This window comes from Flavobacterium sp. TMP13, from assembly GCF_050847115.1.
GTDB lineage: Bacteria > Bacteroidota > Bacteroidia > Flavobacteriales > Flavobacteriaceae > Flavobacterium.
Map to the genome: position 1 here is coordinate 1,383,583 of NZ_CP193656.1, position 57,671 is coordinate 1,441,253.

The window sequence follows — 57,671 nt, forward strand, 5'->3', positions numbered from 1 at the left end:
CATAAACAGATTCCAATAATCCTGGTCCCATTATTTTATGGACTTCTAAACTTGCGAGAAAAATTTGCTTTATAATTGCTTCGTATTGTTCTTTTTCCATCTAGCGTCTTTGTGTCTTTGCGGTCGATTTCTAGAAAAGCTCCCTTGGATCAGTCAACTTTCCAGTAACTGCCGCTGCTGCTGCCATAATTGGAGACGCTAATAATGTTCTAGAACCTGGACCTTGACGACCTTCGAAGTTTCTGTTTGACGTACTTACCGCATATTTTCCAGCTGGAACTTTATCATCGTTCATAGCTAAACAAGCCGAACATCCTGGTTGACGCAATACAAAACCAGCTTCAGTTAAGATGTCTAAAAGACCTTCTTCCTTAATTTGTGCCTCGACCACGTGAGAACCCGGAACTAACCAAGCCGTAACATTATCAGCTTTTTTGCGACCTTTTACGATTTCAGTAAAAGCTCTAAAGTCTTCAATACGTCCGTTGGTACAACTTCCTAAGAAAACATAATCAATTGGTTTTCCAATCATCACATCATCTTCGTTGAAGCCCATGTAAGCCAAAGATTTTTTGTATGTTTCTGCTCCACCTTGCACTTGATTGGCAGTTGGAATATTTTTTGAGATACCAATTCCCATTCCTGGGTTCGTACCATAAGTAATCATTGGTTCGATGTCTGCTGCATCGATATTTAACTCAGTATCAAAAATTGCGTCAGCGTCAGTTTTTAATGTTTTCCAATACGCAACTGCTTTTGTCCAATCGTCACCTTTTGGGGCATATAACCTTCCTTCTAAGAAATCAAAAGTTTTTTGATCTGGCGCAATCATTCCACCACGCGCACCCATTTCGATACTTAAATTACAAACTGTCATACGGCCTTCCATTGACATGTTTTCAAAAACATCACCAGCATATTCCGCAAAATATCCCGTACCACCAGAAGTAGTCAATTGAGCTATAATATAAAGAGCAACATCTTTTGGACCTACACCTTTACTTAAAGTACCATTTACGTTGATGCGCATTTTTTTAGGTTTTGGCTGCATAATACATTGTGTAGACAAAACCATTTCCACCTCTGAAGTACCAATTCCGAAAGCAATAGCTCCAAAAGCACCATGAGTAGAAGTATGCGAATCGCCACAAACAATAGTTGCACCTGGCAAAGTAATTCCGTTTTCAGGACCTACCACGTGTACAATTCCATTCTTTTTGTGTCCTAATCCCCAGTGCGAAATTCCGTATTCGTTCGCATTGTCTTCCAAAGCTTTTAATTGCTTGGCAGATAAAGGATCTTCAACTGGTAAATGTTGGTTGATAGTAGGCGTATTGTGGTCTGCAGTAGCAAAAGTACGTTCTGGATATAAAACCGTAATTCCTCTAGTTTTTAATCCTAAAAATGCAACTGGACTAGTAACTTCGTGAATGAAATGACGATCAATAAAAAACACATCTGGTCCATCCTCAATTTTACGCACAACATGTGAATCCCATACTTTGTCAAATAATGTCTTACTCATTTTTTTTATTTTTATAATTGTAATTGTTATAATCACAGTGCTATTGGTGTCATTATAATCGAAGTTCAAAAGTAAAAAAAAGATGTAGTGTGGTCAATTTCGATATTTCGATTTATACGATACCCAAGCTTTTGGGTTTTTTAAAAGGCAAAAAGTTACTTGTTTGTTTACAGTGTGCTAATAGTTAAAGTGCAAGGAGTGTGTTTGTAGCTTAAACAGTTTAAATTAAAGTAAAAACCATTTTTGTTATTTGTTGAATTTGATGTTATAACACTATAAAACAAGGAGTTGTCATAGGTTGTGTTTTGTTACTTGAATCAGAAAAGCGATGTGTGATCTTATATATGTATTGGATCTTATCCAGTTTTCGCATTGGACTTACGTTTATTGCCAAGAAAATAAACGACCTAAAATGTGAATTTTTGAGAAGGCAATACTACGACGTTCAAATAAATTGAAATAGAGTTTTTTAAAGAAATAAGGCGCCAGTTTTTTGTAATTGTAGGGTTGTCTTATAGTATTCCCTCGTTTATTTCTTTTTGAATGATGTTATTCAGATGATCGAACAGTTGAGAATATTTATTTTTATAATCTACAGCGAGCAGTTGCTGAATGCTATTTTTCATTTCAGCCTGAATGTATTGGTCTTTTTTACCATACCTCCAAATCGGATAAATACAGTTTTCTACTAATTCGGTAAAGGAAGAAGAAGGAATATATATTCTGGCAATATCGTTCGCGTCAGTTAAAAATTCAGAATTAGTATGGTACAATCTAAATGACAGTAAATCAGATAAAGAATGCAGCGCAATAACTGCAGTTCCTGGATCATTAATTCCGGGACTTAGCGCTTTAATTGCAATTTCTGACAATTGTTTGAAGCCATAATCGGCGTTTCTGTCAATGGGCTGGCCGTCATAAAAATCGTTTGCAGCTGCAATTTCAAGAAGAACTTCTTTATCAATTGCATTTTTACTGTAAAGGCGCAACAAGACAATTCCTTTCAGTAAATAGGTACTTCTCTGATGTAAGAAACTAAGATATAAATTATGCTTTGTAGCAATTTCGAGTATTTTCTTTTCATTAAAACCCTGAAAATAATCAGACCGTTCGGCTTTTATCTCGACATAAGGTAAGTCGTTCCAAGAGATCTTTTCTTCTTCATTTGAAATGCATTTCTCCTGCATGTTTTGCATTGTTTTTTTCTGAACACGATCAATTACAGTTTCGTATTTTACAGTTTGGGTGACATAATCTAGAAAATAAATAAAAAGGAAAATGTCTATTACCGTCAAAAGTATAAGCAAGTAAATGCTCAGCGCAGGCACATAAATACCGGAAGTAATGTCTCTAATAGTACTTAATAAAAAAAGAGCATACACAATTGTGCCAATATAAAAACCCAAAACGGTTTGCTGAAAGCGGTTTCCAATCATACTATTTAGTACCCGATTGCTCATTTGTGAAGCGGCTTGATTGAGCACGATCATCACCATCGAGAAACTAAACACAGTCAATGATATAATGGCAGCAGCAATTGTTGAAATTATAGATCTCGCAGTGCTGGCGTCTTTTAAACTCAGCCATTTGATATTGGATTTAATTTCTTTTCCAAAAGACGAAAAATCAAGTTCTAACATCATCCAAGATAAAAATAAGAATACGATCGCAATTACGGCGGGATAAAATGCAATACTTTCCGTTATCTTGTTGTAATAGATTCTTAAGTTTTTATTTAAATTGACAGTCATTTTTTAAGTTTACGGTTCACGAAAGTGATGTTGTATTGAGTGTTTTCTTTATCGCATTTCTAAGGTAGTTAAAAAATAATAATTGAAGGAGATTGTTTTGATTATACATTCATTCTGATATTAAATTAAAGGTTTTTTTAGATTTTAAACGCGATTATTTTAATTTTAATTTATTGAAATTTTCATAAAATAATACGATTTATGAAAGCGTATTATCAGGTATAATAGTTAAAAACCATTTGCTTTTCATTTCCATTGGCAGAAAAAAATCGCTAAATTTGCTATTCATTTTTTGTGTTTTATACAAATCACAATTACCTCATTTGCAATTATGTACCTAATATTCGATACTGAAACTACTGGATTACCTAAGAACTGGAACGCGCCAATAACCGATTCTAGCAATTGGCCGCGTTGCATACAAATTGCTTGGCAGTTGCATGATGAGATGGGAAATCTTATTGAGCACCAAGATTATTTGGTAAAACCGGATGGATTTAATATTCCGTACGATGCTGAGCGCATTCACGGAATTTCGACTGAGTTAGCACAGAAAGATGGAATTTCTTTGACAGAAGTTTTAGAGAAATTCAATATCGCTTTAAGTAAATCTAAGTTTATAGTAGGTCAGAATTTGGGTTTTGACGTCAATATTATGGGTGCCGAATTGTATCGTATGGGTGTGAATTCGCCTATGAGTTCGATGCCTGTTTTGGACACTTGTACAGAAGTGACAGCTTCATTGTTAAAATTACCAGGAGGTCGAGGCGGAAGATTCAAATTGCCGACATTGACCGAATTGCACGAATATTTATTTAACGTTCCTTTTTCTGAAGCGCACAACGCAACTGCCGATGTCGAGGCAACAACACGTTGTTTTTTCGAACTAATTCGTAGAGAGGTTTTTACCAAGGAAGAATTGGATGTTCCGGCTAATTATTTTGAGACTTTTCAGAATAAAAATCCAAAAGAAATTCGGTTAATCGGCCTGAAACACATCAATCTTAAAGCTGCTTCTGATAAAATTAGAGCGCAGTTAAAAGCATTAGATTCGGTTGCGACGGAAACGGTTATTTCTGATTCAGAAAAGCAAGATCTGCATGCAGCAAAGTTTGCTCATTTACACAACCACACTCAGTTTTCGGTACTGCAATCCACTATTGCCATTCCTAAACTAGTTGCCGCAACGGCCAAAGACAATCTTCCGGCAGTCGCCATGACGGATACTGGGAACATGATGGGTGCCTTCCACTTTGTGAGTTCCGTAATGAATCACAATAAAGCATCGGCTTCCAAAAATAAAACATTGGTAGAAGCAGGCGAAGAACCTACAGAAACCGAAATAAAACCAATAGTAGGTTGTGAATTTAATATATGTGAAAATCATTTAGATAAAACCAAAAAAGACAACGGCTATCAGGTTGTTTTGTTGGCAAAAAATAAAAAAGGCTATCATAACTTAGCCAAAATGGCTTCGATCGCGTACGTAAGTGGCTTTTATTATGTGCCTCGAATCGACCGAACGGTTGTCGAAAAATACAAGGAAGACATCATGGTTCTTTCGGGAAATTTATACGGTGAAATTCCAAGTAAAATTCTAAACATCGGTGAAATCCAAGCCGAAGAAGCTTTGATTTGGTGGAAAGAGCAATTTGGGGCAGATTTTTATCTTGAAATTATGCGCCACAATCAAGAAGATGAAAATCGCGTCAACAAAACCTTGATTGAGTTTTCACAAAAGCACAATGTCAAACTGATTGCAACCAATAATACTTTCTATTTAAATAAAGAAGATGCCAATGCGCACGATATTTTGTTGTGCGTAAAAGATGGAGAAAAACAAGCTACACCAATTGGCCGCGGTCGCGGTTACCGTTATGGATTGCCGAATCAAGAATACTACTACAAGTCGGAAGAAGAGATGAAAAAGATCTTTTCGGATTTGCCAGATGCAATTATAAACATTCAGGAAATAGTAGATAAAGTCGAAATATATTCGCTGTATCGTGATGTCTTGCTTCCCAAATATGACATTCCAGCAGAATTTGTAAATCCCGAGGACGAAAAGGATAATGGCGTTCGTGGAGAAAATGCTTATTTAAGGCATCTTACGATGGTAGGAGCCGAAAAAAGATACGGTGAAATTTCCGAGGCGATTCAAGAACGTTTGGATTTTGAATTACTGACGATTTCAAATTCAGGTTATCCAGGTTACTTTTTGATCGTTCAGGATTTTATTGCCAAAGCGCGAGAAATGGATGTTTCTGTTGGACCTGGTCGTGGATCTGCTGCAGGTTCTGCGGTTGCTTACTGTTTAAAGATTACCAATATCGACCCAATTAAATATGATTTGCTTTTTGAGCGTTTCTTAAATCCCGATCGTGTGTCAATGCCCGATATTGATATCGACTTTGATGATGAAGGTAGGGGTCGCGTGATGGATTATGTGATTAATAAATACGGAGCCAATCAGGTGGCTCAAATTATCACTTATGGTAAAATGGCAACGAAGTCTGCTATTCGTGATACAGCTCGTGTCTTAGATTTACCTTTATTTGAAGCCGATAGAATTGCCAAATTGATTCCGCCAATGATGCCGTCCAAATGGAATTTGGCCCGCTTTATTTCGGAGAAAGAAGAAGATGTTAAAAAAGCGCTCCGTTCGGACGAATTTGATAATATAAAGGAATTAATTGCCATCGCCAATGAAGATGGTTTGGCAGGAGAAACCATTCAGCAAGCAAAAATTCTTGAAGGTTCGATGCGAAACACGGGAATTCACGCTTGTGGTGTGATTATTACACCTTCAGACATTACCGATTTTGTACCAGTAACTACTGCCAAAGATTCAGCGCTATATGTAACTCAATTTGACAACTCGGTTGCAGAAAGTGCTGGATTGTTAAAAATGGACTTTTTGGGTTTGAAAACCCTTACATTGATAAAAGATACGGTTAAGTTGGTCAAATATAGAACTGGAATTCAGCTGGATCCCGATGCATTTCCTATCGATGATGCAGAAACCTATGAGTTGTTCCAGAGAGGAGAAACGGTTGGTATTTTTCAATACGAATCACCCGGAATGCAGAAATACATGAAGGATCTTAAACCTACGGTTTTTGGAGATTTAATTGCAATGAATGCTTTGTATCGTCCAGGACCAATTGAATATATTCCTTCTTTCGTTCGAAGAAAAAATGGCGAAGAAGAAATAAAATACGATTTAGATGCTTGCGAAGAATACTTGGGCGAGACTTACGGAATTACGGTTTACCAAGAGCAAGTAATGCTCTTGTCACAATCTTTGGCTGGATTTTCAAAAGGGGATGCCGACGTTTTGCGTAAAGCAATGGGTAAAAAGCAGAAGGAAGTTTTGGATAAAATGAAGCCTAAGTTTGTAGCTCAAGCTGTCGAAAAAGGACATGATGCGAAAATTTTAGAAAAAATCTGGAAAGACTGGGAGGCTTTTGCGAGTTATGCATTTAATAAATCACACTCGACTTGCTACGCTTGGATTGCTTACCAAACCGCTTATTTAAAAGCCCATTATCCTGCTGAATATATGGCGGCAGTGCTTAGTAATAATATGAACGATATCAAGCAAGTTTCGTTTTTTATGGAAGAATGCAAGCGCATGGGCTTACAAGTTTTAGGTCCTTGCGTAAATGAGTCTTTTTATAAATTTACAGTAAATGATGATTATGCAGTTCGTTTCGGAATGGGAGCGATTAAAGGAGTAGGAGCTAATGCGGTAAAAACAATTGTCGATACCAGAAAAGAGGTAAAATACAAATCGATTTTTGATCTGGCCAAACGCATTGATTTGCGTGCTGCTAATAAAAAAGCAATAGAAAACTTGGCTCTAGCAGGCGGTTTTGATGCTTTTGTTGGAACTACAAGAGCACAATATTTTCATGATGAAGGCGATGGTGTTACTTTTTATGAAAAAGCAATTCGATACGGCGTCAAATACCAAGAGAATGAAAATTCAGCACAAGTAAGTTTGTTCGGAGAAAGTAGCGATGTGCAAATTGCCGAGCCTGTGGTTCCGCCTTGCGAGGATTGGAGCACGATGGAAAAACTAGCCAAAGAAAAAGAGGTTGTTGGTATTTATATTTCTGGTCACCCTTTGGATGATTTTAGATTTGAAATGAAATATTTCTGCAATGCAAGGCTGGAGGCTTTGAGGAATTTGGAACAATATGTGACCAAATCGCTCACTTTTGCAGGAATTATAAACAACGTACAACATCGTGTCGCGAAGAACGGAAAAGGCTGGGCTATGTTCAACTTAGAAGGTTATGATGAAAGTTTTGAATTTAGAATTTTTGGCGAAGAATATTTGAAATTCAGACATTTCTTGATCCAAAATAATTTTACATTTATAAAAGTTCTGGTTAAAGAAGGTTGGACCAATCAAGATACAGGTAAAAAATCCGATCCTAGAATTCAGTTTACTGAGGTAAAACAGCTGCAAGATGTATTAGAAAATTTTGCTAAAAAGCTGGTGCTCTTATTAAATATTAAAGATTTAGATGCCGATTTTATTCATCATTTGAATCGTTTGTTTTCAGAATATAAGGGTGATAATACCGTGACTTTTGAAATCATGGAACTGGAAAAAATTAAGAAGTTAGTGGAAACTACAACTGAATATTCCGAAGAAGAACAAGAAGTTTTTGAAGATGAAAACGAAGACAGCGATACTTTGGCGCAAACCAAAGTTGCTCAGTTAACTGAAGTCGAAGAAATTAATGTAGTAACCAAATTAACGATGCCAAGTCGTAAATTGAAAGTGAAAATTTCGACGGAATTACTGATAGAATTAGAGAAAATGCAAATTAATTTTAAATTGAATTAAGTGCAGCAGTTAGAATACGTTATTATATAAATAAATAGAAGCCATAACAGTTTAGTGTTATGGCTTTTCTGTTTTAGTGGTGATTAGTAGCTAGAGCGGTTCTCGCATTTTCAGGTCAATTTGGCCAATTGGGTAGCCATAAGATATTTTAATTTTATTTTTAACTTACTTCTGTCTCTCGAAGACTATCTATGTCGAGGAATAGGAAGTCTTTCGTAGCGTAAGTGATATACGTACTATTGTATATTTCTTGTTAATTTAAAGGAGTGTTTGTGCTATTATGGGTAAACAGACTCTCTGCAAAAGTTAAAATTTTATAAAATAATTATTTTTTTAGTTAAAAAATATAGTATGCACGCATAGTTTTAACGGAAGTAGTCTTTTTATTGGTAATTGTTACGAAAACGTTTTTTTAACTCTTATAACATTGTTTTTATTTATTTATGTTTGTATGAACTTAACAATCAATAACATTATGAAAAAGAAATTATTAATAGCTGGATTATTTGCGTGTTCTATGTCAATGGTCGCACAATCTGATGATGCACAGAAGAATGAAAGCTGGTATTTTAAACTTGGTGGATCATACTTTATGCAAACTGCTTCAACGGAATTTCCAGTTGTTGGTGGACAGCTTCCAAATAGAGATGTTTATGTTGGTGGACCTGGAGCTAATAAATTAGCATCAAGAGAAAGTGTTACAGGATCTTTTGGAGAAGGTTTTAGAACAGGTTTAACTGCTGGTTACCGATTTAATACTCGTTTAGGAGTAGAGATGGGGATCAACTATTACTCAAGCGCTAGCAAAACAATGGCTCAAACTACAAATAGATTGATTGCCTACAATCCGACGACTACCGCAGCAACCTATTTAAATTTTGATGCTGAAGGTCAAATTAGAGCTTTTGATTTAGCTCCTTCTTTAGTGCTTTTCTTAGGAGAAGCTAACGGATTTGAACCCTACACAAAAGTTGGTGTAATTGTACCTGTTCATGGCGATTTAACTATCAAAACTGATAGGGCTTATTCAACATTTGTAGGTGCAAATCAAGTTGCAAATACTGATGCATATTCGAAAGATGTAGTTAAGCCGAATCCTACTGTAGGATTTATGGCAGCATTAGGAACTTCGTATAAGCTGGGTAAAAACATTTCTGCTTTTGCTGAATTGGAGTACCGTAACTTCACTGTTCATGGTAAGACAAAAGAAACGGAAGTTTATACAGAGAATGGTGTAGATAAATTGAATACTACTACTACTTTTAGAGAGGCTTCTTATGCTGCGATTCACAGTAATTATGTAAAATCTTTGAATGGAAGCTCTAACAACGATGATTTTAATACTACTAGCTTTGACGATACTAAACCAATGGATGAGTTAAGCTCTTATGTTGGAATTTCTGGTCTTGGTTTAACACTAGGATTGAAATATAGTCTATAATACTTTGCCTCCAAATAAATGAAAAAAGAGATTGTCAATCGGCAGTCTCTTTTTTTTTTAGCCCTGATAGCAGCGGCATCCTTTTGTGCTGGTGTTCGGCACAAAAGATACAGCGAATAGCAGGAAGTCGCTCCTTAAAAAAGCAGTCGAATTTGTTTAAGGTAATCTTAGTATAGAGTTTTGCAATACTTTTATAGTGAAAACTAATTTGGAGATAGGGTGTGTTTGATATAAAATATTTAAATTTGCATATGATTTATTTAAATAATTAGTAAATTACAGTTTTAAACATTAAAAAAAATAAGGATATGGCATTAGCAATAACAGATGCTACTTTTGACGAAGTAGTTTTGAAATCAGATAAACCGGTAATGGTAGATTTTTGGGCAGCTTGGTGTGGACCATGTAGAATGGTTGGGCCGATCATTGACGAATTAAGTAACGAATACGAAGGTAAAGTTGTTATTGGTAAAGTTGATGTTGATGCAAACCAAGAATTTGCTGCAAAATACGGTGTACGTAATATTCCAACAGTATTGGTTTTCCATAAAGGAGAAGTAGTTGGCAAACAAGTTGGAGTTGCTCCAAAGCAAACGTATGCTGATAGCTTAGATGCTTTGTTGTAATCTAAAAGTACAGAATTCAAAAAGGTCTAGCGAAAGTTAGGCCTTTTTTGTTTTACTACATCAAGTTGAAACAGCATGGTTGGTTTAAGTCAATCATTCTTTTAGTTTTTAAATCTTTTTAAATACATTTGAGAGATGAAGATTGAATCGCAATTAGAAAAAGTTTCTCGTTTTCAACATCTCGAGATTGTAGCCAATCAAGTGGTTGAAGGCTTTATTTCGGGCATGCATAAAAGTCCGTTTCATGGCTTTTCGGCAGAATTTGCCGAGCATAAAGTCTACAATCCTGGCGAGAGCACGCGACATATCGATTGGAAATTATTTGCTAGAACCGATCGGTTGTATACCAAACGGTACGAAGAAGAGACTAATTTGCGTTGTCATCTTATTATAGACAACTCGTCTTCGATGCATTATCCTGAATTGCAGGCGAATCAAAATTTTTATGAAAGTAAAATTGGCTTCTCGGTTTTGGCTTCGGCTGTTTTAATGAACATTTTAAAGAAGCAAAGAGACGCTGTTGGTCTAAGTGTGTTTTCGGATAGTTATGAGTATTACGCGCCCGAAAAAGGCAGAGATCGGCATCACAGAATGTTGTTAAGTACGCTCGAAGGACTTTTGAAAGTTTCTCGAAAGCAAAAACGAACAGATACGATTACCTATTTACATCAGATTGCCGAGAAAATGTACCGTCGTTCGATGATTATCTTATTTACGGATATGTTTCAGTCAGAAGATGAAGAAGCACTTTTTAATGCTTTACAACATTTAAAACACAACAAGCACAAAGTGGTCTTGTTTCATGTCGTTGATGGCACAACCGAGTTGCAGTTCGATTTTGATAATGCACCGCGTAAGTTTATTGATCTAGAAACTGGCGAAGAAGTAGCTGTTTTTGCAGATACTATAAAAGAAGCCTACAAGAAAGAAGCTGAAAGTTATTTTAAGCGGTTGGCTCTCACTTGCGCTCAGAACAAAATTAAGTACGTTCCTGTGAACGTTGGTGCTAATTTTGAAAAAATAATAACGACCTATTTGGTTGAGAAACAGAACTTTGGATAGGTGTTGATTTTATTATTTAAAAGTTTTACTAAAAAGACTTGCAGAAATGAAATTCTATACTATCTTTGCAACCGCAATAACGCAGAGGTTTGGTAGTTCAGTTGGTTAGAATACATGCCTGTCACGCATGGGGTCGCGGGTTCGAGTCCCGTCCAGACCGCAATATTGGGGAAGCCTTTCAGAAATGAAAGGCTTTTTTGCCCACTAACGGTATTTAAGATTAGTTGTGTTGTTTGCTACGAATTTGTAACTCGTAGCTGGTTTAGTAGTTAAACCGATGGAAAGCTTTCCCTTTTTAGGGATGGCTTTTTTGATTTATAACCTTTTTTATTTTTTCGACTTAATGAAAACACACCTTTTATTTTTGTATTTTGATAGAAATCAGACTGTTAAAAATTTAACGTTTTTAAATGATTTAAAAGTGCTTTAAATGCTTGTAGAATCAAAGTTCTGTTGTATTTTTGCACCACCATAAAGCGAGGTTTGGTAGTTCAGTTGGTTAGAATACATGCCTGTCACGCATGGGGTCGCGGGTTCGAGTCCCGTCCAGACCGCTTATTAAAAAAGCCTCTCAGAAATGAGAGGCTTTTTCGTTTAACTAACAATATAAATGCGCTACGTGAGTAAGCGAGACACTTCCTGCAAAAGCAATCCACAGACATAAGCACCATACGTTCCCAACGCATACCCTAAAACGGCCAATAGCACGCCAACCGGTGCCAAAAAAGGACTAAATGCTGCGGCAACAATAGGAGCGGAGGCAGCGCCACCAATATTGGCTTGACTTCCGACGGCTATGTAAAAGAATGGTGCTTTAATAATGCGAGCAATAATAATCATAATAATAATGTGTATGCAAATCCAGATTATTCCAATTAAGAATAGTAAAGGATTATCAAATATGGCAGCCAAGTCCATGTGCGTGCCAATAGTTGCTACTAAAATATAAAGAAAAACGGTCCCAACTTTAGACGCTCCGTACGATTCAATTTCTCTTGCTTTTGTAAAAGACAAGGCTACGCCAATTGTGGTTGCAATAACAACTAACCAGAAAAAGGAATTTGTTAAAGAGTATTTTTCTAACTCGGGATAGTTGGTTGCAAAAAATGGTGCTAGAATGTCAGATAAAAAATGCGATAATCCCGTGACTCCAAAAGCGACCATCAATATAATCATTAGCGATTTTGACGTTACGATAGATTGTTTCCCAGATTGTTTTTCCTGAAGTTTTTTCTCTAGTTCTAAAATTGGTGCATTGTCGGCACGCAACCATTTGTTTATGCGATCTGGCTTTTGCGACCAATAAAGTAAAACTCCCATCCATAAATTGGCCACCAGAACATCGACAGCAATCATTTGAGCAAACAAACTTTTACTGGCTCCAAAAACTTCTAACATCGCTGTCTGATTGGCGCCACCACCAATCCAGCTTCCTGCGATGGTCGTTAAACCTCTCCAAACTTCTTCGCCATTAGAAAAAGCAACATCGGGAAAGAAGCTAACAACAATATAAAATGCCAAAGGACCACCAACTATTACGCCCACTGTACCAGCTAGAAACATAATCACCGCTTTGCTCCCTAGTTTTTTTAACTCTTTAAAATCAATACTTAAGGTCAATAAAACTAAACTTGCTGGAAGCAAATAGCGTGAAGCAATGGCGTATAAATTGGAAGTTTCTCCTGAGATTACATTGAATGTATTTAATAAAGCAGGCAAAAAATAACACAACAAAACGGAAGGAACAATAGTATATAATTTTTTGAAGAACGGCTTGTTACTGGATGAGGTTATAAAAATAATTCCTAAAATAGTAATTAAAATCCCAAGTACTACGGCATCATTAGTAATTAAAGGAGCGTGTTTTTCGATCATTTTTTGGCGTCTTTATCTATTTGTTTAATTAATAATTGGAGCAATTTGCTTTTAGAGTTTTCTCCAAAAGCAAGATACTCTTTTTGTAGTACGCGTAGTTTTTTAACATCCCATTTGGCATATTGATTCGCTTTATACCAACTTTGGATTGATTCGGGCGCTAAAAAACATGCTTGATTTTGAAATAATTCCTCCCCTTTTATACTTGGAAATTCTAATGCTTTACCTAAGAGAAATCCGTCCAAAGTAGTGCGAATCTCCTTCATGTACGGCGAGTTGGAATTATTTAATAAAACCACTAAATTTTTAGAATTTAAAGTTCTTTTTATATAGGTTAAATTTCCTGCCCAGCTTCCGGTATGATATACGGTTTTACCGTTTGCGCTGTCATATAAAACATGCCAACCAAAACCATAATCTGATTTCTCTGCAGTTGGAGGATGTGTAGTAAAAGCAAGTTCTTTTGATTCGGAATTTAAAATTTCAGAATTGTACAAAAAGTCATCCCATTTAATTAAATCGTCTATCGATGAGGATAGTCTTCCCGAACCTAGTCTTCCGCTTAAAAAGTGATAATACTTTTTATTAGGTAAAGTTTCTGGAGCAACATAATTACAATTTCGAATATCGATCATGTACGCTGGAGCATAATCTGCTTTATTCCAAATACTATCTCTTCCTATAAAGAAAGTTTGATCCATTTTCATGGGTTTAAAAATCTTTTCATGCAAGTATTGTTCTAAAGTAATTCCGCTGGCTGCGTTTACAATTTCTGCTAGTAAAATATAACCGGTATTTGAATACTGATATTTGTTACCCGGAGCACTTACAATTGCGGGATGATTCTTTTTAAAAAAATCTAGAATGTCTTTATTATAAGCAATTTTTGTGCTGTCCCAATTTTTTTTAAAATGCGATTCGTAATCAGGAAGTCCAGAGGTGTGTGTTAATAAGTGCTGAATAGTAATATTTTTATACGGAAAACTAGTTCCTAAATAGTTAGCAATCGGATCTGTAATTTTTAATTTATGGTCTTGCTGTAATAATAAAATTGCTGTCGCGGTAAACTGCTTTGAAACTGAAGCAATTTCCATCGCGGTGGAAGGTAAAAAGGAGGTTTGTTTCTCCATATTAGCGAAACCGTATCCTTTTTTAAAAATTACTTTTCCTTTTCTTTTTATTGCAACTGCTCCATTAAATAATTTTGCTTTGTGCAATTTTGTGAAATACGCGTCTAACGTATCATTTTGCACCTCGCTGTTTTCATTATTTTTAATTTGGGATTTTATCTCTCGGCAGTTGTTAAAAAGCAGCAAGCTAACCGAGATAAGAAATGATGAAAATACATTATTCATACGCTTTAATTTTTTCCCAATTGGGGTGTATTAGTCCAATTCCGTAGTTGTCGTTGAGTTCTATGTATCCATTGTTGACTTTGTGTCCTACAAAAGGGTCGTTGGTCACGGCTAAATTACCGTCAAGATCGATCCAGTCTGCCATAGCGCCCAAATGTGAAGCTGCACTAATTGCACAAGAAGTCTCCGACATGCAACCTAACATAATTTTTAAATTCAGTGATTTTGCCAAATTTGCCATAGCAAAAGCTTCCTGCAACCCGGTAGATTTCATTAATTTAATGTTGACACCGTGATAAAAATTTTCCGCCTTTTTTACATCTTCTAAACGCTGAACGCCTTCGTCTCCTATCAGCGGTAAAGAGCTTCTTGAAAGCAACCATTCCATATCGGTAAAAGCTGTTCTTGGCATGGGTTGTTCTATAAAAATAGCGCCCTCTTCTTTAAGCCAATCTATTTTTTCCAACGCCCGTTCTTTATTTGTCCAACCTTGATTTGCGTCTATAAACAACGGTTTGTTGGTTACATTTCGAACAGCTTTAATAATTTCTTCATCGTTGTCTCCGCCCAATTTTATTTTTAAATAATGAAATTCAGCAGCTTCTTCGACTCTTTTTTTAATAATTTCAGAAGAATCTATTCCGATTGTTTTGCTCGTTTTTAAATCTTTTTTTGGAAGATTAAAGTATTGATACAATGGTTTTTTTACCATTTTTCCGATGAGATCGTGCAATGCAATATCAATAGCAGCTTTTATAGCTGTATTTCCGCAGGCGTGGTTGTCTACAGCTGTCAGAATTTTGATAATTTCAAGCGGACTTTCAAATGGTGAAAAATCAAATGTTTTTGCAAAATGTACAGCTGAGGCAATTGTTTCTCCGTAGAGAGGAGGCATCGAAGCCTCCCCGTATCCTACAAAGTGTTCAAATTGTAACTGTACAAGTACGATTGGTGTATTTGTTCGTGCGCCTCCAGCAATTCTAAAAACATGTTTTTTGTTTAAGAGGTAAGGTTTTAGGGTTATTGATATCATTTTTAGTACCCGTTGTTTTGAGGTTTGATATTTGGATTTGCATTTATTTCGCTAAGCGGAATAGGTAAAATAAATTTATCATTTGGATAATTAACAAGGACCGCATTTTCTGATTGAATGATGTTTACATTTTTTTTATTTCGATTTAAATCGAATAAACGATGTCCTTCAAAAGCCAACTCTTTTCTGCGTTCTAGTAAAATTCGGTCTAGTAAATTTGCGCCTGTGTCTGTAATAGTGGCAGCATTTGGTTGTGCTCTTTTTACGATTAAATTTAAATCTTGTTGCGCCAACATATCGTTGCCCTCTTTCGCGTATGCTTCCGCTCTAATTAGATACTGTTCAGCCAAACGAAATAGTCTGATATTATCATCGCTTTTGGTACCGTTAGGAAATTTTCCAACAAATAATGCATTTTTTTCTGCTCCTGGCTTTGCACCTTGCACGATCACTGATTTGCGAATATCATTGCTGTCGTATAATACAAATAATTCAGTAGTTACTAACGCATCAGCGTAACCCGCAACACTGAAAAAATGCCCCAAACTATTGGTGCCTTCACTGTCTGCGATAGTGTTTACAATCTCAAAAATGGACTCAGAATTGAAAGCGGTATTCCATACTTTCAAATAATTTGCATTCGTCATTAAACTGTATGCACTCGTATTAATGACCTCGGTACTTTGCTTTATTGCCTCTAGATTATTTTCTTGATAAAGTGCTACGCGAGCAGCTAATGCTTTGGCTCCGCTTACAGAAAAATAACCACTTGCTTTTTGGTTGGTCATTAGCAAAAGCGCCTGCGCAAGATCACTATTAATTTGTGTGTAGACTTCGCTTACGTTATTTCTCGAGGGAGAAACTTGATTTGTATTTATTGCACTAACTACAGGTACTCCTGCGTGGGTTGCGTTGGCTGTAAAATTGTACGGTTGCGCATACAAACGAACCAAATCAAAGTGTGCTAATGCACGTACAGTGTACGCTTCGCCAACAAGTTGATCGATCTTTTTTTGCTGTTCTGCTGTGGTAACTTCAATCAATTTACCTCCTTCAATGGCGCGGGTAGCATTTACAACTACTTCGTAAATCTGATTCCAAGTGCCTTCTGCGTAGGTATTTCTGTCGGAGACTACAAAGTTTTCAAACTCCAAATATCTTCCCGTATTTCTAGAGCTTAAATACAAGTTGTCGGCCATTAATTCTGGAATTACATACATCGTTCGACCATAATAGTCGCTGTCTTGCAGTTTGCTGTACATTCCGTTTATGGCAGTTTGCAAGGTTACCAAGTCAATTACTGCATCTTCTGCTGCAACATTTTGCTCGGGTTTGATGTCTAAAAAGCTGTCGCTACAAGACGTTAAACCTAGACACATCATGCTTAGTAGTACGGGTATATTTTTATATTTTAATTTCATATTTTTAGTTTTAGAATGAAAAATCAAGTCCCATTAAAATTTGTTTTGCTATCGGAATTCTTAGATTGGCTACGCCATCAATTCCTACTTCTGGGTCAATTTCCAAACCTTTGTCCTTGGTCCAAGTTGCCATGTTGGTTCCTTTGAGATACAATCGAATAGAACTTACTTTTAGTTTATTCGTTAGATCTGTTGGAAATTCATACGCCAACGTAATGTCTCTTAGTCTCAAATAAGTACCATCAGACAAGAAACGGGTAGAGTGTTGGTTTGATAAACCAGATTGCGTATTTCCCCAAACCATTTTAGGAACGTCGGTAATGTCACCAGGTTGTTGCCATCTGTTTTCGTATATTTTACGAGTTAGATTTCCACGGTCATTTAATTTAGCACTACCATCGCTGCTGGTATATCTGCCCCATGTATCGTACACTTTATTTCCTGAATTTAGGAACAGCATAAACGATAGACTCACATTTTTATAGCTTAACGTATTGGTTAGACCCGCATAATATTTAGGCAGCGCACTTCCTTGCTTAAAAGGTTCGGCTTTGCTGTAGTTATTTGTTGTAGCAGTTTTAGTAGCGTCAGTATACCATAAAGCATTTCCGTTATCAGCGTCTACTCCAGCGTATCCTGGCATATAAAAAGTATAAAAATCACCACCAACTTCTCTAATGTAATTGTTGTCAATAATTGGTTCATCGTTCTGTAATTTTAATATTTCGTTGGTATTAGTCGTAATATTAAAATCTGATTTCCATGAAAAATGATCGGGATTATCAAAAATGTAAGCAGATAACGCAAATTCAATTCCGCTATTTTTCATTTCTCCTATATTATCCAAATAACTTGTAAGTCCGTTTGTGGCCGAAATAGGAACTTTAAAAAGCAAATTGGTAGTAGTTCTTGTGTAGTAATCTAAAGTTCCCGAGAAAATAGAGAACAACTGAAAATCTAATCCAACGTTAAACGGCTTATTTTTTTCCCATGTTAACTTCGGATTTGATTGTTGACTGTATGTATAACCAGGTTGTTCGTTATAATTGTCTCCAGTGCTATACAAACCACGGGAAGCAAAATCACCAATTTCTTGGTTTCCATTGATACCGTAACTTGTTCTAAATTTCAGTTTGTTTACAAAAGAAACGTCTTGCATGAAATCCTCTTTTTGAATGTCCCATCCCAATCCGATAGAACCAAAGTTAGCATAACGAACATCCGAACCAAAGCGAGAAGAACCATCTCTTCTGGCAGTAGCATTAAAGAAATATTTGTTGGCTAAACCGTAATTGATATTAAAAAACAAAGAAGACAACGACGAAGCAGTTTTTGTACTCGAAGCATCGCGGTACACAGATGCATTGTCTAAAGTAGTTAAACCTGGCGCACCATAATTGCTAGCATAAGCATAAGTCGAATTAGCGTTAATTTTTTGTGCCTCTTGACCGAGTAAGAACTTAACGTTGTTAGTGTTATTAATTTCCCAGTTGTATTTTAATAAGTTGGTTACGTTCCAGTTTACAATAATATTGTCAGAAGCTCTACCGCGTCCACCATCATTTCTTCCTTCACCAAAATAAGGATTGTCGTACTGAAATTCATCTGATAAATTAAAATCTACATTTGCTTTAGTTTCAAAAGTTAGGTTTTTTGTAAAATCATAATTTAAACCAATGTTTCCTAAAATACCGTATAATTTCGTTTCACGAATGTTTTCCTTAGCAATTCCTACCGGATTATAAGTTAGCAAAATATCAGTATTGTATGTTCCGTCTGCATTGTACACCGGCTGCCAAGGCACTTCTCTTGTCATTGCTCTTACTGGATTGTTGGCGCTTCCAGCTTCATCAATAGTATGTAATATTTGGTTGCTTGCTGCCAGTCCAAAGTTTAGTGAGAGTTTTTCTGAGGCTTTGTGATCCACATTTACTTTGGCGTTCAATTTTTTATAATCAACCCCAATAATAACCGCTTGTTGGTCAAAAATTCCTAGTGAACTGTAAAAATTAGTTTTTTCACTACCGCCACTAGCGCTAATGCCGTATTGCTTGTATTGTCCAGTTCTTCCAATCACATCTTGCCAATCGGTATTAACCGACTCGTCTACTCGATCATAAACGTACTTTTGTGCAAGCTCAAAACTTTCGCCTGTGTTCACTCTACTCTCAATTAATAATTCTAAATTTTCGGGAGTAGTAAGTAGTTTATTTCTGTCGGCAGTAATCATATCACTCACACCATATTGTGTACTAAAGTCGAATTTTGTTTTACCAGATTTCCCTCTCTTGGTCGTTATAAGTATAACACCGTTTGCTCCTCTAGAACCATAAATGGAAGTCGCAGATGCATCTTTTAAAACAGTAATGTTGGCAATATCTTTTGGATTGATGCCTGCAATGGTATTTGAGCTCGTTGCTATTGTAGAAATATTTCCAGAAACAACTGGAATTCCATCCACAACGTACAAAGGATCTGAGTTGGCATTGATCGATCCTACTCCTCGTATTCTAATTTGCGGAGAATAGCCTGGTTGTCCACTTGCAGATGACATTTGAACACCCGCAATGTTACCTTGTAAACTTTCTTGAAAGGAGGCAACAGGCGTTTCGCTAATTTTAGAAACATCGACATTTGTAGCGGCACCAGTATACGAACTTTTGCTTTGCTTATCATAAGCAACAACGATAACCTCGTTTAAATTGCTGACTTCAGCTAGCATCGTAATTTTAAAAACAGTGGTTTCTCTAGTAACCGTTCTAGTTTCGGTTTTCATTCCCAGATAACTTATTTCAATTTGATCGCCATAGTTTGCCTGAAGCGAAAAATTTCCATCCATATCGGTAAGAGTTCCGTTGGTAGTTCCTTTTACAACGACATTGATACCAATAAGCGGAACTTTACCTTCATCTAAAACTGTTCCTTTTACAGTAACTTTTTCTTGCACAACTGTGGTAGGAACGATGCTGATTTCTGCGATATTATTTGCCTCACTTTTAGAAGAACTTCTTTTGTAAAGAATAATTTTAGTATTCATTAATTTATAGGAAATAGCCGTTCCCTTAAAGACTTCTTCTAAAACAGAATCAATTTTATCGCTTGAAGTTTTTACACTAATAAGCGCATTGTCGTTAATTAGTTCGGTATTGTAGAAAAAAGAAAAATTACTTTGTTCTTCAATAGCCGCGATTACTTGCTTGAGCGGTGTTTTCTTATAATCAATGGCTATTTTTTGTCCGTAGCTGGGCAAACTACTGGCAGAAATTTTAAAAATTGTTAATGCAACAATTAAAGTAGATAGTTTCATTACTCTAATAAATTTGTCTACTGAATACGAGCATATTCTGGTAGGGTTCGTTTTGGTCCGTTTTTTTTTCATAATTTTAACCTCGGTTTTTTGTTAGTACTCTGTTTTGAAAATTAGTTAGCGAAAAGCCTTTTTATTTAAGGGAGAGTAGTCGAGCACTCTCCCTTTTTTTGTTTATCGAATGGTCATTTGATTGGTTTTTTTATCAAACTCGCAAGTTACATTGGATGAAACTTCCAAAATTCTCATAATCTCTTCAATAGAATTTGTTTTTTCAATTTTGCCGGAAAACGAATAGTTGTAAAATTCTTTAGAGGCAATATTGACTTTAACTCCAAACCAGCGTTCCAAGCTCAGTACAACTTCTTTGAGAGGCGTTTCATTAAAAAGTAAAGTTCCTGATTTCCAAGAGGTAAAATTCGAGGTATTAACCGTGTTTATACTCAGTGCTTTTTCTGATTTAAAAAAAACGGCTTGTTGTTTGGGCAATAAGGTAGATAAAACGGCTTCTTTGTTTTTCAATTCTATTTTGCCGGTAACCAAAGTTGTTTCCAACCTTTTTTCATCAGCATAAGATTTGATATTAAAACTGGTTCCCAGAACTTTAATGTCAATTCCCGATTCGGTTTCAACAATAAAAGGCTTTTGTTTGTTTTTGGTAACATCAAAAAATGCTTCGCCGTACAGTTTGATTCTTCTTTCGCTCTCGTTGTAAGTGTCGCTAAAAACAATTTTACTTTCGGCATTCAGCCAAACAAATGTTCCATCGGCAAGCGTAACTTTTCGTTGTTCTTTTGCTTTAGTAGTATACGAATATCGCTTTGTTGCGTGCACATCAATTTCAGAAGAAAAATAGAAGTAAGTGACTAATGCCAGCGGAAGAAGCAAAACTGCTGCGCGTTGTAAAAATAAGCGTATGGTTTTGTTTTTAGATTTAGTGTGCTTTTTAAAGACATTAAATGGAACGGCAGGATCTATTTTTTCTGAAGAAACATCCAGAGTAGCAATAACGTGCTTTGCTTTTACTTGGTTGTAAAAAGCTTGATTTTCTGCAGACGATTGTATCCAAGCGATCACTTTTTTATCAAAAAGAACATCGCCTTTTTTATCTATAAAGTGTATTAAATCGAGTTCGGTCATGTTGGCTATTTATTCTAAGACGATTCATACTTAGATAACCCCTACGCGAATTTGATTTTTTTTAAATTATAAAAAAAGTGCAGTGTATTCTTTGAGTTCAAGTCGTAAAAACTTGATCGCTTTTGTAATTTGATTTTCGACAGTTTTAGTCGAAATATTCAATTCCTCGGCAATTTCTTTGTGTTTTAAGCCCTGAAACCTGCTTTTTATAAAGATGTTTTTGCAAGCTGCAGGCAGTTTTTCGACCACTGCATTTATTTTGATCAATAGTTCTTTTTCTATAAAATCAGAACTTGATTCGTCTAATAAAGCAAGATAGTTGATGTTGCGTCTTTCGGAATCACAATAATTTTGATATTTTTCACGAATCTTCTGGTGTTTAAAATAATCCAAACATGAATTCTTTACCATCTTAAAAAGATACGAATGTAAATTAATCGATAGTTCTAGCTTTTCGCGTTTCTCCCAAATTTTAAAAAAAACATTTTGAACAATTTCTTCCGATTCTTGTTCGTTTTCTAAATAGCTATTGGCAAAATGATGTAATTTTTGAAAATATAAATGATACAAGGTTTCAAAAGCGCTGTTCTCGCCCTGCTTGAGCTGTTGAATAAAAAAGGAAGTATTTATTTGGTCTTTATTCAAATCACTAAGTATTAAAACACAGATTATTTCTTGCTAATATCGTTCAAAAAATTGAAAGTCTAAGTTATTTCTAACTTTTAGCTGTAATTACTAAAGAATCTGTTTAAGAACTTCAAGATAAATTAAATTCTTTCTCAATGCCAATTATGCCTAAAATAACCCGTTCCAATTCTCCCACACCACATGAATAAACCATCCTAAAAAAACGACGCAAAGCATAAAGTTTAAAAAAGTACTGGCAAGAAAACCAACAAATGATCCTGTTGCTGCCTTAAAAGCTCTTTTATGATCCTTAGAATCGTAAATTAATTCGCCGACAAATGCACCGACAAACGGTCCAATTATAAATCCAAAGGGAATTGGAGCAAAAATACCAACAATTAATCCAATATTAGTTCCCCAAACGCCATAGCTGCTTCCGCCGTATTTTTTGGTTCCTTTTGCTGGAATCACATATTCTAGAATAGTTATGATGATGACCAAAAGCAGCGCAAAACCCATGACCCAATAGTTCATCGGTACAGTTTCTGTGCAATACAAAAGCAATAAACCAATCCAACTTAAAGTTAATCCGGGCACAACAGGCAAAAAACTTCCAAGTATTCCGCCAATCATAAATAGTAAACCTAAAACAAGTAAAACAGTATCCATAGAGTATTTTTATAAAATTTGAGAAGGACTACTAATTTCTAAACCGATAGTAGTTCAAGGGAAAATTACAATTAAAACGAATTAGAAATGTTACACTATTCCAATAAAAATTTCGATTCTACTTTTAATTTCGATTTACATTCAAAAACGGCATTTTTAGCTCAAATTATTCATAAATTTAATTAAAAAGTCGGCGCTTTTTAGATCTGCAATTGTCTTTATTTCTTATTCAAATAATAATGGGATTAAAAAAATTAGAAATTGCTGTCAGAAAACTACGAAGATTTGGTAGTTTTTAAAGCAACTCAAAAAATTATCGTAATTTTGCATCGTAATTAAGTAATTCCAATCCGTTGAAGCATTTTTATCTCTATATAGTTCTTTTTTCACTTGCGTCTTGTCAATATTTTGAGAAGCAAATTCCTGACGAAAAAGAGTTGTTGCAAAAAGAACTAAAATCCATCAATTGGCGTGAGGTAGACGAATATCCATCGGTAACCAACTGTGACCAAATCGCCGATAAAAAGCTGCGTCAACAATGTTTTTTCGAAACGATGGCACAACTTGTTCAAGAAAAATTAGACATTGACACTCTTTCTATTTTATACCCGGATTTGGATACAATCGAAGTAAAAGTTACTGTTTTTCCAAATGCAACCATGACTTTCGAACCGCAGTTTCCTAAAGATTCGGTCGCGTACGACACCATTAAAATTGACAGTATTTTACACGCGCGTTTAGTCGATTTTCCAAAAGTAAATCCAGCCATTAAACGCGGAATTCCAGTAAAAACTCAATTTATATTACCGGTAATTATTAAGTCAGAATAAGTTTTAGTAGCTCTTTCCTGCTATCCGCTATATCTTTTGCATCTGCCGCGGCAGACACAAAAGGATGCCGCTTTTATCAGGGCTAACAGAATGCGATCCATTTGTATTTTTAGGAATACGGTTTTTTAATCTCTTGAAGGGTTTTAAAATCATGAACGAATGAATTACGGCTTCTTTTTTAATCTCATATAATGCCTACAAAGGTCAATAAAAAGACCTGTCAGCAAACAATGGTTTTAGTTTAATATTTAAATCGCCTGCCTTTCCACTCGTATGTTCCAAACAAACTGTACAACGCCACAGCTACACTAAAAAAGGGATACCATAAACTACTCAACAACCAATTTGACATTCTTACGTTTCCTAAAAACCGATTGGTTGTGTAAAGCAATATAAAATCGATAGCAAATTTTAGAACCACAAACAATTCGAAAGTCAAAAAAGACCAAATCCCACAAAGCAAAAATACAAAGCCAAGTATAAAACTAAGATTGACTGCAAACACAAGCAAGCCCAAAGATTTACCAAATAGACTTTGATAAGAACCTGTTTTTGCCGCCCAACGAACCCGTTGAAAAAATAATTCATGCCAGAAACTAGTCGGTTGTGTCAGTACAATGGCCAATTTTGATTTTAAATAAGCCACTTTTTGTGGAGATTCTTCTATGGCCTTTTGCAACAAAAACACATCATCACCACTAGCAATTTTGGTGTTTCCAGCAAAACCCTTTAAACTTTCAAAAAAAGATTTCGTGTACGCAAAATTAGCGCCGTTGCACATAAAACCTTTACCAATTCCAAAACTTCCAATTGTGGCGCCTTGCAAACTCATTAGATCTAATTGCTGAAAATGTGCCAAAAAAGAGTTGGTGTTTTGATAGTTTACTGGAGCCGCAATCATTTCGACGTTGTGTTCTCTAATAAAACTATCAAAAGTTGCTAACCAATGTTTAGGAACCAAACAATCTGCGTCGGTAGTAAGAATCCAATCGGTCTTTACGTGAGAAATAGCAGTCGAAATGGCATCTTTCTTGGGGGAATTTGAGGTTCGAGTCGTATTTATGATTCGAATATGGAATGTTGAATTGAAGTATTGAAATTTTTCATCCGAATCATCGTCCACTAAAATCACTTCAAATAATTCCGTCGGATAATTCAATCGAGAAATGCTTTCTAGTAATAATGGTAAGTTTTGTGTTTCATTCCGAAAAGGTACAACTATAGTAAAAGTCGTTTTTGGTGTTTCAGCAAAATCAAATTTGTAAACTGGGACTTTTTTAAATCCGTGAGCCAACCACAGGATTACAAAGGAATAAAGAATCAAAATACCATATAAAAACACCAAAATCACAATGTTTTGGGTTTGAAACGCAGGACAAAATAAGTGCCAATTACAACGGGTAAAACCACATTTAAAAACCACATTAGTGTACTTATAAAAACTACAATCCATTCGTTAACACCTAGCAATCCGAAGAAAAACAAAGAAACGCCGCCTTTTACAGCAAAATCTAAAAATTGAAAAGTAGGTAAGGAGGATGCTAAAAAGTAAACTGCAGCAATGGTTGCAATCATGGTGAAATAAGGTAAATGCACATCAAAAGCCAAAAACAAAAAGTAATATTGATGCGAGAAAACCAAGTAGCGGCTGCAACCTAGAAGGATATTTTGGCGATGAATTTTTTTCGGAATCGAATTGATTTTATGAATCAGTTTTTCTATCGAATAGCCTTTAATAGCAATTTTTTTAATCGAAAATAAAACTAAAATTAAAACAACCAAACCAACAAAAACGATTGCTAAAGTCTGAGCAGTCACTACTGGGTATAAAGTGTTGAAATACAGCAATCCGAAAATTCCAAAAATAACGGTAAGCACCATTTGAATTCCGTTGCAAATCAAATTCAGAAACACGATTTGCTTGGTCTGCTCTTTTTTATAAAACAAAGCTTTTCCAGCATATTCTCCCACACCATTGGGCGTAAAAAGACCAGCAGTTAACGCGGCAAGCACTTGTTTGGTCGCTTCGCCTACAGTAATCTTTCGAGCAATTTGAGCTAAGTTCTGCCATTTTAAAATTTCAAAGTAGCGATTCAAAACACTCAACAATAAAATAAAAGTAATACCTAGAAATGATTGGTTTTTTTCAAACAAAGCGCTAAATTTCTTCCAATCGAGCTGGTCATTTTGTACGAGTTGGTCGTAAATAAAGTAAAATGCGCCACCAACAATTAAAAGTTTGACAACAAGAACTAGGAATTGTTTAGCTTTGTGAGGAATTGAAATCATGCTGCAAAGAAAAGGAAACTATTGTAAAAAACACTACTTCGCAAGCACTCGCAATTAAAATAACAAAGCATTGCAGAAATTTACATTTTAAGCATTTGTAAACTGTTCATCTTCATTTAAAAAACGCAGTCTAATCCCTCAAAAAAATTGACAAAAGAACGCATTATATTAGGCATCGATCCTGGAACCACGATTATGGGTTTTGGATTAATAAAAGTCGTTAACAAAAAAATGGAATTCTTGCAACTCAACGAATTGCTGCTATCTAAATACGACAATCATTACCAAAAACTGAAAATTATTTTTGAACGCACCATCGAATTAATCGACACGCACCATCCCGACGAAATAGCGATTGAAGCACCTTTCTTTGGTAAAAATGTGCAGTCGATGCTCAAATTGGGTCGTGCTCAAGGCGTTGCCATGGCAGCGGGATTATCCAGAGATATTCCGATCACCGAATACGAACCCAAGAAAATAAAAATGGCGGTAACCGGAAACGGAAATGCCAGTAAAGAACAAGTGGCCAAAATGTTGCAACAACTTTTGGGACTAAAAGAATTGCCTAAAAACCTGGATTCAACTGATGGTTTGGCCGCCGCAGTTTGTCATTTTTTCAACTCAGGAAAAGTCGTCGGCGAAAAAAGTTATACAGGCTGGGATGCTTTTGTAAAGAACAATGAGGATCGAGTTAAGAAGTAACAATTCAGCAGATTTTTAAATATTTTAGTACTATTAATTCGGAATGAAAAAGGATGAAAATATTTTGGTCCCTTAATATGTATTACTAAAAAATCAACCTATATGTCCGGCATCTATATACACATACCTTTTTGCAAGCAGGCTTGCCATTACTGCGATTTTCATTTTTCGACTTCGATGAAAAAGAAAGACGAGATGGTCTTGGCTATTGCCAAAGAAATTAAGCTGCGAAAAATTGAGTTTGTCAGTGAAATTGTAGAAACCATTTATTTTGGAGGCGGTACGCCAAGCGTATTGTCTTCAAAGGAGATAAATTTTTTGATTCAGGAAGTGTACGATAATTACGAAGTTGCCGAAATTCCTGAAATCACTTTAGAAGCAAATCCTGATGATTTGTCGCAGGAGCGAATAATTGAATTATCTAAAAGTAAAATTAATCGGTTGAGTATCGGAATTCAATCTTTTTTTGAAGACGATTTGCAAATGATGAATCGTGCTCACAGTTCGGCTGAAGCTCAAAAAAGTTTAGAACTTGCGACACAGTATTTCGACAATATTTCGATTGATTTAATATATGGAATTCCAGGAATGAGCAATGAAAAATGGAAACAAAATATTGAGAAAGCAATGAGTTTTGGCATTCCACACATTTCGAGTTATGCATTGACAGTAGAGACAAAAACGGCTTTGTATAAGCTCATTCAAGCTGGAAAAATAGGTGCGCCTAAAGACGAAGTGGCTTCAGAACATTTTTCTATTTTGGTAGAAACACTTCAAGAGAAAGGATTCATTCATTATGAGTTATCCAATTTCGCTAAAGAAAATTATTTTTCTAAAAACAATTCTGCATATTGGTTGGGCAAAAAATATCTCGGAATTGGTCCTTCTGCACACAGTTATGACGGTCTTTCTAGGAGCTGGAATATTGCCAATAATAGTTTGTACCTCAAATCAATTGAGGAAAATGTTTTACCCAACGAAGTCGAATTTTTATCCAAATCAGATCGGTACAACGAGTATATAATGACAGGTTTGCGCACGATTTGGGGCGTTTCATTGTATAGAATCGAAGCCGAATTTGGAATGGATTATTTGGATTATTTGAAGAAACAATCGCAGAAATTTTTAAATGATGATTTGGTCGTCATTATTGACACTATATTAAGGCCAACCGCAAAAGGCAAATTTCTGACCGACGGAATTGCATCCGATTTGTTTTTTTTAGATGTAAAATAAAAAGTAAGATAGTCAAATGCTTATAAGCATAGAAAATCAGTTTTTCAGAAATTTGTTTAAATAATAACTAAAGCTTTACGAACTTAGCTTTACAAATTAAATTCTCTGTACATTTCTTTCGTTTAAAACTGAATTATGCTAGCAACAATCAACAACTTTCAAATAGACTTATCGAAACCAATTGATATTTCGATTCCGCTAACCAATACCGATGAAAATCCGATCGCGTGGTATATTGAAAAGCCCATTATTGAACCTGTTGTTATTGGCGATTGGATTGGGAAAGTTTCAGACGGAAAATCTTCTACAAATTTTAATAACATCTTCTTTAACCCGCACGGACATGGTACACATACCGAATGTCTAGGTCATATTACAAACGATTTTTACAGCGTCAATCAATCACTGCAGCAGTTTTTCTTTTGCGCACAATTAATTTCAATTGCGCCAGAGCAAAAAGATACTGATTTGGTTATCAGCAAAGAGCAAGTTAAAAATAGTTTGTCTCTTGTGACTGCGAATTTTGATAAGATCGAAGCGTTAATCATTCGAACGTATCCGAACGAAAGATCGAAAAAATCTCGTAAGTATTCCAATACCAATCCGCCTTATTTGTCTGAAGAAGCGGCGATTTACATTCGCGAACGCGGAATTAAGCACTTACTTATTGATTTGCCAAGTGTTGACAAAGAGCACGATGAAGGAAAATTATTGGCACATAAAGCTTTTTGGAATTTAAAAAACGTTGAGAAAGTAAATGAAGATGCCAGATTTGATTGTACGATTACAGAAATGATTTTTGTTTCTGATGCAATCGCTGACGGGGATTATGTATTAAATATTCAAATAGCCTCTTTTGAAAACGATGCGAGTCCGAGTAAGCCGGTTTTATACGCTATACAAACACTTTGAATTTTGTAAATTAATCGATAATTCGTAGTTTTAACTGAGACCGTTAAAATTTAGTAGTTCTAAAGCAAGAAAGAACGAATAAAGTATTCGCAGGGTTAATATATAAAGAAGACTTAAATAGTGGGTGTAAACAAAATGGACATGATGAAAATAAAATTGGGATTATGCAGTATAATTACTGTATTGCTAGTTTCTTGTGGAGATAAAAAACAAGAAGTACAAACAGAAAACACGGTAGTAAAAGATACAATTTCTAGCGAAAAAACAACAAATGAAGTAGCAGATTCTAAGGAAGAAAAGTTAAAAAACTTTTTGACTACTGATTTCTTAAAAGACGATTTGAAATTTTTAAAAGAGGACGATCGTAAGTTTCAATACGAAGATATTGACTTGAACGGTGATGGTGTTCCAGAAACATTTGTTCGTTTTTCGTCATCGTATTTTTGTGGTTCTGGAGGTTGTACGTTTTTACTTTTAGACAATAATCAAAAAGTGATTACCAAATTCACGGTAATGGACGCTCCAATTTATATAGATGAAACAGTAAAAAATGGATGGAAAGTCTTGGTCATTAAAGATTACGGTAAAGTGAAAGAATTAGTTTTTGACGGGAAAAAATATCCTTCGAATCCTTCTATGATACAGAAAGCAGCTTACGAATCGCCAAGTAGTGAGGCAGTCATACTTTTTGATAAACCTTTTGCAGAAAGTAAAATAAGTATATTTTAAAAGGAAACGTAATCCTATGTTTATGAATAGTAACCTTACCGTTTCCACCGATAAAAGTAAGTTAGATGTAACTTTTATTCAAAATTTTCTAAAAGATATTTATTGGGCTGCAGGGCGAACAACACAAGAAATTCAAACTACAATTGATGCCTCGGTTTGTTTTGGACTTTATGTGAATGACAAGCAAGTTGGATTTGCGCGAGTGATTACTGATTTCGCTGTCTTTGCTTATGTGATGGATGTTTTTATTGATGAAAGTCACAGAGGTAAAGGATATTCATCGGTGTTGGTTGCTGCTATGATGAAAGAAGTGCAATTAAAAAATGTGAAAATTTGGCGCTTGGCAACGCGTGATGCACATTCATTATATGAAAAGTTTGGCTTTAAAGCTTTAGCACATCCCGAACGAATGATGGAAAAAATTGTGACAAAATGAATTTAGAAATCTTTTACGAATATTGTCTTGGCAAAAAAAGTGCTACCGAACATTTTCCGTTTGATGATACTACATTGGTATTTAAAGTTGGCGGAAAGATTTTTGCATTGTCCTCTCTTTCTCAATGGGAAAAAGGGGAGCCAGGAGTCAATTTAAAATGTGATACAGAACGGGCGGTAGAACTTAGAGTTGAATTTGAAGGCATTAAATCAGGCTATCACATGAACAAAAAGCATTGGAATACTGTTAGCATAAATAGTGATGTGCCGACAAAGCTTGTGAAGGAATTAATCGATCATTCATACGATCTGGTATTCAAAAGTTTGTCAAAGAAAATCCAGAATGAAATTATAGAAATAGAAAATTAGGCATTACATTTGCTTACAAAAACCAAAAAATTAGCACCTCTGTTACTTTGTAACTTAGCAACTTATACCCTATGAAAGATCAAATTAAAAAATTCTTAAACGAAGAACAAGATCCAAAAGCGATCGAGAAAATCACTTCGAAACTGAATGATTTATTAATGCGCAATGAAGAAGTTGGATACATTGCTGTTCAAAAGAAACCAGCGCTTACCGTTTTTCCAGATAGCATTGTCCTGACGAATAAAAGAATTATTATTTGCAAGCCTAAAAACTTAGGACTTTCAATGGATTTTACTGATTATACTTGGGATGATATAGAAGCCACTTTCGTAAAAGAGAATATTTTAGGTTCCGAATTTTCGTTTTCAACCAAAACAGATTTAACCATTTCTATTGATTATATTCCAAAAATTCAAGCTAGAAAGATATTTACTTACGCTAAAGAGCAATTGGATTTAATTAAAAATCCTATTATGGAAATTTCCCATGAAACGACTACAAGTTCTGAAGAAAATTATGTAGAATTTGAAGATGTGGTGGATGAAGTGGAGGAGGTAGAAGAGATCGAAACCGAAGAAGTAACTAGTTTTGCTGAAATAATGCCAGTAGTTCCGGTATACACCGAGCCAGCAGTCGCGCCAAGTGCTCCAGTAGTTGCCGACAGAAAACTAAGTGAATTGTCGCAAGATGAATTGTTTGAAAAGCTTCAAAATTATAAAAGATTACTAGATAACGGACTGATTATGCAGGGCGAATACGATGTCTTTAAAAAAGAAATTTTGAGTTATATGTAAGACTTGTTTTGTACATAAAAAAGTATTCAATAAAAAAGTCGGAAATTGTATGCACAGCTTCCGACTTTTTTATTTAAAGTTTCTTAAACGACTTTCACTTATCGCGTTCAACTATAAGGTTCGTTTTTGTTTTTCTAAAAATCCGTTAGATTGTAATTCTAATAATTCCTCGGCATTCTTTCTTTGTAAATCGTACAGTTTTTTGTCTTGGGCGATGTCTGCATAGACTTTGTCGTGCATTGTCGCACTAGTTTTGACTAATAATTCGCGCTGGTATTTGTTTTGTGTTAAAGTCGCTTTTAATGCCGTTTCTAATTCTTCTTGTTTCAAGTCATATTCGCCTTTAGGAGAAAGTAATTTTGCGATAATTGGCGAAGTTTCAATGGCTAAAAACAAAAGCATAATAAAAAAGGAAGGCAACCATGGCAATTTATCCAACGCATTAATTCGCGCCATTAAACCATCAAACCCTTCGATAATGGGTTGCGTTTCATTAACTTTTTTATCCATATCAGACTGAAAAGTAGCTGCCTGTTTTTCTAAGTCGGCAATCTTCGTATCGTTGGCTGTCTTTAAAAGTGCCAAATCTTGTAGGGCCGCGTCGTGTTTTTGTCTTTTTTCCGAGTAAACAGGTCCTTTTCCTAACTTTTTGGTTCCAGCAGTTCCTTCTGCTTCGGTTATGTAAGTAGAATATAAATCGTTAACTTCTTTTTCTTTAGATAAAATATCTGTTTTTAGAACTGCAATTTGCGCTTTGTTTTTATCTAAATCGGTTTTAAAGTAGGTACTAATTTCTTTCTTGTTTGCCAGTTCCATTGCGTTTTTTTCTTTCAATAAGACGGTATTAATTTCTTTTTCGAAAATTTTAATTTCCAAAGGTTTCGAAATTACGATGGCAATAATTACCGCAAGTATAATTCGGGGAGTCGCTTGCAGAAATTCATCCCAAAATCGGTCGCGTTTTTTTATAGTCGAAACAATAAAACGGTCTAGATTAAAAATGAGTAGACTCCAAACTAAGCCGAAAAGCAAAGCAGGATAAATAGAGTCGAATACCGTAAAAAGTGCATAAGCACTGGCGATAAAAGCCATAACGGCAGTAAAGAAAACGGTGGCTCCAATACCCACGTATTTGGTTTTTTCTCCTTGCGAACAATCTTCGAGGAGATCTCGGTCTGCGCCAGAGCACAGCATGAAAAAGTTTTGTAACATGATTGATGATTTTTGATTTGTTGATTTACTATTTCTAGTAAATTTTATTTGATGATTTTGATTGAAGCAAATTTAAGTCCAAAATTTTAATTTGAATGTAATTAGTTGATTTGTTTTAAATTACTACTTTGTAAAATTTGTTTTTAAAACAGTTTTTAGGTTTATTTCGCATAATTGAAACAATTTCAAATGTTAGTTTAAGGTAAAATAGTTTGATATAAAGTAGTGGTTTAGTAACGATATGGTGATCTATAGAGCTGCTTATTTTAACGCAACGCTTCTAGCTTTGCAAATCAAATTAATTAATCTATAAACCTAAAAATGAAAAAGATTTATTTAGTAACAGTACTTTTTTTACTAACGGTAGCAGGATATTCTCAAAAGGGAATAGTGTCGGGAAAAATTTTAGATGGTGAAGACCATTTGCCTTTGCCTGGTGCAATGGTGCAAATTTCTGGACAAAACAAATACACAATTTCTGATTACAATGGAAGTTTCGAATTTTTGAATGCGCAAGAAGGTTCTTTTGAAATTCAGGTAAAATATATGGGATATACGTCTGTTTCTCAGAACATCTTAATCATTAAAGGAACAAATACCGTAGTCAATTTTAATTTAAAAGCGTCCGGAACTGAATTGAACGAGGTGGTTATTGGCGACGCATTAAAAGGTCAAGCAAAAGCACTAAACCAGCAAAAGAATAATAATAACATCAGTAATGTTATTTCTTCAGATCAAGTGGGTCGTTTTCCAGATGCGAATGTTGGTGATGCTTTAAAACGCGTGCCTGGAATTACAATGCAAAATGACCAAGGAGAAGCCAGAAATATTATTATTAGAGGATTGGCTCCATCCTTAAATTCGGTAACCTTAAACGGCGATCGAATTCCGTCTGCTGAAGGAGACAACCGAAATGTACAAATGGATTTGATTCCGTCGGATATGATTTCGACTATTGAAGTAAACAAAACCTTAACGCCAGATATGGATGCCGATGCGATTGGTGGTTCTGTAAATTTAGTTACAAGAGCTACTCCAAACGGACAACGTATTTCGGCAACTTTGGCTGGTGGTTACATGCCCATTCGTGAAAAGGGAATGTATACGGCAGGACTGGTTTATGGAAATCGATTTTTGGATAATAAATTAGGAATGGTTTTGAGTGGTTCTTATAATAATAACGATTATGGCTCAGATAATATTGAAAATGTGTGGTCAAAAGATAAATTTGGTAATGAGTTTTTGTCGAAATCAGAAATTAGACGCTACGATGTGCAACGCATTCGCCGTAGTGCAGCCGTTTCTTTTGATTACAAATTCGATGATAATAATACCATTTTTGCAAACGCGATTTACAATTGGAGAGACGATAGAGAAAATCGTTTTAGAACAACTTACGATGATATAAAACCAATTTATCAAGGAGAAACAATCACTGGTTTTCAAGGTAGAGTAAAACGTCAAACCAAAGGTGGAGTAGATAATAGTAGAAATAAAAATGGAAGATTAGAAGACCAACGCGTTCAAAATTATGCCTTGCGTGGCGAGCATTTAGTAAGTTCTAATCTAGATATGGATTGGGCTTTAAATTATTCAGCTGCGAGCGAATACAGACCGAACGAGCGTTATATTGAATTTCGTCAGAAAGGACTGGGAGTAACGCAAGATGTATCAGATTCTAATTTTCCTTTAGTAACAACTACAGGAGAATCGGTAGATAAATTTAAGTTTGATTCGGTTACCGAAAACACCAACGATACGAGTGAAGAAGAATTGGGAGCAAAGTTAAATTTCAGAATTCCGTTTTCTATTATTCCTTCCGAAAAAGGTCGACTTCGAACAGGTTTGCGTATGCGATTGAAAGACAAATCAAGAGATAATATTTTTTATGCCTACGATCCAATTGATGCTGATTTCGCTACTTTGGGAGTTGTTCCGACTATCTACTTTGATGGTAACAGATTTAATCCAGGTACAAAATATGTGGGCGGAACGTACGCTGCAGCCTCATTTTTGGGCGGACTTGATTTAAATAATGCCAGTTTGTTTAATAAAGAAACAGATCCTTCGGAATATTTGACGGTTAACTACACTGCAAAAGAACAAATTTATGCTGCTTACATTAGATGGGATCAAGATTTTAGTGATAAATTATCTATGATTGTTGGCGTTCGAGTAGAAGATACGCATATCAATTATACCGGAAATCGTGTAGCAGATGAGGTGACTTTGGAAGATGAAATTACCCACAAAAATAGTTACACTAATGCAATGCCAAGTTTATCATTCAAATACAATGCGACTACTAGTTTGGTTTTGAGAGCGGCGGTAACTACTGCTTTGGCTAGACCTAATTATTATGATTTGGCTCCGTACGTGAATAATATCGCTTCTGACATGGAAATTTCGGCAGGTAATCCAAACTTAAAAGCGACCTATTCTTTTAATTACGATTTTATGGCCGAGAATTATTTTAAGTCTGTCGGTTTGATTTCAGCAGGAGCATTTTACAAAAACTTAAATGATTTTATTTACAAATACAGCAGTAAAACCTACAGTAATGGTAGTTTTTCCACTGATTTCCCCAATCAAATAAATCCAATTCCTGTAGGAGAAGAATGGAGTTTCGTACAATCTAGAAATGGCGATAAGGTTGCTGTTTATGGGTTAGAAGTCGCTTTTCAACGACAGTTTGATTTTTTCGAAAGTAAATTTTTAAGAGGATTTGGAGTTTATCTGAATTACACGTTTACACAGTCTAAAGCCAAAGGAATTGCAGATGAAGACGGTAATGAGAGAACGGATGTAAGTCTTCCAGGTACAACTCCTCACATGTTCAACGGTTCTTTGTTCTGGGAAAACAAACGCTTCTCGGCTCGTGTTTCGACCAATTTCACGTCTGATTATCTCGATGGTTTAGGAGCCGACGCGTATCAAGATTCATATTATGACAAACAGTTTTTTGTAGATGCAAATGCGTCGTATAAAATTACAACGAACTTGCGTCTTTTTGCAGAAGCAAATAATTTAACCAATCAGCCGTTGCGTTATTATCAAGGATCAAAAGCACATACGCAGCAAGTAGAATACTATCAAGGGCGTTATAATTTTGGTTTGAAATTGGATTTTTAATAATACTTTTTAATAAAATAAATAAACAGAATGGGATATAAAATCCAGTTCTGTTTTTATAAATCATAGAAATGAAAAAAATAGTTTACATTTTTTTATCAGTATTGCTTTTTCAAGGAGCAGCCGCACAACAAACAAAAAATAGAGAATTATCGGGTTATACGGAAGGCTATAATCCCGAATTGCAAAAGATAGATAAGAGTCTTAATTTTTTATTAATGGGAGATTTTGGTCGCTACGGTCAGTTTTATCAAAAAGAAGTAGCGACTCAGATGGGAAAAGCAGCCGCTACAATTGAATCTGAATTTGTGATTAGCGTGGGCGATAATTTTTATCCAAATGGCGTACAAAGTACTACCGATTATTCGTGGAAGGCTTCTTTTGAAAATGTTTACACCGATTATAGTTTGCAAACCGATTGGTTCGTGACTTTAGGAAACCACGATCACCGAGGAAAAGTGCAATCGCAAATCGACTACTCAGATGTTAGTCGCCGCTGGCACATGCCTTCCACTTATTTTAAAAAGGAATTTGATTTAGAAGATGGCAATAAAGTTTTGGTTTTATTTATGGATACCTCTCCCTTTATAGACAAATATTACGAGGCAGATTCTGGTATGAGTGAATCGATGAGAGCGCAAGATACAACTGCTCAAAAAAAGTGGTTGCTCAAGGAATTGGCTACGACGGATAAAAAAGTGACGTGGAAAATTGTAGTCGGTCACCATCCATTGTACAGTGGCGGAAAGCGTAAAAACAGCAAAGAGACTAAGAGTTTTGAAAACAAGTTTGCTGCTATTTTTGATACTAACAAAGTAGATGCTTATTTCTGCGGACACGAACACGATTTGCAAATTATAAAACCAAAAGGAAGGTATACGACGCAGTTTTTGTCTGGTTCAGCCTGCACCGTGCGTCCGAGTGGGGCGAGAGAGGGGACGTTGTTTTTTGCAGAAAAAGCTGGTTTTATGACATTTGCCGTATCCAACTCTAAACTACTGGCACAAGTAGTGGATGACGAAGGGAAGATATTATTTAGAACTCAAATCGATAAGAAATAATGATGAAAATTTCAAGTAAAATAGCCCTTGCATTTGGACTAATTTCTCTTGTTTCTTGCAGCGATAAACTCGTGCCCGTTCAGGAAGATGCGTTGAAGCCAATAGTTGTAACCGAAAAGTTACCGCACGATACTGATGATCCTGCAATTTGGATTCATCCGACGGATCCTTCAAAAAGTATTGTTATTGGTACAGATAAAGATACCAATGGTGGTTTGTATGCTTTTGATTTAGACGGAATAATTGTGGGCAAATCAAAAGTTTTAAGACGTCCAAATAATGTAGACATTGCTTATGGATTGCTTTTAAATGGAAAAAAAGTAGACATTGCTGTAACGACAGAACGTGAAACGAGTAAAATTAGAGTTTTTAGTTTGCCTGATTTGAAACCGCTTGATGATGGTGGAATTTCAGTTTTTGATGAAGAGGAATTCCATGCACCAATGGGAGTTGGTTTATACACCAGACCGGAAGATCAATCTATTTTTGCAATTGTAGGAAGAAAAGACGGGCCGTCGGATACGTATCTGTGGCAATATGAATTGTCCGATAATGGAAGAGGAATTGTAGGTGGAAAAGTAGTACGAAAATTTGGAAAGTATAGCGGTAAAAAAGAAATTGAAGCTATTGCAGTAGATAACGAATTGGGATACGTTTATTATTCTGATGAGCAATTCGGAATCAGAAAATACTATGCGAATCCGGCATTAAATGACAATCAAGAACTGGCTCTTTTTGGACAAGGTGATTTTAAGTCGGATAATGAAGGAATTGCTATTTACAAAAAATCAGTAACAGAAGGCTATATTTTGGTTTCCAATCAACAGGCTAATACATTTATGGTATATCCAAGGGAAGGAGTAAGTGGAAATACAAACTCCTATCCATTAGTGGCCGAAATTCCTACTTCAACAATTGAATGTGATGGTGTAGAGGTTACCAATGTAAATTTAGGAGGAAGTTTCGCCAACGGCTTGTTTGTGGCCATGAGTAACGGAATGACTTTTCAGTATTACAGTTGGAATTCAATACAAGAGTTAATCGATGTGCAGAAAAAATAGCTTAATGAAAACAATAAACATAAAAAAAAGCTGTTCTCAAGAACAGCTTTTTTTTGTTGAATTAGTAAGCAACGTTTATAGTAAAGGTGCGCCAGCCATTATTTCAGGATTGGCAAATTCTTCAAATTTGGCAAAATTAGCTTTGAATTTCTGAGCTAATTCTACCGCTTTACTGTCGTATAAGTCTTTATCTTCCCAGGTATTTCTAGGATTTAATATCTCACTTGGAACATCTGGACATGTCATTGGTTTTGCAATTCCAAATACAGCGCAGTTTTCAAAATTAACTTTTTCTAATTCTCCATTCAACGCCGCAGTAATCATGGCGCGGGTATATTTTAACTTCATACGGCTTCCGGTACCGTAAGGTCCACCAGTCCAACCGGTATTAATAAGCCATACTTTAACATTAGTGTCTTTTATTTTTTGACTCAACATTTCTGCGTAGCGAGTGGGATGTAGTGGCATAAATGGTGCTCCAAAACAAGCAGAAAAGTTTGGTTGTGGCTCCGTAACTCCTGCCTCTGTTCCTGCTACTTTTGCAGTATAGCCTGAAATAAAATGGTAAGCCGCTTGACCCGGAGTTAATTTTGATATCGGAGGTAAAATTCCGAATGAATCGGCTGTTAAGAAAAATATATTTTTTGGATTAGTTCCAATAGAACCGGGCTGTATGTTGTCAATATGATAAATTGGGTAGCTTACGCGAGTGTTTTGTGTAATCGAAACATCTTCATAATCTACTTCATTTGTTCCTTCTTTAAAAACTACATTTTCTAAAATAGATCCTTTTTTAATGGCTTTAAAAATCTCTGGTTCGTTCTCTTCACAAAGGTTAATTACTTTGGCGTAACACCCACCTTCAAAATTAAAAACGGTATTTTCTTTAGTCCACCCGTGTTCATCATCTCCAATTAATTTACGGTTTGGATCTGCCGATAAAGTGGTTTTTCCAGTCCCTGATAATCCGAAGAAAATCGCAGTATCTTCTGCTTCTCCAACGTTAGCACTACAGTGCATTGGAAGCGCATTTTTAAAGACAGGCAAAATAAAGTTCAAAGCAGAGAAAATTCCTTTTTTAATTTCTCCTGTATATCCTGTTCCGCCAATTAAAGCGATTTTTTTAGTAAAATCTAAAATTGCAAAATTACTTTGGCGCGTACCATCTACAGCTGGATCAGCCATAAAAGAAGGAACGCAAACTACAGTCCATTCTGGAACAAAGTTTTCTAACTCACTTGTCTCTGGGCGCAAGAACATATTGTAGCAAAATAAATTTGACCACGCAGTTTCGGTTACTACACGCACATTTAATCGGTAATTAGGATCAGCACAAACATAAGAATCTCTTACAAAAACTTCTTTGTTAGATAAGTAGTCACAAACCTTGCTGTATAATTTTTCAAAAGCCTCTGGTGAAAAAGGAATATTTACATTTCCCCACCAAACTTCTTTTTCTGTAATGGCATCTTTTACGATAAAACGATCTAAAGGAGAACGACCTGTAAATTCACCAGTATTAATTGCCAAAGCACCCGAAGAGCTTTCGATGCCTTGTCCTGAATCGAGCGTAATTTGATGCAATTCCTCTGGAGTTAGCTGATAGTGAACGGTTGCATTCTTAATTCCTAAGTCATTTAACGAAATCGATTTCGCTGAAAGTGTATGATTGTCCATAAAAATTTAAGTTGTGTGTTTAATTCTAATCACAGCAAAGATAAATATTTATTTGTAAGGCCGTTTTAAAAACTTGAATTTTGTGATTTTTTGTTAAATAAATCAATAAATAAGAAAAACCACGACAAAATTAACAATAAACCACCAACAGGCGTGATGAATCCGATTATTTTAAAGTCAAATGAAGTTAGAGAATTAGTCGCTAAAAGATAAATGGATCCCGAAAATAATGCAATTCCTATTACTGCTAAGGTAAAAATAGTCTTTCTCTTTTTTTCTGATAGCGGTTTGTAGGTTGTAACAAAAAATAAAAATAAGGCGTGATACATTTGGTAACGGACTCCCGTTTCAAAAGTGGTTAATTGTTCTGAGGTTAACACTGATTTTAAGGCATGAGCACCGAAAGCACCTAAAATAATCGAAACCATTCCTAAAAATACAGCCGTAAGTAAGATCTTTTTTTCCATTTTAATACGTAGATTGTGTCCCACAAAAGTAAGCCGAATTGGCTGAAGAAGAAAGGTTTTTCGCCTTTTGTTTGTTTTGTTTTTATAGAAAATAGAGCGGTAAATTGTTATAAATAAAACATTTTACTATGTTTGTGTTGTAAATAAAGTTAAAATGAGGTCAATTTTAATCATCGGAGCCGGTCGTTCAGCATCATCGTTAATTCGGTATTTGCTGTCAAAAGCTATAGAGGAGAAATTACATCTTATTATCGCTGATATTTCTTTGGAACAAGCTCAGAAAAAAGCTAAAAATCATTCTAATGCGACCCCAATTGCATTAGATATTTTTGATGAAGTGCAAAGGCACCAAGCAATCAAAAAAGCCAGCATTGTTGTTTCGATGCTTCCCGCACATTTACACATTCAAGTCGCTCGAGACTGTTTAACGTATGGCAAAAATTTAGTAACTGCTTCGTATGTCAATGATGCAATGTTACTATTGAATGAAGAAGTAAAAGCCAAAGGTTTAATCTTCATGAACGAAATTGGGTTAGATCCTGGTATTGATCACATGAGCGCCATGAAAGTAATCGATGAGATTAGAGAATCTGGTGGAAAAATGCTGCTTTTTGAATCTTTTTGCGGAGGTCTTGTTGCACCCGAATCGGATTCCAATTTATGGAATTATAAATTTACTTGGTCGCCACGTAATGTTGTTTTGGCTGGTCAAGGCGGCGCTGCCAAATTTATACAGGAAGGAACGTACAAATACATTCCGTATAATAATCTGTTTAAGAGGACAGAGTTTTTACAAGTCGAAGACTACGGACGTTTTGAAGCTTATCCGAACAGGGATTCTCTAAAATACCGCTCGGTTTATGGTTTAGATCACGCATTGACTTTGTACCGAGGAACGATTAGAAGAGTTGGTTTTTCAAAAGCGTGGAATATGTTTGTTCAGCTGGGTATGACCGATGACAGCTACATCATGGAGAATTCGCAGACAATGAGTTATCGGGAGTTTATCAATTCATTTTTGCCTTATCATCCAACGGATTCTGTCGAAATAAAAATGAGATTGATTCTCAAAATTGATCCCGACGATATTATGTGGGATAAATTGGTAGAACTTGATTTGTTTAATGCGACAAAGATTATTGGACTAGAAAATGCTACTCCAGCACAAATTTTAGAAAAAATACTTTCAGATAGCTGGACGTTGCAACCCGAAGACAAAGACATGATCGTCATGTACCATAAGTTTGGATATGAAAAAGAAGGGGTTAGAACTCAAATTGATTCAAAAATGGTTTGTATTGGGGAAGATCAAACTTTTACTGCAATGGCAAAAACGGTGGGACTTCCTGTAGCTATAGCGACCTTGCTAATTCTTAATAAAAAAATAACAACAACTGGCGTTCAATTGCCTATTACTAAAGAAGTTTATTTACCAATTCTTAAAGAATTGGAAGAGTACGGCGTCTTTTTTAGCGAGCAAAAAGCACCATATTATGGCTATAACCCAGATGTAGTTTTTAAATAATAGTTTTTTATAGTTTTTTAGTTTTTAGTTAATCCGCTTCCTGTTGGTTGGGAAGCGGATTTTTTTTATTGCTAATCTTTTTGATTTGAAAAACGGCAGTTTTATTAATTGTTTAGAAGAAAAAACATTTTATTTCTTCTAAACAATCGTACAAGTTTTTTTTAATTGGGTGCGATTGTAATCGGCAGACTGAACATTGTTCGTACAGGTAAACCCTCTTTTTTTCCTGGATTCCATTTCGGACATAGTTTTAATACACGAATAACCTCTTCGCCTGTTCCATGGCCAATATCTCTAAGTATATTGTAATCCGATAAGGATCCGTCTTTTTCCACTATAAAGGTGACATAAACTTTTCCTTTTAAAACGGTACCAGCTTGCGCTTGTGGTATTTGAAAATTTTGTCCAACAAATTTATAAAAATCAGCAATTCCTCCAGGAAAAGTTGGACTTTCAGAAATGCCACTGGTATTATAAACTTCATTTGTTTCTTCTTTAGTTACACTCTTTTTTATTTCAGCATTAGTTTCTTTTGGTACTTGAGCAACGGTCTTGGTGCATAGTAAGCATACAAGTCCTGTCAATACAGGAAATACAATCGATTTTTTGATCCAACTGTTTGTTTTGGATGTGGTTTTTGTCATCATAAGTAGTCTTTTTTTGGTTACTGAAAAATTTAAATTACTGGCCAAGTAATAGGTTGGGTTCGCGTTTGCTTTTGCCAGCAGCAAATTTTGATAGAACGGAACATCATTATGTGAGGTCACGACTTTCTCATCGGCGAGAAATTCATGGTTGAGTTGTATGGCTTTTTTATAAAAAACAAAAAGGGGGTTGAACCAAAAAATCACTTTCAAAGCCTCAATTAAAAGAATATCTAATGAATGTTTTTGGGTGACATGAATTAATTCGTGCGTATACAGTTCGGCTTCAATTTCGCTGTTGCGATAATTCAATTCATTAATAAAAATGGTACTCAAGAAAGTGTAAGGTAAAGTATCTTCTTGTACTAAAACCAGTTTGGCAGTTTTGTATGCGATTGCAGTATTCGATTTTGTTTTAGCCTGCAATTGCATGCTGTTTCTAATGAATCGAAACGATAGTATTGAAGTAATTAACCCGTACAGACTCCAGATCATAATAAGCCAAAAATTTGGTGCGTCTTTAATAATCTGCATGGACTGACCTTGCATTAAAATGGTGTTTTTTGCAAGGATAGGCAGTGCAACTTTTGGAATAACTTCGATGGTTATGAACGGCAGTACCAAAGAGAAAGTTAATGCAAACAGCAAATAGAAGCGGTTAAACTGATGCATCTTTTCTTTCTCGAGAAGTAAATAATACACTGCTAACAAAACAGCTAGTGCAATTGTGGATTTGATTAAAAAGTCTATCATTTTTTCTTGTTTTCAATGGCGCTGTCTACGATCTTTTTGAGCTCCTGTAATTCTGAAGCGGTCAAGTTGGTTTCGTTTGTAAAAAAGGAAGCAAACTGTGATGTCGAATTATTAAAAAAGTTTTTAATTAATCCGTTTACGTGTTTAGAGAAATAGTCGCTTTTTTTAACCAAAGGATAATATTCTCTTGAATTACCGAATGCTGTGTACGCGACGAAATTTTTATCAATCATCCGTTTGAGTAAGGTAGCAACGGTGGTTGTTTTGGGCTTGGGCTCTGGTAAAACCTCAAGCAAATCTTTCATGAAAGCCTTTTCGAGTTGCCAAAGATGTTCCATCAATTGTTCTTCGGCGTTGGTTAGTTGTTGCATGATTGTTTAATTTATGTTTTCTTCGGAAAGTAATTCTCCGTTTTTATAGTTTCTAGTCTTAATTAATTTTCCTTCGTCTGAATAAAATTTCCAGCGTCCCGTATAAAACCAGTGCGATTCTTTTGTGGTTACTTCTAATCTTGTAATGCCTTTAGATTGTCTTTTGCCATTGCTGTGTAAGTATTTTACTTTGCAGACATCAGACTTGTATGTTTCTCTTTTATAAAGTTTATCGTTTATAAATTCCTTCCAAGTTTTTACTGGGATGTTATTTTTATAACGTTCTACAAATTTATATTTTGTACGGTCAATTGTTGATTCGGTAATCCATAATCCTTCTTTCTTTTTGTTTATAGTTTGATTGGTCGGTTTGCTTTTGCAGCCAATAAGGAACAAAATTAATACTAAAAGAAGTGCTTTTTTATAACTCATATTCTACATACTAAAACATTGCTCTATAAATGTAGAATAAAAATTCAACTATCCAAATAAATTTGTGTAATTATTGAAAATGAAGCTGTTATGGTTTGCGTTAGGGATAGAAGCGGTATCCTTTTACTTTTTTCTTTAAAAAGTAAAAGATATAGTGGACAGCCCGCCCGCAGGGAACGCCTAAAAAAAAATCCGCTCATAACTGAACGGATTTAGGATTTTATAAAATTTTGAAAATTATTTTACTTTGATAATTCTACAAAATATTTGTAGAATAAAGGAATAGTTTCGATTCCTTTTAGGTAATTGAAAACTCCAAAATGCTCGTTTGGCGAGTGTATCGCGTCACTGTCTAAGCCGAATCCCATCAGGATTGTTTTGCTTTTTAATTCTTGTTCAAACAAAGCAACGATTGGAATACTACCACCCGAACGTACTGGAATTGCTGGAACGCCAAAGGTTTCGGTGTAGGCTTTATTGGCGGCTTGATAGCCGATGCTGTCAATTGGCGTAACATAACCTTGACCGCCGTGGTGTGGTTTTACTTTTACCGTAACGCCAGCGGGCGCGATGCTCATGAAGTGTTTGGTGAACAATTCGGTGATTTCTTCCCAATCTTGATTGGGTACCAAACGCATAGATATTTTGGCAAATGCTTTGCTTGCAATGACCGTTTTGGCTCCTTCACCAATGTAACCTCCCCAGATTCCGTTTACGTCTAAGGTTGGACGTATGGAGTTTCTTTCGTTGGTTACGTATCCTTTTTCACCAGAAACATCGTTCAGGTCTAAGGCTTTTTTATATTTTTCTAAGCTAAAAGGTGCTTTTGCCATTTCGGCTCTTTCTTCTACTGATAATTCTTGAACTTTATCGTAGAATCCAGGAATGGTAATGTGATTGTTTTCGTCGTGTAATTGCGCAATCATTTTTGCTAAAATGTTGATTGGATTCGCCACAGCGCCACCATATAATCCAGAATGTAAATCTCGGTTGGGTCCAGTAACTTCTACTTCTACATAACTCAGTCCGCGAAGACCAGTTGTAATAGAAGGTTGTTGGTTGGAGATCATTCCGGTGTCTGAAATTAAAATCACGTCGTTTTTTAACTTCTCGTGGTTGTTTTCGACAAATGTTTTTAGGTTGACACTTCCTACTTCTTCTTCGCCTTCAATCATAAACTTAACGTTGCAAGGCAAAGTGTTGGTTTGCATCATTAGCTCAAAAGCTTTTACGTGCATGTACATCTGACCTTTGTCGTCGCAAGCGCCACGAGCAAAGATGGCTCCTTCGGGATGAATTTCTGTTTTTTTAATTACAGGTTCAAAAGGAGGTGAGGTCCATAATTCGATTGGATCTGGTGGTTGAACGTCGTAATGTCCGTATACCAAAATAGTTGGTAGGTTGGGGTCGATCATTTTTTCGCCATAAACAATTGGATAACCGTCTGTTTCACAAATTTCGACTGTATCACAACCTGCTTTTTCTAGACTTACTTTTACCGCTTCAGAAGTATCAATAACATCTTGCGAATAGGCGGCATCGGCACTAACCGAAGGGATTTTTAATAACTCTATCAATTCGTTAAGGAAACGTTCCTTGTTTTTTTGAATGTACGACTTTATAACTTCCATTTAGTGTGTTTTTTTAGACTTTCAAAAGTACGAAAAACAGATTTATATATTTTTTTAATATTTCCTTTGAAATTTCGTAGATATGATTATCTTTGCACCCACAATTACGCGGATATGGTGAAATTGGTAGACATGCCAGACTTAGGATCTGGTGCCGCAAGGCGTGTAGGTTCGAGTCCTATTATCCGCACTGAAACCCTTAACAAACTATTTGTTAAGGGTTTTTTCTTTTTAAGCTAGCCGATAATTAGATAATTAACGTTTTTGAATTTCTATTTTACTTTTCAGAGCGCTATTTTTCATAGATTAAAAAAGTAAATAAACGGTTAATTTTGCTCTCTTTTAAATTTATGTAGTGCTTGACTTTATCAAGGATAGACAAAATAGTATACTGATATGCGCTTTTAGATTTTATATGTAGTATTTTTATTTTCGTAAAATCACGATGGAATAAAAGAATGAAAAAAGAACTACAGTACTATTACGTGCATGGCTTGCACTCTTCAAAAAATGCTAAAAAATTTAAAGACATTCAAATAAAATATCCCAACGCCATCTGCTTGGATTGGTTGGTTGGTGACAATTTAGCCGAAAAAATTAAGGATTGGGTGGAAGTAATTAAAGAGTCAAAATTAGAAGCTGTACTGATCGGCTCGTCTACAGGTTGTAACTTAATAGTTCAAATGAATCAATTGCTAGCTACGTCTACTATTCATCCCAAAACAATATTTCTTAACCCATTATTAAGCCTTGAGCAAGTACTTATTAAAGAATTAATGCCAGAAGAAGTCGAAAAGTACATTAGCGAAATTAATTATTTTAAGGATTACCTTTTAATAGTTTCAGATAGTGACGAAGTTTTAGATCATAAAAAAATCAGTCTGCAAATTAAAGAGTCCAATCAAATGCTAATTTCGGAAAACGATAATCATAAGTTACTTAAATTTAAAGATCACTTTGAAACGATTGACGCTTATATCCATTTCTAATTGAAATTATGTATTTTTTACGATACACTTATGTAATTGTAATTAATTTCCTGCTATTTTAGAATTGTTAAACAGTTCTTAAATGTTTTTTTAACATTTTATTTGCTTAAGCGACTATTTTCCATATATTTATCACATAATCGATAAAATACCACACTTTATCGATTATTTAGAAAAATAGTAAATAATTTCACTTCATAAATCAGTACGTATGAACCCCAACTTACAAATTGAGCTTAAACGTTTTATTTCCTCCAATGTTGTTTCCAAGTTAAATAAATTTTATTTCGAGAATGATTCTTTACTAAATAAAGCCATCGACGCTGCAATTGGAACCTTGTTTTTAGGAATTTTAAATAAAAGTGAAGCCGAAGATTTGTACAAGGATACTCTTGAATATGTTGCTGAAATCGAATTTTATAATGAAATTGAGTTCGAATCATCTCGTTTGCTTTCTGTAGATGATTGTTACAAGACTTATGGAGATTCTATATTGTCACAACTCTTTGAAAATAAAAAGGAACGAATTACCGAAATGATTTCTAATGAAATTGGTATTAAAAGTGAAACAGCTTGTGAAATTTTTAATTTTGCAGCTTTACTAAGTTTTTCCTACTTCTGTAATAAAAAGAAAAGTTTAAGCGAATTAAAAGCACTAATTGAAGAGCAAAAAAGAGGAATTTTAAATACGATTCCTAGTGGAATAAAGATAATAATGGGTTATACTAATTACGAATATGTCGAAGAAAAGTCTGGCAGACGATTTTCTACTTCCTCGATCTTTAGCACTTTGTTTTCTTCAAAAGTTTCCTAAAAAAAATCCTGTCTTACAAAGTAAAACAGGATTTTTTATATTTATCTAAAAAGTTCTAAACGTTCTTTAAATTGATCACTTCTTGATCAGTCAAAAAGCGCCAGTTACCACGAGGTAAATTCTTTTTGGTTAAACCAGCAAACGCAACGCGGTCAATACGCAGTACATCGTAACCAGCTTGCTCAAAAATCGCACGTACTACTTTAACGTTAGACGAACGCAATTTTAAACCAATTTCACTTTTAGCTTCGTTTTCAATATAGCTTACATCTTCAACAAAAACGCGGTGACCATCAATAACAACTCCTTTATTAATTCGCTCTAAATCTTCAAACTTTAAGTTTTTATCTAAAGAGACTTGATAAATTTTAGACGATTTCTGATTCGGTAAAGTAAATTTACGAATCATGTCGGTATCGTTAGTAAACAACAACAATCCAGTCGTGTTTTTGTCCATTCTACCTACAGAACCAATTTTAGAATTCGTTGCACCACGAACTAATTCTAAAACATTACGATGCTCTTGACCTTCGTCTAGTGCCGTTGTAAAGTTTTTTGGTTTGTTCAACAAAATATATTCTTTTTTCTCTGGTGTCAAAGTGGCACCATCAAAATTCACTACATCTGTAGTTTTTACCAAGTAACCCATCTCGGTTACTGGAACGCCATTCACTTTTACGTTACCCGATTGAATATAAATATCAGCATCACGACGAGAGCAAACCCCCGAATTCGAAATGTATTTATTCAGACGCATCTCATCAGCAGCCTTCTGTCTTTTCGGAGCTTGATTCGGTTTTTTAGCCGCTTTTTTAGCTTCCTCTTCTACCTCTTTGGCAGTTGGTTTCACTTTTTTAGGACCTTGTGCGCGCTTCGCCATAGGTGGTTTTGGCTTGTTAGAGCTCGGTCTTGAGCTACTCGGTCTCGATCCGCCTCTTTTATTATTGCCTTCCTTGTTATTCATAAATTTCTAATTACTTCATCATTTAGGGCTTATCGCCTCAGTTTGCAAAGATACCATTTATTCATAAGCAAAAATAAAATTGCTTATTATAAAATAAGACGTAGTTTTTTAACAAAATCATGCTAATTTCTAGAAGCTGTTCCTGCTATTCGTTTCAAGCGTTTTGGCACAAATTTTTTTTTCAAAGTTGCTACAGGAGCTTCCTTTGGTCGCTCTGTTGCAACAAGAAAAAATAGATTTTTGCCTGCAAAGGCTTTTCTCTATTATCAGGGCTAACGGTACATTGCTAAGAAACCATACTGATGCATCAAAACTGGTTTAAACTCTCAGTAAATAAAAGTGAAATAAATTGAGTCAACGGAGTGGTAAAAAAGAGTCGTGCGATTTTAGAAATCGATTTTCAGGAAACTTCAAGTTGGTGGCCGCTAAAGCATACTAATTAGAAGTCTTTTTCCGTGCCATAAGACACTAGGATCAATTAAGACAATGCAAAAAACGCCAGCGACAATTAAAAACTTCAAAACGTTATGAAGTAGTAAGTAGCGTGCTTTTTTACGTGCGTCCCATAAAACCATTAAAAAGAAGAGCAATATAATAAAAGAGATATAAAAATAAATATCCATGTAACCCACATCGTAAATTTCGATTAAAATGTAAACCGGGAATACCGTTAAAAAGGTGAGAACAGTAATGGTTATTTTAGAGGTCGTGATGCCGTAAATAATCGGTATAGTTTGGTAATTGTTGGCTAAATCTCCAGCTAGATTCTCCAAATCTTTAATCATTTCACGAATTAGCAGCAGTAGAAATAAAAAGTTAGCATGAGCAAAAATAACGGCAAAATGTGCCTTTTGATTTTCTAGCTCTTCAAAAGGAACTTTATAATAGTAAAATAGGAGTAAAGCAGAAAAGGGTAAAATAGCCAAAACAGCAGCCATTAAATTTCCGACTAAAGGATATTTTTTTATTTTATGAGAGTAAAACCATACCAAAAATATATAAACAGAAAAGAAGAAAAAAGCGCGCCACGACACTACTAATCCCATTAAAACAGCAATGAAATTAAGTGTGAAATAAACTCTTAATTTGGTGCTTTGACTGACTAAACGATCCAGCATGGTTTTATTAGGACGGTTGATTAAATCTTTTTTGGCGTCGTAGAAATTATTGATAATATAACCAGACGCAATGGTAATCGCCGACGCAAAAACGGTAAGAAATAAGTTAAAGTCAAGTACGATGTCTAATGCACGTTGCTCCGGAGCTAAAATAAAAATTGCCGATAAATATTGTGCAAGTATAATTACCGGAATGTTGTATCCGCGAACCACAGAGAACAAACTGATAATTTTCATTACTAGAAGTTTGTTTTTTCTGCTTAACATTTATAAACTATTATTTAAAGATGAAATGATAAAAAGAAAAAACAGTTAGAACTGGTAAACCACTTCTAATTTATAGTCTTTAAGCGATTGCTTGGCGCGTTCTAAATCTTGGGTAAATCCTAAAATATAGCCACCACCACCAGAACCACACAATTTTAAATAGTAATCATTAGTGTCAATTCCGTTCTGCCAAATTCCATGAAATTGCTCCGGGATCATTGGCTTAAAGTGGTTTAAAACAACTTTTGATAATTTTTTAGTATTAGTAAACAACGATTTCATGTCTCCATGTAAAAAGTTTTCTACGCAAGCATCGGTATGTTTTACAAATTGATTTTTCAACATCGCACGGAAACCTTTGTCTTTTAAGTTTTCCATGAAAATGCTAACCATTGGAGCAGTTTCACCAATTATTCCAGAATCTAATAAAAAGACTGCACCTTTTCCGTCAAAACTTTGAGTCGGAATGCCAGTAGCTTCAATATTATCTTGGGAATTGATTAAAATAGGGATACTCAAATAACTATTCAAAGGATCTAAACCAGAACTTTTACCATGAAAAAAGCTTTCCATTTGACCAAAAATTCCTTTTAGTTGTAATAATTTTTCGCGTGTTAAATTTTCTAAAACCGTAATTTTATTGTGCGCATATTTATCGTAAAGTGCTGCAACTAAAGCACCGCTGCTTCCGACACCGTATCCTTGCGGAATGCTAGAGTCAAAATACATTCCTTCAGCCACATCGTTTTTTAACGTTTCAATATCAAAAGTAACCAATTCAGGTTGCTCGTTTTGTAAATTCTCCAAATAAACGGCAAATCGATTTAAGCTTGCATTAGATGCAATTGCTTCAGTCGATGGATCTTCGTTTTTCTTTAAAGCACCATTGTAAAAATTATAAGGAATAGATAGCCCTTTAGAGTCACGGATGATTCCGTATTCTCCAAAAAGTAATATTTTTGAGTAAAATAAAGGTCCTTTCATTCGGTGGAATTTATTTTTATGTTTTAATGTATTCTTTCATATCGCTTCATTTGCTTTTTAAAGCATTTGAGTCTGATGAGTGTATACTTTTATTTTAAATTATTTTTGAATCATGACTTGTGTGAAAAGTACTTTCAATGGTGTTTTTTGAGTAATTTGTCATATAAAACAAATTAGCCTCTTTTGCATTTTTCTAAACTTTCACTAAAGATACGAAAATTATAGTGCAATTGCACCGTCTCCAATTTCATCGCAAATGTACTGCCCATTTTGGCAAAAGTCAACTAATTCAGTCGTAATAAATTGCATTACTTTTTTAGTTGTATTTTCGGGGTATAAAACGTGAACATTTGCTCCAGCATCCAACGTAAAACAAATTGGTATTTTTGTTTCACTTCTAAATTTCCAAATAGCATTTATAATCTCAAGCGTATTGGGTTTCATCAATATAAAATACGGCATCGAAGTCATCATCATAGCGTGTAATGTCAAAGCTTCACTTTCTACCACTTTTACAAATTCTTCTAGATTTCCTGTCTCAAAAATATTTTTCAACAAATCTAAATTTTCGTGTGCCTGTGCGAAACGTTTTTCGGCATACGGATGATTGTGCATTAGATCGTGCCCAACAGTGCTCGAAACTTGCTTTTCGCCTTTGTCAACTAATAAAATGGTGTCTTGGTAATTTTTGAAATTATCATGAATCGCATATGGAAATTCTACTCCAAACCAATCAGAACTACCTTTAATATTAGCTTGATTTCCCCAAACTACTACTTTGCCTTTTACACTACGGCAAGCACTACCAGAACCTAAACGTGCTAAAAAAGAGGCTTTCTGAAAGAAATAATCGTCAGTCATTTTTGGGTGCAACGCCTTCTCTAAACTCATTAAATTCATTGCCAAAGCGGCCATTCCCGAAGCAGAAGAAGCGATTCCTGAACTGTGCGGAAACGTATTTTGGGTATTAATTGTAAAATGGAACTCTTTTAAGAACGGCAGATACACTTCGATTCTTTCAAAGAATTTTTGAATTTTAGGTTTAAAATCTTCTTTAGGTTTACCTTCAAAAAGCAAATCAAATGAAAATGCATTCGGCACCTCTTTTTTTGAAAAAGTCAATTTTGTATTCGTCTTGCAATTCTTTAACGTAAAACTAACCGACGGATTTGCGGGAATTTGATGCTCCTTTTTGCCCCAATATTTCACTAATGCAATATTGCTTGGCGCACTCCATTGGAAACTGCCATTTTCAATTGTAGACGTATATTTTTCAGGAATAAAATCAGCTGCTGTAAACATAAAAGATAAAATTTGAGCAAAGATACTTTTTTTGCCTCATACCTTTCTGAAATTATCAAATAGCTGTAAATTTTGTTTATTTTTGGGCTTTATAGAAAGAGATCTCATGAACAAATTAACTAAAATATCAGTATTGGTTGCAACCTGTCTTTGCGTAGGTTATTTTTCAGGCATAGTGACCAAAGAAAGCATTGCGACTTGGTACATTCATCTTCAAAAGCCATTTTTTAATCCGCCCAATTGGATTTTTGCACCAGTATGGAGCTCGCTTTATATTATGATGGCCGTCGCGGCAGGTTTGGTTTGGGATCGTTTGGACAGCAATAAAGAGGTAGTAAAAAAAGCATTGATCGTATTTGCAGTTCAATTGGCATTGAATGCACTTTGGTCGTTTTTGTTCTTTGGTTTAAAGAATCCGCTATTGGCTTTAATCGAAATAGTAGTTTTATGGCTGATGATTTACGAAACCTACAATCAGTTTGTAAAAATCAATAAAATAGCAGGCTACTTATTTCTTCCGTATTTGGCTTGGGTAAGTTTTGCAATGGTTCTGAATGCCAGTATTTGGTGGTTGAATAAATAGTTTTCAGTTTTCATCTGCCTTTTTCATCTGTTTAAATTCTTCATTTTTAGGATAGATAAAGTACGCGTATCTTGTAATAATTTTTTAGATGAGATCCTGCTGCTAAAACTGAAAATATAATGGCTTTTCGTCTGGATTCAAAAGAGACCTAACAGGTTTTAAAAACCTGTTAGGTCTAAGTCCTATTTATTAAAGAATATTATTTGCCACAACAAAGCCGCTTGTCCAAGCATTCTGAAAATTAAATCCACCAGTGATTGCATCAATATTTACAATTTCTCCAGCAAAATAGAGATTCTCGTGCATCTTACTCTGCATGGTTTTAAAGTTGATCTCTTTTAAATCAATTCCGCCAGCGGTCACAAATTCTTCCTTAAACGTACTTTTTCCGTTGACTTGAAAAGTTGCTTTGGTTAATTGTAAAGCTAGATTTTGCAATTGTATTTTAGTTAAATCGGCCCATTTTGTAGTGCCGAGCGTAGTCGAGGTATCAATTTCTGAAGCCAATACTAAACTTTCCCATAAGCGATTCGGAAAATCAAAAGGAGATTTTTTTGAAACGGCTTTTTTAGCATGCTCTTGCTTCAGCTCTTTCAACTTTTGCTCTGCGTCTTTGGTTTCTATATCGTTCAGCCAATTGACAAAAATGGTAAATTGATAACTTTTATCATGTAAAATTCGGGCTCCCCAAGCCGATAATTTTAGAATTGCAGGACCGCTCATTCCCCAATGCGTAATCAACAACGGACCAGTCGATTCAAGTTTAGTGTCTTTTACATTTACGGTAACTTTTGCTGCAACTCCAGGTAATTCTTTAATTCGCTTGTCTTTTATGTTGAACGTAAATAAAGAAGGCACTGGCGAAACAATCGCATGACCGTATTGCTGCAATAATTCCCATATTTTAGGATTGCTTCCGGTGGCCATGACTAATTTTTCGCAAACGTATTGCTCGTTTTGCGTGTCAATTTTCCAGATATCATCTTTTTTAAAAATGGCTTGCACACTTTGTCCCGTTAGTATTTTTATTCCGAGTTTTTCGGTCGCCTTCAAGAAACAATCAATAATAGTTTGAGAAGAATTGGAAGTCGGAAACATGCGTCCATCATCTTCAATCTTGAGTTCTACGCCGTGTTTTTCAAACCATTCGATCGTGTCTCCCGATCCAAATTGATGAAAAGGACCACGTAATTCTTTTTCTCCGCGAGGATAAAACTTCACTAATTCGTTGGGCTCAAAACAAGCGTGGGTGACATTGCAACGTCCTCCTCCAGAAACACGAACTTTAGACAATACTTCTTTTCCCCGCTCTAAAATGGCAACTTTCGCTTTGGGGTTTTTCTCCACAATATTAATCGCTGTAAAAAATCCGGCAGCACCGCCACCTACAATAATTATATCAAAATTTTGGCTCATATTCGGTCTGTAAAATCGGTAATAATTCCGTTTACGTTGTATGTTTTTAATCGATCTAAGTCTTCCTGTTCGTTTACCGTCCACGGAAAAACTAGTAGGTTATGATCTTGAATTTTCTTCGTATTTGCTGGATTCAGTAAAGTGAAATGGGGATGAATTGCTTTTGCCGAGATGTTATTGGCAAAGGATATCGCTAAATCTAAATTGGTTTCTGTTAAAATCCCGATCGGAATTTTTGGATTCGAATTGTGAATTTGCTGCAAAGCATTCCAATCAAAGCTAGAAATGATAAATGAATCATATTTCCAGTTTTTGGTAGTTACAAACTCTTCGATTAAACTAATTAGCAGTGCAGTCGCTGCTGAATTTTTAATTTCGATATTCAACAAACATTTTTGATTCACTAATTCAAGAACTTCTTTTAAAGTCGGAATTGGATGCTCGTTTGCAATGCGATATGTTTTTAATTCTTGTAAAGAAAAACTGCTTACTAAACCTGTTCCGTTTGTTAATCGGTCTAAAGTTTCATCATGAAAAACGACAAGTACTCCATCGGTACTTAGCTGAATGTCTAATTCTATACCGTCAGCCTTCATGTCTAATGCTGTAGTAAAAGCAGCCAAAGTGTTTTCGGGCTTGTACCCTTTGGCACCGCGATGTGCTATTTTGAGCATAGATTTTGTTTTTGTCGCAAAGTTCGTAAAGTTTTAGGCACGTTTGCAACGTTTTGGTTTTTAATTTTCGGCAATTTATCGGTACAAGGTGAATGTGATTTTAGGAACATCAATTAGTTAAGCACTTAAAAAATAGCAGCTAACTAATATAATTACAGAGAAAGCGATTTATTTTTATAATTATTGATTTAAAGAGTTAAAACAAAGCAACATAAATTTTTTATTAACATTTTATTTTAATAATTTAGAATCTTATTATTTTAATATTATGAAATATATAAACAAAACCAATCTTTTGCTGTTGTCGCTTTTTATTTTGCAAATCACTGTAGCACAAGAGTTACCAGAGCGCAAAATGACGATTCAGCAACTGGCCGATAGTTTGGTGGCTAAAAACATTCAAATCAAATTAGCTGATGTTTCGGTGAAGCTCGCAGATGCTAGAATTGGAGATGTAAAAATGAACCGGCTGCCGGACATTGGTGCTGATATGAATGCTATGTATTTGAGTGATGTTACTATATATGATAAACATTGGTCTCAATTTCAAAAAGTAGATCTCCCGAATTTCGGGCATCAATTTACACTTTCCGCAAAGCAACTTATTTATGGCGGCGGCAGAATTACCAAAGGTATTGAACTTGCCGAATTGAGTAAAAACTTAGCCGAAAATCAGTTTACTGACGTAGGCTTGGGCGTAAAGTTAAATGCGGCCGAGTTGTATTTGAACCTTTATAACTTACAAAATCAAAAAGAAATCTTATTGAACAATGAAATCTTGGCTAATGAACGATTGAAAAATGTTAAATTGTTCTTCGATCAAAATATGGTTACAAAAAATGAAGTGCTTCGAGCCGAGGTTTTAAGAAGACAGCTGGAACAGAATATTTTACAGATTCAAAATTCAATTGAAATCACAAATAAAAACTTGTTGCTGTATGCCGGCTTAAGAGAAGAGGTGCTTATTGTCCCAGACGTTAGTAATATTAATCATCAAATACGGGAGCAAGACGAAGCGTATTTTTTGGAGCTGGCGTATAAAAACAATCCGCAATTAAGTATAAGTGACATTCAGATTGCAATGAGCAAGAAGAATTTAGAACTGACAAAAGCTGAAAACATGCCTACTCTAGCTGCCTTTTCTGGATATAATGCCTCTCGACCAATGACGAGCGCGGTGCCTGCTTTAGATTTTTATTCTACTACTTATCAAGTTGGACTTAATTTGTCTTACAATTTTGAAACACTCTACAAAAATGGTAAAAAAGTACTTGTAGACAAAGTTTTAATTGAACAAGCAGAATTGGCAAAAATTGCCGTCATGCAACAAATTGAAACGCAGGTAAATGCGGCTTATAAAAATTACCGCCAAGCGGTTATGCAAACAGAAGTTAGTGCAATTAACGAAAAAGCAGCTGACGAAAATTATCGAATTACAGAGTTAAAATATAAAAATCAATTGGTCACCATTACAGAAATTATCGACGCATCGAATACGAAGCTTCAGGCAGAATTGCAAACTTTAGACGATCGCACGGCAATAATCTTAAATTATATCAAACTTTTACGCGTTACTGGACAGTTATAAATCATTCCCATTAAAAAATAAATCAATTATGGCAACTACAGATAAAAAAATCAAGTCAAAAAACAAACTGTACCTGACTCTTTTAAATTCGTTTGTGTTTATTGTGACGCTATTGGCCATCTGGTTTATCTTTAAAAATTATTTTCATTTTAATGACGACACGTATGTAAACGACGCACAAGTAAAAGCTTACATAAGTCCTATAAATTCTCGTGTGCCAGGTTATATCAAGCAAATTCGTTTTCAAGAACACCAAGAAGTTAAAAAAGGTGACACACTCGTCATTTTGGATGATACCGATTTTAGAAATGTAATTGCACAAGCGCAGGCTGGTTTAAATCAAGCGGTAGCCAATAAGGCATCTGCTAAGTCTTCGGTTGCCCGAGTGAGTACTGGCGAGAATACTGTAGTTGCAAATATTTATGGTGCAAAAGCACAATTGGATAATGCTCGAGCAGATTTAGCTCGTTATAAAAATCTATTAGATAATGATGCCGTAACCCTACAACAATACCAGCAAATAGAAACTACCGTAAAAACGTTGCAATCGCAATACAATGCCATTAAAACCCAAAAAAACACAGCGGTTTTATCTACAAATGAAACCCAGTCAAAAATTGCAATTAGCGACGCACAAATTGATGCTGCTAAAGCAACGTTGAGTCGAGCAGAGTTGAATTTAAAGTATGCTGTAATCACAGCTCCAGAAGACGGTATTATGGGAAGAAGAACCATTACAACGGATCAGTTTATTCAGCCAGGACAACAAATTGCAACTTTGGTTCAGAAAAATTCAAAATGGATTGAAGCCAATCTTTTAGAAACTCAGATGCCTCTAGTGAAAGAAGGTGATATTATTATGTTTACGATTGACGCGATCGGGAAAACAAAATTTGAGGGGAAAGTAACTTCAATTTCAGCAGCTACTGGATCACAATATTCGGCCATTCCTACAGATAATTCAGCCGGCAATTTTGTAAAAGTACAACAGCGTATTCCAATAAAAATTGAATTCACCTCAAATAATGATCAAAAATTAATTGATAATGTAAAAGCAGGAATGAATGTGGTGATGACTCTAAAAAAGTAAAGCATGTACAACAAAGGTCTATTTGCAAATTGGGTTCCCAAACCAGTACAATTGCTATTGATTGTCTTTTTTTTATTGCCAATTTTAGTTATTAGTGGAGTGTATACTGGGAATTTAAGTTATATGTCTGGCGATTTAGGAACGAACAATGAGTGGTTGGTTTTTGCTAATTACGCGGGAATCGTTGGTATGGGAGTGAGTATGCCTGTAATTTTCCGCTTTAAAATGGCTTTTCATACCAAGTATTTAATGCTGCGTACGTTCTTAATTCTAGCGTTATTGTCCTTTGCTATCGGAACTACCGATAGTAATTTTGTAATTGTAGCGTGCTCCTTTTTCATCGGGTTTTTTAAAATGTTTGCCATGATGGAGGTTGTTTTGCCGACGATGTTTATAATTAGTCCAACTGGCAATCGACCAAAATTTTATTCCATTTTTTATCCGCTAGCGATCATTATTCCGCAGGTGGCTGGATATCTCTTAACAAAAGTAGGGTTTTTTACTTTTTGGCAAAATGCTAGTTTTATAATGGCTATGATCATGTTAGTTTGTGCATTATTGGCAACCATTTTTATGCACAACCAACGCTATGATCGAAAAGTACCATTATATTACATTGATTGGATGGGAATGTTCGTTTACGCGACGGTATTTCTGGCAATGGCTTATTTTATAGCGTTTGCCAAACAGCAAAATTATTTTAGATCCGATGCAATTGTGACGGCTACTTTTATCGTAATCATTGGAATTATCATTTTTCAAATGCGCCAAAAACTTATTAAAAGACCTTTTGTAGATTTTAGAGCCTTGAATAAATATAACGTTATTCATGGCGTTATGATGCTTTTTATGTTGGGTTTTTTGTTAGCAGGAAGTTCGCTGCAAAGCAGAATAACTAGGGGAGTTTTAGGATTTAGCACCATTACA

Annotated in this window: 48 protein-coding genes and 3 tRNA genes (2 of these 51 only partly in view); 25 read left to right on the top strand and 26 right to left on the bottom strand. The window is 35.3% G+C overall.

From position 1 onward, the window contains the following. The 3 genes from ACRASX_RS06060 to ACRASX_RS06070 all read right to left on the bottom strand — a co-directional run. Window positions 1-100, bottom strand: the 5' portion of a protein-coding gene (locus tag ACRASX_RS06060) for a GxxExxY protein (protein WP_066312677.1). Its footprint begins 287 nt before the window's first position; only the first 100 of its 387 coding nucleotides appear in the window; its start codon is at window positions 98-100; the stop codon falls past the left edge of the window. A 30-nt stretch (window positions 101-130) separates the two neighbouring features. Beyond that, window positions 131-1,525, bottom strand: coding sequence for a 3-isopropylmalate dehydratase large subunit (gene leuC, locus ACRASX_RS06065; protein ID WP_432222758.1), 1,395 nt, complete (start codon window positions 1,523-1,525; stop codon window positions 131-133). A gap of 512 nt (window positions 1,526-2,037) precedes the next feature. Further along, a complete protein-coding gene (locus ACRASX_RS06070; RefSeq protein ID WP_432222759.1) occupies window positions 2,038-3,276 on the bottom strand; it encodes a DUF2254 domain-containing protein in 1,239 nt (412 codons plus the stop codon). A gap of 331 nt (window positions 3,277-3,607) precedes the next feature. Between ACRASX_RS06070 and dnaE the strand changes: the two genes are divergently transcribed. From dnaE to ACRASX_RS06100, 6 genes are all read left to right on the top strand, one after another. After that, entirely contained in the window at window positions 3,608-8,137 is a 4,530-nt protein-coding gene (gene dnaE / locus ACRASX_RS06075; RefSeq protein WP_432222760.1) for a DNA polymerase III subunit alpha, read from the top strand. Between the two features lie 475 nt (window positions 8,138-8,612). Further along, window positions 8,613-9,578 (top strand): outer membrane beta-barrel protein, encoded by a 966-nt coding sequence (locus ACRASX_RS06080; RefSeq protein WP_066312683.1) that lies wholly within the window; start codon window positions 8,613-8,615, stop codon window positions 9,576-9,578. A 308-nt stretch (window positions 9,579-9,886) separates the two neighbouring features. Continuing rightward, the gene (gene trxA, locus ACRASX_RS06085) at window positions 9,887-10,204 is read left to right on the top strand and encodes a thioredoxin (protein ID WP_066312685.1); all 318 of its coding nucleotides are present in this window, start codon (window positions 9,887-9,889) and stop codon (window positions 10,202-10,204) included. Window positions 10,205-10,339: 135 nt separating this feature from the next. Next, window positions 10,340-11,266 (top strand): DUF58 domain-containing protein, encoded by a 927-nt coding sequence (locus ACRASX_RS06090; RefSeq protein WP_432222761.1) that lies wholly within the window; start codon window positions 10,340-10,342, stop codon window positions 11,264-11,266. Between the two features lie 86 nt (window positions 11,267-11,352). Next, window positions 11,353-11,426 (top strand) — tRNA-Asp (locus ACRASX_RS06095). Between the two features lie 320 nt (window positions 11,427-11,746). After that, window positions 11,747-11,820 (top strand) — tRNA-Asp (locus ACRASX_RS06100). A gap of 61 nt (window positions 11,821-11,881) precedes the next feature. On the opposite strand, the gene ACRASX_RS06105 is transcribed toward ACRASX_RS06100, so the two are convergent. From ACRASX_RS06105 to ACRASX_RS06140, 8 genes are all read right to left on the bottom strand, one after another. Then, window positions 11,882-13,141 (bottom strand): DUF819 domain-containing protein, encoded by a 1,260-nt coding sequence (locus ACRASX_RS06105; protein WP_197413411.1) that lies wholly within the window; start codon window positions 13,139-13,141, stop codon window positions 11,882-11,884. Beyond that, window positions 13,138-14,496 (bottom strand): serine hydrolase domain-containing protein, encoded by a 1,359-nt coding sequence (locus tag ACRASX_RS06110; RefSeq protein WP_432222762.1) that lies wholly within the window; start codon window positions 14,494-14,496, stop codon window positions 13,138-13,140. The genes ACRASX_RS06105 and ACRASX_RS06110 overlap by 4 nt, the downstream gene beginning before the upstream one ends. Next, window positions 14,489-15,529 (bottom strand): dipeptide epimerase, encoded by a 1,041-nt coding sequence (locus tag ACRASX_RS06115; protein ID WP_432222763.1) that lies wholly within the window; start codon window positions 15,527-15,529, stop codon window positions 14,489-14,491. Before ACRASX_RS06115 ends, ACRASX_RS06110 begins: the two co-directional genes overlap by 8 nt. A 2-nt stretch (window positions 15,530-15,531) precedes the next feature. Further along, window positions 15,532-16,950 carry a RagB/SusD family nutrient uptake outer membrane protein gene (locus ACRASX_RS06120; RefSeq protein ID WP_432222764.1) on the bottom strand — a complete coding sequence of 473 codons (1,419 nt, stop codon included), beginning with the start codon at window positions 16,948-16,950 and terminating at the stop codon, window positions 15,532-15,534. A 10-nt stretch (window positions 16,951-16,960) separates the two neighbouring features. Beyond that, the gene (locus ACRASX_RS06125) at window positions 16,961-20,257 is read right to left on the bottom strand and encodes a TonB-dependent receptor (RefSeq protein WP_432222765.1); all 3,297 of its coding nucleotides are present in this window, start codon (window positions 20,255-20,257) and stop codon (window positions 16,961-16,963) included. A gap of 174 nt (window positions 20,258-20,431) precedes the next feature. Next, window positions 20,432-21,397: a FecR family protein gene (locus ACRASX_RS06130; RefSeq protein ID WP_432222766.1), complete on the bottom strand. Its 966-nt coding sequence runs from the start codon at window positions 21,395-21,397 to the stop codon at window positions 20,432-20,434. A 66-nt stretch (window positions 21,398-21,463) separates the two neighbouring features. Further along, window positions 21,464-22,042, bottom strand: a complete 579-nt coding sequence (locus tag ACRASX_RS06135; protein WP_197413412.1) for an RNA polymerase sigma-70 factor — start codon at window positions 22,040-22,042, stop codon at window positions 21,464-21,466. Window positions 22,043-22,192: 150 nt separating this feature from the next. Further along, the gene (locus tag ACRASX_RS06140; RefSeq protein ID WP_432222767.1) at window positions 22,193-22,693 is read right to left on the bottom strand and encodes a DUF456 domain-containing protein; all 501 of its coding nucleotides are present in this window, start codon (window positions 22,691-22,693) and stop codon (window positions 22,193-22,195) included. 353 nt (window positions 22,694-23,046) lie between these two features. On the opposite strand from ACRASX_RS06140, the gene ACRASX_RS06145 reads away from it, so the two are divergent. Beyond that, on the top strand, window positions 23,047-23,523 hold the full coding sequence (locus ACRASX_RS06145; protein ID WP_066312709.1) for a hypothetical protein: 477 nt from the start codon (window positions 23,047-23,049) through the stop codon (window positions 23,521-23,523). A gap of 241 nt (window positions 23,524-23,764) precedes the next feature. Here ACRASX_RS06145 and ACRASX_RS06150 read toward each other — a convergent pair whose 3' ends face one another. Continuing rightward, window positions 23,765-24,865 (bottom strand): glycosyltransferase family 2 protein, encoded by a 1,101-nt coding sequence (locus ACRASX_RS06150; RefSeq protein WP_432223072.1) that lies wholly within the window; start codon window positions 24,863-24,865, stop codon window positions 23,765-23,767. A 5-nt stretch (window positions 24,866-24,870) separates the two neighbouring features. Beyond that, window positions 24,871-25,812 (bottom strand): lysylphosphatidylglycerol synthase domain-containing protein, encoded by a 942-nt coding sequence (locus tag ACRASX_RS06155; RefSeq protein ID WP_432222768.1) that lies wholly within the window; start codon window positions 25,810-25,812, stop codon window positions 24,871-24,873. Window positions 25,813-25,959: 147 nt separating this feature from the next. Between ACRASX_RS06155 and ruvC the strand changes: the two genes are divergently transcribed. From ruvC to ACRASX_RS06190, 7 genes are all read left to right on the top strand, one after another. Next, window positions 25,960-26,514, top strand: coding sequence for a crossover junction endodeoxyribonuclease RuvC (ruvC, locus tag ACRASX_RS06160; protein WP_082706671.1), 555 nt, complete (start codon window positions 25,960-25,962; stop codon window positions 26,512-26,514). A 102-nt stretch (window positions 26,515-26,616) separates the two neighbouring features. Next, entirely contained in the window at window positions 26,617-27,750 is a 1,134-nt protein-coding gene (hemW, locus tag ACRASX_RS06165) for a radical SAM family heme chaperone HemW (RefSeq protein ID WP_432222769.1), read from the top strand. A gap of 135 nt (window positions 27,751-27,885) precedes the next feature. After that, window positions 27,886-28,662, top strand: a complete 777-nt coding sequence (locus tag ACRASX_RS06170) for a cyclase family protein (protein WP_432222770.1) — start codon at window positions 27,886-27,888, stop codon at window positions 28,660-28,662. 141 nt (window positions 28,663-28,803) lie between these two features. After that, the gene (locus ACRASX_RS06175; RefSeq protein WP_432222771.1) at window positions 28,804-29,391 is read left to right on the top strand and encodes a hypothetical protein; all 588 of its coding nucleotides are present in this window, start codon (window positions 28,804-28,806) and stop codon (window positions 29,389-29,391) included. Window positions 29,392-29,413: 22 nt separating this feature from the next. After that, window positions 29,414-29,827 carry a GNAT family N-acetyltransferase gene (locus ACRASX_RS06180; RefSeq protein WP_432222772.1) on the top strand — a complete coding sequence of 138 codons (414 nt, stop codon included), beginning with the start codon at window positions 29,414-29,416 and terminating at the stop codon, window positions 29,825-29,827. Continuing rightward, window positions 29,824-30,195, top strand: a complete 372-nt coding sequence (locus ACRASX_RS06185) for an MmcQ/YjbR family DNA-binding protein (RefSeq protein WP_432222773.1) — start codon at window positions 29,824-29,826, stop codon at window positions 30,193-30,195. Before ACRASX_RS06180 ends, ACRASX_RS06185 begins: the two co-directional genes overlap by 4 nt. 71 nt (window positions 30,196-30,266) lie before the next feature. Continuing rightward, complete coding sequence (locus ACRASX_RS06190) at window positions 30,267-30,989, top strand: PH domain-containing protein (protein WP_432222774.1); 723 nt, start codon at window positions 30,267-30,269, stop codon at window positions 30,987-30,989. Between the two features lie 111 nt (window positions 30,990-31,100). Here ACRASX_RS06190 and ACRASX_RS06195 read toward each other — a convergent pair whose 3' ends face one another. After that, window positions 31,101-32,201 (bottom strand): DUF4407 domain-containing protein, encoded by a 1,101-nt coding sequence (locus tag ACRASX_RS06195; RefSeq protein ID WP_432222775.1) that lies wholly within the window; start codon window positions 32,199-32,201, stop codon window positions 31,101-31,103. Window positions 32,202-32,522: 321 nt separating this feature from the next. Between ACRASX_RS06195 and ACRASX_RS06200 the strand changes: the two genes are divergently transcribed. From ACRASX_RS06200 to ACRASX_RS06210, 3 genes are all read left to right on the top strand, one after another. Next, a complete protein-coding gene (locus tag ACRASX_RS06200) occupies window positions 32,523-35,333 on the top strand; it encodes a TonB-dependent receptor (protein WP_432222776.1) in 2,811 nt (936 codons plus the stop codon). A 71-nt stretch (window positions 35,334-35,404) separates the two neighbouring features. Next, a complete protein-coding gene (locus ACRASX_RS06205) occupies window positions 35,405-36,394 on the top strand; it encodes a metallophosphoesterase (RefSeq protein ID WP_432222777.1) in 990 nt (329 codons plus the stop codon). Between the two features lie 2 nt (window positions 36,395-36,396). Then, a complete protein-coding gene (locus tag ACRASX_RS06210; RefSeq protein ID WP_432223073.1) occupies window positions 36,397-37,455 on the top strand; it encodes a phytase in 1,059 nt (352 codons plus the stop codon). 75 nt (window positions 37,456-37,530) lie between these two features. Here ACRASX_RS06210 and pckA read toward each other — a convergent pair whose 3' ends face one another. Both pckA and ACRASX_RS06220 read right to left on the bottom strand, forming a co-directional pair. Continuing rightward, a complete protein-coding gene (pckA, locus tag ACRASX_RS06215) occupies window positions 37,531-39,132 on the bottom strand; it encodes a phosphoenolpyruvate carboxykinase (ATP) (protein WP_432222778.1) in 1,602 nt (533 codons plus the stop codon). A 65-nt stretch (window positions 39,133-39,197) separates the two neighbouring features. Then, window positions 39,198-39,599 carry a DUF423 domain-containing protein gene (locus ACRASX_RS06220; RefSeq protein ID WP_432222779.1) on the bottom strand — a complete coding sequence of 134 codons (402 nt, stop codon included), beginning with the start codon at window positions 39,597-39,599 and terminating at the stop codon, window positions 39,198-39,200. 154 nt (window positions 39,600-39,753) lie between these two features. Here ACRASX_RS06220 and ACRASX_RS06225 point away from each other — a divergent pair, with 154 nt between their 5' ends. Then, window positions 39,754-41,124, top strand: a complete 1,371-nt coding sequence (locus ACRASX_RS06225) for a saccharopine dehydrogenase family protein (protein WP_066312741.1) — start codon at window positions 39,754-39,756, stop codon at window positions 41,122-41,124. 161 nt (window positions 41,125-41,285) lie between these two features. On the opposite strand, the gene ACRASX_RS06230 is transcribed toward ACRASX_RS06225, so the two are convergent. From ACRASX_RS06230 to ACRASX_RS06245, 4 genes are all read right to left on the bottom strand, one after another. After that, window positions 41,286-42,521, bottom strand: a complete 1,236-nt coding sequence (locus ACRASX_RS06230; RefSeq protein ID WP_432222780.1) for a M56 family metallopeptidase — start codon at window positions 42,519-42,521, stop codon at window positions 41,286-41,288. Then, window positions 42,518-42,892, bottom strand: coding sequence for a BlaI/MecI/CopY family transcriptional regulator (locus ACRASX_RS06235; protein WP_066312749.1), 375 nt, complete (start codon window positions 42,890-42,892; stop codon window positions 42,518-42,520). The genes ACRASX_RS06230 and ACRASX_RS06235 overlap by 4 nt, the downstream gene beginning before the upstream one ends. A 6-nt stretch (window positions 42,893-42,898) precedes the next feature. After that, window positions 42,899-43,324, bottom strand: coding sequence for a hypothetical protein (locus tag ACRASX_RS06240; protein ID WP_432222781.1), 426 nt, complete (start codon window positions 43,322-43,324; stop codon window positions 42,899-42,901). A gap of 242 nt (window positions 43,325-43,566) precedes the next feature. Further along, the gene (locus ACRASX_RS06245) at window positions 43,567-44,955 is read right to left on the bottom strand and encodes a dipeptidase (RefSeq protein ID WP_066312753.1); all 1,389 of its coding nucleotides are present in this window, start codon (window positions 44,953-44,955) and stop codon (window positions 43,567-43,569) included. 108 nt (window positions 44,956-45,063) lie between these two features. Here ACRASX_RS06245 and ACRASX_RS06250 point away from each other — a divergent pair. From ACRASX_RS06250 to ACRASX_RS06260, 3 genes are all read left to right on the top strand, one after another. After that, window positions 45,064-45,145 (top strand) — tRNA-Leu (locus ACRASX_RS06250). A gap of 268 nt (window positions 45,146-45,413) precedes the next feature. Beyond that, a complete protein-coding gene (locus ACRASX_RS06255; RefSeq protein WP_432222783.1) occupies window positions 45,414-45,944 on the top strand; it encodes a YqiA/YcfP family alpha/beta fold hydrolase in 531 nt (176 codons plus the stop codon). 211 nt (window positions 45,945-46,155) lie between these two features. Continuing rightward, window positions 46,156-46,758 carry a DUF937 domain-containing protein gene (locus ACRASX_RS06260; protein WP_432222784.1) on the top strand — a complete coding sequence of 201 codons (603 nt, stop codon included), beginning with the start codon at window positions 46,156-46,158 and terminating at the stop codon, window positions 46,756-46,758. Between the two features lie 55 nt (window positions 46,759-46,813). Here ACRASX_RS06260 and ACRASX_RS06265 read toward each other — a convergent pair whose 3' ends face one another. From ACRASX_RS06265 to ACRASX_RS06280, 4 genes are all read right to left on the bottom strand, one after another. After that, a complete protein-coding gene (locus tag ACRASX_RS06265; RefSeq protein ID WP_066312762.1) occupies window positions 46,814-47,722 on the bottom strand; it encodes a pseudouridine synthase in 909 nt (302 codons plus the stop codon). A gap of 425 nt (window positions 47,723-48,147) precedes the next feature. Further along, on the bottom strand, window positions 48,148-49,107 hold the full coding sequence (locus ACRASX_RS06270; RefSeq protein ID WP_066312767.1) for a geranylgeranylglycerol-phosphate geranylgeranyltransferase: 960 nt from the start codon (window positions 49,105-49,107) through the stop codon (window positions 48,148-48,150). Between the two features lie 45 nt (window positions 49,108-49,152). Further along, a complete protein-coding gene (locus ACRASX_RS06275) occupies window positions 49,153-50,091 on the bottom strand; it encodes a mevalonate kinase family protein (protein ID WP_066312769.1) in 939 nt (312 codons plus the stop codon). A gap of 219 nt (window positions 50,092-50,310) precedes the next feature. Beyond that, window positions 50,311-51,393: a diphosphomevalonate/mevalonate 3,5-bisphosphate decarboxylase family protein gene (locus ACRASX_RS06280; protein ID WP_432222785.1), complete on the bottom strand. Its 1,083-nt coding sequence runs from the start codon at window positions 51,391-51,393 to the stop codon at window positions 50,311-50,313. A gap of 106 nt (window positions 51,394-51,499) precedes the next feature. Between ACRASX_RS06280 and ACRASX_RS06285 the strand changes: the two genes are divergently transcribed. Beyond that, complete coding sequence (locus ACRASX_RS06285) at window positions 51,500-51,976, top strand: TspO/MBR family protein (protein ID WP_432222786.1); 477 nt, start codon at window positions 51,500-51,502, stop codon at window positions 51,974-51,976. Between the two features lie 189 nt (window positions 51,977-52,165). Here ACRASX_RS06285 and ACRASX_RS06290 read toward each other — a convergent pair whose 3' ends face one another. Both ACRASX_RS06290 and ACRASX_RS06295 read right to left on the bottom strand, forming a co-directional pair. Next, a complete protein-coding gene (locus tag ACRASX_RS06290; RefSeq protein ID WP_432222787.1) occupies window positions 52,166-53,392 on the bottom strand; it encodes an NAD(P)/FAD-dependent oxidoreductase in 1,227 nt (408 codons plus the stop codon). Continuing rightward, window positions 53,389-54,066 carry a glycerophosphodiester phosphodiesterase gene (locus tag ACRASX_RS06295; RefSeq protein WP_432222788.1) on the bottom strand — a complete coding sequence of 226 codons (678 nt, stop codon included), beginning with the start codon at window positions 54,064-54,066 and terminating at the stop codon, window positions 53,389-53,391. Before ACRASX_RS06295 ends, ACRASX_RS06290 begins: the two co-directional genes overlap by 4 nt. 268 nt (window positions 54,067-54,334) lie before the next feature. Here ACRASX_RS06295 and ACRASX_RS06300 point away from each other — a divergent pair, with 268 nt between their 5' ends. The 3 genes in view from ACRASX_RS06300 to ACRASX_RS06310 are tightly spaced (at most 28 nt apart) and all read left to right on the top strand, a layout consistent with a single transcriptional unit that may run on beyond the window. Then, a complete protein-coding gene (locus tag ACRASX_RS06300; protein WP_432222789.1) occupies window positions 54,335-55,654 on the top strand; it encodes a TolC family protein in 1,320 nt (439 codons plus the stop codon). Between the two features lie 28 nt (window positions 55,655-55,682). Continuing rightward, complete coding sequence (locus ACRASX_RS06305) at window positions 55,683-56,744, top strand: HlyD family secretion protein (protein WP_432222790.1); 1,062 nt, start codon at window positions 55,683-55,685, stop codon at window positions 56,742-56,744. A 3-nt stretch (window positions 56,745-56,747) separates the two neighbouring features. Continuing rightward, a protein-coding gene (locus ACRASX_RS06310) for a hypothetical protein (protein WP_432222791.1) crosses the window boundary here: on the top strand, window positions 56,748-57,671 show its 5' portion. The gene runs 714 nt beyond the window's last position; the window shows 924 of its 1,638 coding nt (coding positions 1-924); its start codon is at window positions 56,748-56,750; the stop codon falls past the right edge of the window.

Excerpts from the sequence above, each read along its gene's own strand:
- ACRASX_RS06260 (WP_432222784.1), top strand. The coding sequence starts at position 46,156 with ATGAACCCCAACTTACAAATTGAGCTTAAACGTTTTATTTCCTCCAAT.
- ACRASX_RS06080 (WP_066312683.1), top strand. The coding sequence starts at position 8,613 with ATGAAAAAGAAATTATTAATAGCTGGATTATTTGCGTGTTCTATGTCA.
- hemW (WP_432222769.1), top strand. The coding sequence starts at position 26,617 with ATGTCCGGCATCTATATACACATACCTTTTTGCAAGCAGGCTTGCCAT.
- ACRASX_RS06240 (WP_432222781.1), bottom strand. The coding sequence starts at position 43,324 with ATGAGTTATAAAAAAGCACTTCTTTTAGTATTAATTTTGTTCCTTATT.
- ACRASX_RS06110 (WP_432222762.1), bottom strand. The coding sequence starts at position 14,496 with ATGAATAATGTATTTTCATCATTTCTTATCTCGGTTAGCTTGCTGCTT.
- ACRASX_RS06225 (WP_066312741.1), top strand. The coding sequence starts at position 39,754 with ATGAGGTCAATTTTAATCATCGGAGCCGGTCGTTCAGCATCATCGTTA.
- ACRASX_RS06195 (WP_432222775.1), bottom strand. The coding sequence starts at position 32,201 with ATGTTACAAAACTTTTTCATGCTGTGCTCTGGCGCAGACCGAGATCTC.
- ACRASX_RS06270 (WP_066312767.1), bottom strand. The coding sequence starts at position 49,107 with ATGTTAAGCAGAAAAAACAAACTTCTAGTAATGAAAATTATCAGTTTG.
- leuC (WP_432222758.1), bottom strand. The coding sequence starts at position 1,525 with ATGAGTAAGACATTATTTGACAAAGTATGGGATTCACATGTTGTGCGT.
- ACRASX_RS06230 (WP_432222780.1), bottom strand. The coding sequence starts at position 42,521 with ATGATAGACTTTTTAATCAAATCCACAATTGCACTAGCTGTTTTGTTA.
- ACRASX_RS06220 (WP_432222779.1), bottom strand. The coding sequence starts at position 39,599 with ATGGAAAAAAAGATCTTACTTACGGCTGTATTTTTAGGAATGGTTTCG.
- ACRASX_RS06070 (WP_432222759.1), bottom strand. The coding sequence starts at position 3,276 with ATGACTGTCAATTTAAATAAAAACTTAAGAATCTATTACAACAAGATA.
- ACRASX_RS06155 (WP_432222768.1), bottom strand. The coding sequence starts at position 25,812 with ATGATTTCAATTCCTCACAAAGCTAAACAATTCCTAGTTCTTGTTGTC.
- ACRASX_RS06090 (WP_432222761.1), top strand. The coding sequence starts at position 10,340 with ATGAAGATTGAATCGCAATTAGAAAAAGTTTCTCGTTTTCAACATCTC.
- trxA (WP_066312685.1), top strand. The coding sequence starts at position 9,887 with ATGGCATTAGCAATAACAGATGCTACTTTTGACGAAGTAGTTTTGAAA.
- pckA (WP_432222778.1), bottom strand. The coding sequence starts at position 39,132 with ATGGACAATCATACACTTTCAGCGAAATCGATTTCGTTAAATGACTTA.
- ACRASX_RS06245 (WP_066312753.1), bottom strand. The coding sequence starts at position 44,955 with ATGGAAGTTATAAAGTCGTACATTCAAAAAAACAAGGAACGTTTCCTT.
- ACRASX_RS06255 (WP_432222783.1), top strand. The coding sequence starts at position 45,414 with ATGAAAAAAGAACTACAGTACTATTACGTGCATGGCTTGCACTCTTCA.
- ACRASX_RS06295 (WP_432222788.1), bottom strand. The coding sequence starts at position 54,066 with ATGCTCAAAATAGCACATCGCGGTGCCAAAGGGTACAAGCCCGAAAAC.
- ACRASX_RS06105 (WP_197413411.1), bottom strand. The coding sequence starts at position 13,141 with ATGATCGAAAAACACGCTCCTTTAATTACTAATGATGCCGTAGTACTT.
- ACRASX_RS06205 (WP_432222777.1), top strand. The coding sequence starts at position 35,405 with ATGAAAAAAATAGTTTACATTTTTTTATCAGTATTGCTTTTTCAAGGA.
- ACRASX_RS06200 (WP_432222776.1), top strand. The coding sequence starts at position 32,523 with ATGAAAAAGATTTATTTAGTAACAGTACTTTTTTTACTAACGGTAGCA.
- ACRASX_RS06180 (WP_432222772.1), top strand. The coding sequence starts at position 29,414 with ATGAATAGTAACCTTACCGTTTCCACCGATAAAAGTAAGTTAGATGTA.
- ACRASX_RS06185 (WP_432222773.1), top strand. The coding sequence starts at position 29,824 with ATGAATTTAGAAATCTTTTACGAATATTGTCTTGGCAAAAAAAGTGCT.
- ACRASX_RS06175 (WP_432222771.1), top strand. The coding sequence starts at position 28,804 with ATGATGAAAATAAAATTGGGATTATGCAGTATAATTACTGTATTGCTA.
- ACRASX_RS06300 (WP_432222789.1), top strand. The coding sequence starts at position 54,335 with ATGAAATATATAAACAAAACCAATCTTTTGCTGTTGTCGCTTTTTATT.
- ACRASX_RS06130 (WP_432222766.1), bottom strand. The coding sequence starts at position 21,397 with ATGACCGAACTCGATTTAATACACTTTATAGATAAAAAAGGCGATGTT.
- ACRASX_RS06120 (WP_432222764.1), bottom strand. The coding sequence starts at position 16,950 with ATGAAATTAAAATATAAAAATATACCCGTACTACTAAGCATGATGTGT.
- ACRASX_RS06290 (WP_432222787.1), bottom strand. The coding sequence starts at position 53,392 with ATGAGCCAAAATTTTGATATAATTATTGTAGGTGGCGGTGCTGCCGGA.
- ACRASX_RS06125 (WP_432222765.1), bottom strand. The coding sequence starts at position 20,257 with ATGAAACTATCTACTTTAATTGTTGCATTAACAATTTTTAAAATTTCT.
- dnaE (WP_432222760.1), top strand. The coding sequence starts at position 3,608 with ATGTACCTAATATTCGATACTGAAACTACTGGATTACCTAAGAACTGG.
- ACRASX_RS06275 (WP_066312769.1), bottom strand. The coding sequence starts at position 50,091 with ATGAAAGGACCTTTATTTTACTCAAAAATATTACTTTTTGGAGAATAC.
- ACRASX_RS06235 (WP_066312749.1), bottom strand. The coding sequence starts at position 42,892 with ATGCAACAACTAACCAACGCCGAAGAACAATTGATGGAACATCTTTGG.
- ACRASX_RS06265 (WP_066312762.1), bottom strand. The coding sequence starts at position 47,722 with ATGAATAACAAGGAAGGCAATAATAAAAGAGGCGGATCGAGACCGAGT.
- ACRASX_RS06210 (WP_432223073.1), top strand. The coding sequence starts at position 36,397 with ATGAAAATTTCAAGTAAAATAGCCCTTGCATTTGGACTAATTTCTCTT.
- ACRASX_RS06190 (WP_432222774.1), top strand. The coding sequence starts at position 30,267 with ATGAAAGATCAAATTAAAAAATTCTTAAACGAAGAACAAGATCCAAAA.
- ACRASX_RS06140 (WP_432222767.1), bottom strand. The coding sequence starts at position 22,693 with ATGGATACTGTTTTACTTGTTTTAGGTTTACTATTTATGATTGGCGGA.
- ACRASX_RS06115 (WP_432222763.1), bottom strand. The coding sequence starts at position 15,529 with ATGATATCAATAACCCTAAAACCTTACCTCTTAAACAAAAAACATGTT.
- ACRASX_RS06305 (WP_432222790.1), top strand. The coding sequence starts at position 55,683 with ATGGCAACTACAGATAAAAAAATCAAGTCAAAAAACAAACTGTACCTG.
- ACRASX_RS06280 (WP_432222785.1), bottom strand. The coding sequence starts at position 51,393 with ATGTTTACAGCAGCTGATTTTATTCCTGAAAAATATACGTCTACAATT.
- ACRASX_RS06170 (WP_432222770.1), top strand. The coding sequence starts at position 27,886 with ATGCTAGCAACAATCAACAACTTTCAAATAGACTTATCGAAACCAATT.
- ACRASX_RS06285 (WP_432222786.1), top strand. The coding sequence starts at position 51,500 with ATGAACAAATTAACTAAAATATCAGTATTGGTTGCAACCTGTCTTTGC.